Consider the following 57,671-nt stretch of genomic DNA (forward strand, 5'->3'; position numbering starts at 1 on the left):
TTCTACCAATTACATTTCATCACATTGTTGTGAACCGTCAATTGCCGACACACACCAATCGCCAAAGGGACTTTGGAGAGCGGCGGAAAGATGCTGTAGGGATATGATATGGTTCAATGAAGAGATTCTAGCTCCAAATATTAATCTCATCAAGTTCAACGCCTTTAACGCTCTCTTTTTACGCTTCAAGAATTCTACGTATCATTTGCGTATCACGTTTTGACGCATTTTAAAATGCCCCCTCGCATGCTCTTCGTCCACTTCCCTTTGAAATGCTGGATCGACCATCAGAAGCGCTTCTCTCTCATTGTCCATAAACCCATTTTCCGTTAAAATCGCTGGCATATTGGTGTACTTTAGCAAATAGAACGGTGCCTCTTTGATGCCGCGGCTCTTTTGCGGCGTACCCATAGCCATCTGTTTTAGGACATAACCGGCAAGGCAGCGTCCTTCTTTTGAACCCGGATTGATATAGATCGTATGCCCTTCGGGGTTATAACCGCTAAATTTTCCGTCATAGGCGTCATAGTGTATTGAGACATAAAGGTCTGCCTTCTTCTTGTTCGCTACCGCCGCACGCTGTTTTAACGGCGTATCCTCATCGGTAAGTGCGACGATAGAACATCAAAACCACACCTCAAAAGCGCTTTTTTAAGCAATGCAACAACAGGTGTTTTCTTTGGTACAAGCTCCTCCTAGGGCTTTTATTGTTGGTGTACGTTTCCCTAGTGTCTTTGCGCCATGGCCATCGTCAAGTGCAATTTTTCTTTTCATTCTTGATGTCTCCTTCCCTTTCATGTGAAGTTCATTTTCAAATTAAATATTAAGTTTTATTAATATGTGTAAGATTTCAGCGAGTCATTCGTTTTTATTGTGAAAGGAGGTTTAACGAGCTGCCAGATTATTTAAATTTTATTGTGTAAAATGTAAAAACTAAATAGGGAGGAATCCATTATGAAAAAGATAATTAGTTTGTTTTTAGTCCTAGCAATAAGTATGTTAACAATTCCAGTACATGCGGTAGAAAATAATACTTCAGATATGAATATTTTAGAGAGTCAAGTAAATGCTGATGGAGAAATCATAAAGGAAATATCAACGATTAATGGCGTATATTACTACTTTGAGAAAAGAATTAATGAAACCATCTCGATTGAATTGTCAGAAAAGACGGCTAAAGTGTATGTCCGTGATTTAAGTAACACTTCAGAGGTTAGTGTTGGAACAGTAGACTTAAAAGATGTTAGAACGAATCCGTTGAGAGAAATAAGAAAAGTGAGTAATGACTTAAAATATGGCAATATCGTATTGGAAGCAAAGCCCTTGATGGAGTTAGGGATTGAACAAATAGAATCTGTAAATGAGGAACATAGTGTAAAAGGGTTTAGATCTAGTGTACTGTATCGTTGATGTTCAATTAAAAATGCCGGAGAGTCTGTATCAGTGCAAGGCAAATGCGACGACAATGCGGTACATTGCCGAGAGATTTTAACGCCACAATGATGCGAAGTAGATAAACAGTTTTTTAATGACGAACGATACAGTACACTAGGAAGTTTGGTATTATCTTATTATAGGGTGAGAAACAATAATAATAGGTAAAAATGTGGATATAGGCTCCATTATGAAAGGTTTTTGTTGAAAGTATTGAGTTAAAGCAAAAAAGAAGAGCTGGATTTCGGTATGTTGTGAGCTCCGATAAACACCCAAGCTTAGAAAAGGGGGATAATTATGAAGAAACAGATACTTTTTTGCATCTTTGGGGCTTTTATTATAATTATGTCAAGCTATATTGTATATAATATTCTTTTGGATTATCAAATAAATAAAGTGGTTGACTTTAAAGACAATTTTGATGCTGTTGAAAAGATAAAAATTCATGATTATATAGCAAATGAAAATTATGAGATTTCTGATTCTAGGGAAATTGCCGAGATGTTGGGATCGTTTAAGATATCGACCACTTATCCAAATAAAATTAAAAAGAAAGTAGTCGATGAAAGCAATAGTGTTTTAAATTTTAAAGTAGAGTGCTTTAGTAGGGACAAATTACTGATTACAGCATATGTTTATAAAAGTAATCAAGCAATTTATTACAATGATAAGTTCATTAGCTATAACCATAAAGGTAAGGAATATGTACTAATTATTGAGAATCGTTTATGGGCGGGAAGGGGCTGTCGGAAAATAGATAGCCAAAAAAATAAAAAAAATTAAAAAACAAAAAGAAAATCCTCCTGCCCATTACCGTCACATCAAAAGCTGACTTAATGAGGAAAAAAGTAGTGGCACTACACGTTTCGATATTGTGTAGTGCCACTACTTTTTTTCATAAAGCACTTGCACATTGTGCTTTATTATTTGTGGAAACTGCGTAATTAGACATTGCCTCAAGTTTATGTGAACAAAAGTTCGCCGGCCTTATAAGCCACGACGGCACCGGTCTGCTCAAACATCCCCCAGGCACCAATATACGCGCAGCTGTCAATCAGTTTAGGCGCTACAAGAAGGTCTATGTCTTTCGTTATGACCTCATCGCCCCTGAACACAATCCTCGTGCCCTTTGTCTCCCCTACCCTACACCTAATCTGCTCCGCCGTGTAGTATTTAGGGGTCTTTAAAAGACCGAACCCTGTGCGCAGGTCTTCCCCTGCCTCCCATATGTTATGAGAGTTTTCCCGAATAAACCGGTCGACCTTATCAAGACTCGGGTACGTGCCGGTTTTGGATTTATACCATGAAAAAAGTGTGCCAGAATCCCCGCGACAACGGGACAGGTTGAACTGGTACCCGGTCTCTCTTTACCGCCGATTACCGGCAGTCTCGCCACCGTTTTCACTTTGCCAAACCCATATGAGCTATACCAGAGAGGTTTGTCATATTTATCAACAGCGCCGACCGCACACCACCAGTCGGTACGCGCCGCATAGCTTTCCCCTTTATCGCCATAGTTACCGGCGCTCGTCAGCATAAATACCTCGACCTGCTCACACATTGGGCCATTTCCTAGGGACTCAATAGCATAAAATAAGGACTCCACAGTATTCTCCGGATGGGTTTGTTCTCTCCATACATTTCAATTAATACAAGTTTCATTGTCTTCTCCTAAAAGTGATTAAAAGGGCCCCTTTTCCGCCTTACTTGCCGCCCTTGATTTTAGCCGCATCCACCAGCCCCTCGCCAATAATATAAGCAATAAGCGTAGAAGAGGAGGTAATAACAGCAAGCACCTGTTCACTCGTCACTTTGTCAACCTTGAAAGCAACCAGTAGCGCCATCACAGCCCCGGTTACCGCCGTCCAAAACTTGCGGCTTGTCAGTTTTTTTGACGTATTTACTGCAGATATCTCAATATTATCCGTGAAATTTCTGAGAAAGGTTGCGTTTGAACGACTCGAGAAAGATCGCATTGAGAAATTATCTTTTTTTTTAGAGGAAAAAGGAGTAACACAAAATGAATACAACCACATACTAATTGATTTTGAAAGTAAATTAAAGGCATCCAAGCCGCGTGCCATAGGTTTTCCAGTTTTTTTTGCTTTAACTTTTTCGATACTACTAGACAAGTTCTATACAAAGCTATTTGATATAATCAATCCTAATGATGTTACATCACTTTTCGATAGTACTATCGTTATAACAGTACTTCATTTTATATCGTTAGGTTTATTGAGTTTGCTCTACTTTTCAATACGTAATTTTTATGCAGAGATTAAACAGTCAGAATATAACTCTTATAAAAAAATATACGCCTTACTCAAAAAAGCTGCTCCAACTCAAAGAAAAAGAAGCATGTATTTTGAGTAATATTTAACTAAAACCATAAAAAAATCCCTCCACAGCGTTGGTGCGCTATAAAGGGACTGTCACATCAAATCAATAAATGATTCAATGCGCCTTAGATAAATCCAGTATAGCATCTTTCCATCGTTTCTTCAACTTCGTAATGAAAAGGAGAAACTATGGCCACAAAATGTATCAAAAACGGTAATCAGTATTGGCGTCAGATTGTGACCTATGGTCGCAAAGCTGACGGGAAATTGCTGAAAAAAGAGTTCCTAGGAAAAACTAAAAAAGAACTTGCATCCAAGCAAAAAAATATTTGAATCTCATCTTGACAGTGGGCTTTCTTTCGAAGAAGCATCTGCACTTTTAAAAAAGCCCTCGCCCCCCGTTTTAACACCACCTAAAACGGGAGAGGAACGCTTGCTTGGGGAAACCCTTAAGAGTTGGTTGTTTGACGTCAAACACGTTTCTGACAACGTTAAAGCATCAAGTTTTTCACGCTACGAAGGGCTGTATCGGCTTTACGTGAAAGATAGGCCTATCGCATTACTCCCCATTAAAACGATTTGCAGCGGCATTACAACTACTTATATGAAAAAGAGGGTAAAACCTACGGTGTCCTCAAAGAACTAAATAAGCTGCTCAAAGCTTTTTTCAATTATGAAATCGCACAAGAACGCCTTTACATCAACCCATGTTCAAGTAAAAAAATTGCGATTCCCGGTGCATCAACCCAAAAAAAGCGTACTGAAATCATGTCTGCTGATGAGCTCAAACAGTTTATCCAGGCCCTAGATGGTAAACGACTCGAAATGCTATTCTTATTCGGTATAGGCACTGGAATGCGCATCGGTGAACTCTTGGCTCTTAAGCTACAAAATCTCGACGTAGAAGGCAAATCAGTCGATGTCGTCGCTACACTATACGAGTGTAATGTCTTTGATGCAGATGGAAACAAGACCTTTGAAACCATGAGAAACTCGACAAAGAATCGACAGTGCCGAACAGTACCGATTCCGTCGAATCTCATTCCAAAGCTCAAATCGTACCTACTTGCCCGTAAAAAGTACAAACTAAAACTTGGTCGTGCCTTTGAGAACGCTTCTTATGTATTCCCCAATGCCGTTGGTGGCCCCCTAAGTTACAGCAACGTCCGGAAACAGTACCTTAAGATTTTTGAAGAGACGGGGTTACCGTATAGACGAATTCACAGCTTACGCCATTCTTACGCCTCCATGCTCAACGAAAATGGCGCCAGTATCGTCAACATCCAAGAGCTACTTGGCCATAGCGATACAAAAACTACCGAGATCTATATCCACACTTCCGACGCATCAAAACGCCGGGATGTCGACACCCTTTCTATCCTCTAAACGGTGTCCCCTTTCCACCAAAACTCAAAAAACGGTGGAAACAAAGTGGAAAAGTTCGACCAAACAACATTAGTGATGCCTCCGGCATCCCTAACCGCTTTTCACTGACAGCTTTCCACGTTGAATAGTCGCGGTAAGCTTTTCGGCTCAAATCTTGTTGTCAAATAAAAAACGCCAATGCTGTAAAAGCATTGACGTTACTGGTGTGTGGTGCACCCTACAGGATTCGAACCTGTAACCAACGGATTCGAAGTCCGCTACTCTATCCAATTGAGCTAAGGATGCAGAAGTGATTACCCTCATTATTTTACCATGTTCATCATGGTATGACAAGTTTTATTAAAGATAAAATTAAAGCCATATGATTCACATGTGATAATGTCTTAAGTAATCAAACGTGATTTTGTCCCAAAAGATATAATGCTATAATAATACCTCAATGAATGAAAGCATCGAGGTAAATTAAATGACAAAGGTAGAATTACGTATGAATGAAAATCTAAAATATGAAATCATTAAAAAGCTCGTCGATACGAATGGCAATAAAAAAACAGCTTCACTTAAGCTAGGCTGTAGTATTAGAACGGTTAATCGATTAATCCAGGGCTATCGGTCAGAAGGGAAAGACTTCTTTGTCCATGGAAACCGTGGAAAGAAACCCGTTCACGCCCTGTCTAGCGAAACTAAAACGTTGATTTTAGGACTTTACAGGACCAAGTATCCCGATGCGAATTTCGCTCATTTTACTGAAATCCTAGCAGAGCAAGAACACCTTTTTCTTTCTCCAACTACTGTAAAAAATATCCTTATGGAACAAGATGTTTTATCTCCCAAGGCTCACAGGTCAACAAAGAGAGCCCTTCGTAAAAAATTAGAAGCCCAAAAGAAAAAGGCTACTTCTAAAAGGGACATGGCGATTATTCAGCACAAGATCGTTGAACTCGATGAAAGCCACCCTAGAAGACCTAGATCCGCCTACTTTGGAGAAATGCTTCAGATGGACGCTTCGGTTCACATCTGGTTTGGTGGCGTCAAAACCCACTTACACGCTGCTATAGACGATGCCACAGGGCGAATCGTGGGGGCTTACTTCGACCACCAAGAAACACTTAAAGGCTATTACAATGTCTTTCATCAAATTTTAACAACCTATGGTATCCCACACATGTTTTACACAGACAGAAGGACTGTTTTTGAATACAAACAAAAAAAGGCCCCTTCACTTGAAAAGGATACCTTCACTCAGTTTTCTTACGCTTGCCATCAACTAGGGGTAGATATAAAAGTAACAAGCGTTCCACAGGCCAAAGGACGCGTAGAACGCTTATTCCAAACACTACAATCACGACTGCCGATCGACTTAAGAAACGCAGGCGTATCAAGCGTAGAGCATGCCAACGAATTTCTGAACTCCTACATAAAGAAATTCAATGACAAGTTTGCTCTGCCTTTTGATAATAACAAATCTGTGTTTGAAACGCAACCGTCTGATGAAAAAATCAATCTAACGCTTGCGGTAATTGCTGAGCGCAAAATTGATACAGGCCATTGCATTAAATTTGAAAATCAATATTTTAAACTCATGGACGACAGAGGCCTCCCTATTTATTACCACAAAGGCACTCCGGCTGTCATTATTAAGGCTTTTAACGGCTGTTTGATGGCCTCTGTAAACGAGAACGTTTATGAACTCGAACTTATCCCTTCTCATCTAAGGAAATCTAAGAACTTTGATTTTCAGGACGAGTTCGAGGCTCTGCCTAAAAAACGCAATATCCCTTCTATGATACATCCATGGCGGAAGAGCGCCATCAAGAAATTTATCAAAACACACTATGCTCAACACAATTATACTTTTGAGGACATCATTAACACTCAAGAAAACTTTTTCTCCGCTAATTAACAAAGCACCAGCTTTTTACTGGTGCTCATGTTTCATTTATTTTGGGACATTTTCAAAAGTGATTGACAGTTTTATTAAAGATAAAATTAAAGCCACCCCGATTACGCATCAAAGTGACTTCAAACTGGTGATCCATCCGCGACTCGAACGCGGGACACCCTGATTAAAAGTCAGGTGCTCTACCGACTGAGCTAATGGACCGTAATATGGCTGGGGATACAGGATTTGAACCTGTGAATGACGGAGTCAAAGTCCGTTGCCTTACCGCTTGGCGAATCCCCAACATAAAAAAAAATGGGGCGACTGATGGGATTCGAACCCACGCATACTGGAGCCACAATCCAGGGTCTTAACCGCTTGACGACAGTCGCCATATCCATATGATTAAAGTGGTGCGTCAGTAGGGACTCGAACCCCAAACCCCCGCCTTAGAAGGGCGGTGCTCTATCCAGTTGAGCTACTAACGCATAAAGTTGGTCGGGGTGGCAGGATTTGAACCCGCGACCCTCTGGTCCCAAACCAGATGCGCTACCAAACTGCGCTACACCCCGTCGCCAACTGACGAATTTTATTATACATGAACCCCCATAGCCCGTCAACTCTTTTTTTCACTTTTTCTCGCACTTTTTTTACAAACTGCTCATACTTTCTTTACAATCGGAGGTGTTCAAAACTTATAGAACCCGCTACAATAGTTATAATTCCAGCACTTTCAGTTTCCCCCAAAACGGGTTTTGACAAACTGCCGGGATTAAAAAAATGCTTATTATTTTCTTCAAAATACACCGGAATATGCGTATGACCAAAACAGACCACGTCAATTTCTTCTTCCAGAGCCGTGTAATAAAGGCGGGTTAAATTAGACTTCACACCGTACAAATGACCATGTGTTAAGAAAATTTTATAACCGCCACGCTCTAAAAGCAGCGACGCCGGCGCCGTCGCACCGGGGTCGCAGTTGCCTTTTACCGAAAAAACCGGTAAGTTGAATAAATTGGAAATCTCTTTCACATCTTTGGCGTGGTCACCGAGGTGCCAAACCTCTTGAACATCTGGGGCCAATTGCGCTTTTAACTTATAGGCCCCTCTAAAAATGGCATGTGTGTCGCTTATGACCAATATCTTCACGATCTTTCCAACAACCTTTCTTTTAATAGGTTAAGCGCCCGTGCACGATGACTCAGCGCATTTTTCTCACTTGCGGACAACTGAGCAAATGTTTTGCCCACTTCATCACAGAAGAACAGCGGGTCGTAACCAAAACCGTTCTCGCCCATTGGCTTGGTGCCGATGGTTCCCAGCACTTCGCCCCGCGTCTCTATAACATCGCCTTCTTTTGTAAGCAGTGTCAGCACCGTTACAAATCGGGCTTTACGCTCTTCCCGAGGAAGGTCTTTCAACGCACTGAGCAACTTGAGGTTGTTTCGTGCGTCGCATTTCGGTTCACCTGCATAGCGTGCAGAGTATACACCGGGTGCCCCGTTTAAGTAGTCCACCTCGAGCCCGCTATCGTCTGCCAGCACCCAAGCATCGACTTTCTCTGCTACTGCTCGCGCTTTAATCAGTGCGTTTTCCGAAAAAGTCGTTCCCGTCTCTTCAATGTCCATATCGCCTAAACCAATGTCCTTCATACTGAGCACATCGTAGCCGAGCGGCGCCAGTATCGACTTAATCTCGTCGACTTTGTGGGCGTTGTTAGACGCCAACACCACTTGTTGACGCACGGGCATCACAGCGGCTTGTGCCTCAATCAGCGACTGAACGCCCTTGCTGCCGAGCTCTAGAAGGGTCATAAGTTGCGCTTGCGTAAACGGACGTTCTTCGCCTGTCCCCTGAAGTTCAATCCACTCGCCTTCTCCGGTCATAATGACATTCATGTCCACTTGTGCGCGTGAGTCTTCTTCATAGCACAGGTCGAGCATCGGCTCGCCGTCTACGATTCCCACGCTCACAGCAGCCACCTGCGTGCGAATAGGCGATGCCTTTAACGCCCCCGTCTCAATCAGGTGGTTCACGGCGTCGTTAAGCGCCACAAAAGCACCTGTAATTGACGCTGTACGCGTCCCGCCATCTGCTTGAATCACATCGCAATCAATCCAAATAGTGCGCTCTCCAAGCGCTTCTAAGTCGACTACAGACCTTAGAGACCTGCCGATTAACCGCTGAATTTCCTGGCTCCTGCCATCGATGCCCTTAGTATTTCTAGATTTTCGCGTTCCCGTCGACCCCGGCAACATGCTGTACTCCGCAGTCACCCAACCACTGCCTTTGCCTTTTAGAAACCCGGGAACTCTTTCTTCCACACTGGCCGTACAAATCACTTTGGTATGCCCCATTTCCACGAGGACCGCACCTGCCGGATGCATAATGTAGTTGCGCGTGAACACAACCGGACGCAGCGCGTCGTTTGCTCTTTGATCTATTCTCACTCTGGACTCCTTTTTTTATACGTTTAAAGACGAGCGATTGGAACAAACTGTCCCAACCGCCCTAAAATGTCACTATTTCAGATACACATGTACCGATTCCGCCATGGCCTTCGCCAGCTTTTGCTGGTAGTTGTCGGACATGAGGTTGCTTTCCTCTGTAGCGTTCGTCATAAAGCCGAGCTCTACGAGGACGGTTGGCATGGTACTGTTTTTAATCACCACATACCTCGGTTGTGGTTTGGCGCCACGGTTGGTTGCCCCCGTTGCACCGATGAGTTTCTTCTGCATAATATCGGCCAATTTCTTGTCTTCTGAATCGCCGTAATACACTTCGATACCGTTTGCACTAGAAGACTTGAAGCCGTTGGCGTGAACGCTGACAAATACGGCGGCATTCATGCTGTTGGCAATTACCGGACGGTCGTACAAGTTGACGTACTCGTCTTTCGTACGCGTCATGTACACGCGGTAACCGAGTTTTTCAAGCTCGAGCTTCAACTTCATAGACGTTTGAAGAACGACTTCTTCCTCAGTGCCTTTAGAGCCCACAGTGCCCGGATCGTTGCCGCCGTGACCTGGGTCGATAACGATTAACGTACCGCTGTTATTGACGTTTGTCGGTTTGTTTTCAAACAGGAAGCCGACGCTGTTCTCGTAGACGATACGCTGCTTTGTAACGCCCTCGTCGAGTTTCGCCGTCACCACATAAACGTTGTTCACGAGCTCAACGCTTACCGATTTGACCAAGTTGTCGTTGATTTGCTCTGAAATCAAGTTGAGGTTGGTCGCCTCAGCCGGAATGCGCATCACGACTTTGCCTGCCGCCTCGTCGATGCTGACGCTGTTCTGGTACGAAGCGTCTTCTAAAGTGATGAGCATCTGCGAATTGTACGTATCGGTCTTCACATATTTGAACATGTTAATGGCGTCATCCGGTACGTACACGAGCACCCGCGTGGTGTCTTTAGGGTCTTGCTCAACGTAGTAGTTGTGCTCGTTTATCGGCTCCGAGAGCTTGATGGCGACGCGAACCGACTCGTAGCCGTAAGTGCTCTTCGGCAAAACCTCAGAGGTAATGCTCTTAATTTTACCACGGTTGATACCCGCGAGGTTTTCAAAAGTACTTTCCCTGTTGAGCACACTTTTTACAAGGTCCACATAGAGGGTATCCCCTTTAAAGTCGATGTTGTACGGCGCATTTTCTTCACCGGTGTCGATGACCACGGTGTTGGTTTCATAAACTTGTTGAACGTCGATTTTATCGACGGTATTAATGAGTCGAACCACCATTTCGCCGGTTTTGGCATCGTAGTAGATGTCGTGACCTTGGCGTTTGGATTTGTAAATGGTGACGCGCGTTCTCGCAGGTTCCGTTTCAGTCTGCTCCACTTCGACGCGGTTTAGGCCGAAAATGCCGTCGCCGATGTCGTAAGTCCACACGCCGTTTTTAAGTTTGCCGCCTTCCGGCATGGTAAATCGAGTATTCTGAAAGTCGATAACCGTTTGGTCGAGTCCGCCGACGTCGAGGCCTTTGGCTACAAAGGACGTGTAGTCGACTTCGCCACTGACTTTCAGTCTAATCTCCGGAAACGGTCTGCTCGTCGATGTCTTCCAAAAGAGGTCGACATTGCTGAGCACCTGTTCGGGCTTATTCACCGCTACAGTACGCGTGCTGCCAATCCAGCTCACATCCAGCCCCAACATCTCGGACACAAAACGCACCGGCACATAGGTGCGGGCATTGGAAGCCCCCTGAGTATCCTTATAGGTCATAATACGCGGCGCGACGCCATCCGGCAGCGGCACTTTTTTACCGTTTACAGTTGCGTTTGGGTTGCCGATTTGAACCACCACCGAGCGGCCCTCGGACTCAAACGCAATCTCTTTTGTCTGTTCGTACCATTTGTATTCGACGCCGACACTCTTAAAAATCGCCGCTATCGGCACGAGGACGCGTCCATCGATGGCAACGCCCGGTGTATCGGAAAAGACGTCCTTACCAAACACCGTCAAGGAGACGGGGTCGTAGGCGTCGCTCCGACCGGTTGAATGGTCGAATACCGTCACATAATCCAGTTCAGAATACTTGTTTGCAAAATCGATTCTAAGGGGCACAACAGCTGTTAAACAAAGTAAGAACGCGATTAACAAGCAACTTTTGGCTTTAAAATCTTTCATAGGGTAAGTCCTCTTTCCACCATCGTCCCTAGCCGACCACTCGATAGAGCTCGTCTGCATCGGGCATTTGAATAACTTCGACAATTTCAGTAACAGAATCCTCGCCGTAGACAATGTGCTTTTCGAGGTCTTCTGTTATCAGGCCCACTCTCGAATAGGGAATTTCAGCGCTGAGCAAAGCCTTCTCCAGAGAAGCGGCTTTGTCCGGTGCCACAGTGAAGACCATGACGCCGCTGGAAATCAACTTGAGCGGGTCGATGTGAAAGTGTTCACAGATCATTTGGGTTTCCGGTAGAATCTCAAATTTTTTATTGAAGACGCGACAGCCCTTGCCACTGGCATCACAGAGTTCGTATATAGCGCCCAGCACCCCACCCTCTGTGGCGTCGTGCATGGCGCTGACACCTATTTGTGCGCCAATTCGACCTTCGCTCAGAACACTGATGTCGTTGACGAGCGCCTTGGCACTTTCCAGTGCGCGCTTCGACAACACGCCGGTGAGTTCCGCTTCAAAATCCGTCGCTAGAATAGAAGTGCCTTCAAGTCCCGGATGCTTGGTCAAGTAAATCATGTCGCCTGTCTGAGCACCGCCGGTTTTAATCAGATGCGAATGAAAAACGCGCCCGATTGCCGTTGCAGAGGCCACGGGTTTCGTCACGGCAGAAGTGACTTCCGTGTGTCCCCCGAGAATCTCAATGCCCAGTTTGTTCGCCGCTTCGTTGGCTTCCCTGAGCACGCCCTGTATCTGCGATTCTTCCGTTTCTTCCGGAAAGAGCAGAGTCAACATAATGCCGATGGGTTCTGCACCGCTTGAAGCGATGTCGTTGACGCAGATGTGTACAGCCAATCGGCCTAGATTTGAAGTCGATCCCGTAATCGGGTCTGTCGTCAACACGCAGGCCAAATCGCCAAAGGCAACTGCCGCGCAATCTTCCCCCACACTTGGTCCAATGAGTACATCCGTTCTTACTTTTTTTATTTCTCCAAGGACGATTTCTTCTAGTACGTCGTTTTTTAATTTTCCTACTTTCATCCTACACCTCACACCTTTCGGGTCTATTATATCATACAGTCATGTGTGGACAACTGAATTTACCGCTTTGTAATGAACTCTTCAAATTCCGCTTCAGAAAGAACCGGCACGCCGAGTGCCACGGCTTTCTCAGCTTTTGAACCCGCTTTTTCCCCTGCGATAACATACGAAGTCTTTTTCGACACACTACCGGTCGCCTTTCCGCCGAGGGCCTCTATACGCGCTTTCATTTCATCGCGAGAATAGTTCTCCAAAGTTCCCGTAATGACAAATGTCAATCCTTCGAGAACAGGGACTTCTCCACTGTCCTCCGGCGCATCTTCTTCCAGACGCATCCCAAGCGCTTCAAAGTCCACGAGCATCTCTCGCGTCTGTTCCAGTTCAAAATAGTGAATAATGCTCTGCGCCATTTTCTCCCCGATTTCATCAATTGCCGTAAGGGCCTCGACATCCGCAGCTGCCAGTGCCTTCACCGAGTGAAAGTTCTGCGCCAACGTCTTGGCCGCCTTTTCACCAATAAGGGGGATTCCAAGCCCTGAAAGCAACTTGTGGATGGGGTTCGCCTTGCTTTTTTCTATGTTTTCGAGCATTTTTTCCACCGACTTTTCACCGTACCCGTCTAGCGCCATCAGCGCTTCTCTATGGGATTCGAGACGATAGAGGTCGCTAATGGTCTCGACGTAGCCGTGTTCAATTAAAGTCTCTACGACAGCTTCGCCGACGCCGTCGATGTTCATGGCACTTCTGGAAACGAAGTGGGTCAATAGGCGCTGTATCTTAGCCGGACACACATCGTTAACGCAGCGCAGTGCCGCTTCCCCTTCCTTGCGCACCGTAGGCGACTCACATACCGGACACCTTTCGGGCAGTCGATAGGGCTCAGCGTCTTCCGGTCGCTTGTCTAAAGCCACTTTAACCACTGCGGGAATCACATCCCCCGCCTTCTGGATATAGACGTAGTCGCCGATTCGAATGTCCTTTATGTCGATGTAATCCTGATTGTGGAGCGTCGCCTTACCTATGGTAGAACCCGCGAGTTTTACCGGTTCCAGTACCGCCAGCGGCGTAATGACGCCCGTTCGCCCCACTTGCGCTTTGATGTCTTCTATTTTTGTGAGCGCCAGCTGCGCCGGAAACTTATACGCAATCGCCCAACGCGGACTCTTTTGCGTCGTCCCCAGCTTTTCACGCTGGGCAAAATCGTCGACTTTGACGACGAGGCCGTCGATTTCAAAGGACAGACCGTCCCGTTCATCCACCATCTTTTCACAGTAGGTGTACACGGCTTCCATATCGTCAAAACACGCCATTGGCGCCGTCTTGAATCCCAAGGCATCGAGCTTTTCAAAGGCGGCGCTCTGCCCGTGGATGCCTAGGCCTTCTGCGCCTCTCAACACGTCGAACACAAAAATGTCTAGCGGTCTCGATGCCGCAATTTTAGAGTCCAGCTGTCTGAGAGAACCCGCCGCGGCATTTCGCGGATTGGCAAAAGGCTCTTTACCTGCGAGGGTCTGAGCTTCGTTGAGCTTGGCAAATCCCTTTTTCTGCATAAAAACTTCGCCGCGCACCAAAAAGGAGGCCTTCTCTGGAAGCCCTACCGGCAGCGTGCGTATGGTTTTTACATTTTCAGTGACGTTTTCCCCTGTGACACCATCGCCGCGAGTGGCCCCCAGCGAAAGCACACCTTCTGTGTAAGTCAAGCCGACTGTTAGGCCGTCGATTTTGTACTCCACCACATAGCGCGGCGCCTCACCAAGTTCTTTGCGCACCCGCCGGTCAAATGCCATGAGGTCTTCGGCATTGTAGGCGTTGTCAAGGCTGAGCATCTCCACTTCGTGGTCTACTTTCTCAAAGGCGCTTAAAACAGCGCCACCCACTTTATGTGTAGGTGAATTGGGATCGTCGTATGCCGGATACGCTTGTTCCAATGCCATCAACTCGCGCATCAGTGCATCGTATTCGAAGTCCTCGATTTCCGGTTGATCGAGGACGTAGTAAAGGGCGCTGTGCTTGCGAATCGTCGCCCTTAGTGCTTCTATTTTCTTTTTAATCTCTTCCATTGAATTCATCTTACCCCATCTTTTTAATCGGTGCCACTGCGGCGCTCAGTTTTTTTATACCGTGCGCATCAAAGACGATGGTCATGAGGTCGCCGTCTTCTGCCACTGCGATAACAAGCCCTGAGCCAAATACTTTGTGCATGACTTTGTCCCCCATTTGAATGCGCTCACTCGGCACCGTTTCTTTTGGTTTTTGAGGCGGCATGCGCTTCGCCGACTTCAACTGAAAGTACGACGACGTCTTCTTCTTGGCCTCTTTAAAAACCGCTTTCTCCGCTCTAGATTCTACCCCTTCTAAGACGTCTAAATCCATTTCGGCTAAAAATTGACTCGGTTGGCGTGGCTCAAACCTACCGAACGTGTTGCGGTGCTTGGCATGTGTCACATATAAAATTTGTTCCGCACGCGTAATGCCCACATAGCACAATCGGCGCTCTTCTTCCATTGCCTCGTCGTCGTCCATGGATCTGAACGATGGAAACAGTTGGTCTTCGAGACCCACGAGGAAAACCACCGGAAACTCGAGCCCCTTCGACGCGTGAAGGGTCATAAGGAGCACCCCTTCTTGTGTTTCGTCGATACCGTCCTGGTCACTTCTCAGCGATGTCTCCGCCAAAAAATCTCTCAAATTCGGAGACTCGGAGCGCTTTTCAAACTCCTCGATAACTGTTCTGAACTCGTAGATATTGTCGATGCGGGCATCGGCTTCTACACTGCGTTCCAGTTCGTATCCGGCAATAATCCCCGTCGCCGTCATGAGCTCGTCGAAAATCTGGGTGATAAAATGACTCTCCACCATTGAGGTGAGCGACGCAATCATCTTAGTAAACCCTTCGATGTTCCCTTTGGTCTTCCCGGTTATCCCGTCGATTTCTTCTACGTGGCGCACGGCGTTTAAGAGGGATAGCCCTTCGCGCCGAGCGTAATCCTGTATTTTTTGAATCGTCTTGTCGCCAATGCTACGCTTCGGCTCGTTGATTACCCTGAGAAAACTCACATCGTCAAATGGGTTGACCAGCAGTTTAAAGTACGCCATAATGTCCTTGATTTCTTTGCGGTCGTAGAACTTGGCGCCGCCGATGACTCTGTAGTGAATGCCCTGATACATCAGCGCATCCTCAAACGCTCTGGACTGGGCATTGGTTCTATAGAGAACAGCAAAGTCAGACGCCTTAAATTCGCCTTCGCGCAGGCGCTTTTGTATTTGATCCACCACGTACCGCGCCTCGTCTTTTTCATCGTAACCGCCATAATAGTGGATTTTCTCGCCTTCCTCCGCATCTGTCCACAAGTTTTTCTCGCGTCTGTTCGGATTGTTTTTAATAACGCTGTTGGCCAGCGAGAGGATGTTCTTCGACGAGCGGTAGTTCTGTTCGAGTTTGTAGATCTGCGCCCCCATGTAGTCTTTTTCAAACTCTTGGATATTGCGCACATCTGCGCCTCGCCATCTGTAGATGGACTGGTCACCGTCGCCGACGACAAAGAGGTTTTCGTGCTTTGATGAGAGCATTTTAACGAGCTCGTACTGCGCGCGGTTGGTATCTTGATACTCGTCGACGTGGATGTATTGGAACCTATTTTGATAGGTACTGAGAATCTCCGGAAACTTCTTAAACAGCTCGATGGTTTTCAGGAGCAAATCGTCGAAGTCCATTGCTTGATTGGCCAAAAGGCGCTCTTCGTAAAGCTTATACAGCTGAATGAACTCACGCTCTCTAAAATCCCCTTCGTACAGTTTTTCATACGCCTTGGCATCGACCATATCGTTTTTTGCCGCAGAAATTTTAAACTGATAGTGTTTAATCGGCGTGTGCTTTTCATCGATGTTCAGCGTCTTGTAGCAGTTTTTCAAGAGCGCCTTTTGATCGGTGGTATCGTAAATGACAAAGTCGCTGCCATAGCCGATATGTTGACCGTCGCGTCTTAAAATTCTGACGCATATGGCGTGGAAAGTGCCCACCCACATCTGACGGGTCACCGGCCCGACCAGCGACTCAATACGGCTTTTCATCTCGCTCGCCGCCTTATTGGTAAAAGTAATGGCCATGATTTTTGAAGGAAAGATATCATGCCCTTCGATAAGGTTGGCAATTCGATGTGTTAAAACACGTGTTTTTCCGGAACCCGCGCCCGCCACAACAAGTATCGGCCCTTCAATGGACTGGACCGCATCACTCTGTACTTTATTCAAACCTTTTAACAACATACTGCTGCCTCCGTTTCTATAGTCTGGTGCGCTGTACGCTTTCCATACCTAAGACAAATCATACAGCACACGAGGGCACTTCCCCGTATGATTACAACAACAAATTAACCAGTAGGCCTTTGATCTCGCCCACTTTTTTTAAGATATTGATTTCTTTGTGTTCGCGCTTTAGAATCAAGTTCGTCAACTCGACGAGTTTGGCGTCCACTTCGGACACCGTTCTGAGAACCTTGGCGCGACCGACTCTTGAAAAACCGCGTTTTTCACTGATTTCAAACCCATCGCTCACCACTTCGTCTATAAAACTCTTGATGAGTTTTTTGTACTCGTAGAGGTTTTCTACCGTTCTGTTTTCCAGCAGTTGCTGGCCTTTTACATCAATGATGTCCAGCGCCTTTTGAAGCGCCTCTTTTTGACGTTCGTGGTCTTTATGCGCCAACACCTCTGTAAACTTAATCAGCGGCACCTCTGATGTGGAGACGTTTTGAACGGGGCGTTTTCCGGAAGTTTTGGCGCTTTTAGAGGTCTTGTTGACTTTCATCTTTCCGGCTCCTTTCACCTTCCATTTGCTCCACACAAGTGGCCACTGCTCCAATTATCGCGTAGAGCTGCGCGGGAAGCGCCTCTCTCAAATCGCCTTTGAGTCCCTTGGCCACTCGGTTTTCGTCTTCTTCTATAGGCATCTTTTGAGCTTTTGCGCCCTCGATGACTTTTGCGGCGTAACTGTTAAAATCCGCCGCGTTGTCATAGCGCTCGTAAGCTGTCGAAATCGTCTTTTTCATATTTTAAAATCAAACCCTTTCTCATCGCCTTCTGTTTGACGCGGTTGCGCTTTCGTCTCTGCCTCAGGCGCAGCACCTGTGCCCTCGTAGGCGATGGTGCCCAGTGTCAGGCCGGCGGCTTCCAGAACGTCTTTAAGCGGCTCAAAATAAGGCGCAAGTGCCGCCCCCGACTTCGATGCCACTGTAATGTCACATTGACCCATAACCGTTTTGACTTTAATCCCCACCTCGCCAAAGCGCTGTGTGTTCACGCCAAAGAAAAGCGCCGTGTTCTTATAGTCCATAGTCGCGCCGTTACGCGCGCCGTTCAGGTAGATTTTCATCTCGCCGAGACTGCCGTCGGAAAGAGCCACCGGGTAGTTAAAGTAGTGCATGCCGCGCTGTCCACCGGACTCCTGCTGATTCATCGACTGCTGTCCAGAGAGATTGGTTAACTGCCCTTCTGCTTTTTCCACTTGTCTCGCATCGATTTCGCTCTTCATTAATTTTAACAGAATTTCTTTTACATTGTGATTAAAAAAATCTTGATTTTTTTGCACGCGACGACCTTCTAGAGATTCTGCCACTTCCACTTCGTGGTTCAACCCCATGAAGCGGAGGGTGTCCAGTGCGTCCTTGGCCTGTCTCACGCCGTTTTCTCCCTGAAGCACTTGAAGTTGTCTGGCGATGAGCTGTTCCGCTCTAGGCCCGCCGTTTTTCGACTTAAAAGCCGCTTCGAGCATTTCACCTTTTTGAAACGCGAAAGCCTGAACCCGCTTGACACTCGGTTCAAATGTCATTTTGCCCACGGTCTTTTGCACTTTTTCCACAAGTGTACGTGCCGACGCCACATCGCCCTTTTGGATGAAAGTACGCGCTTTGTCCAGTTCAGCAGAAGCCGCAAGTAAGTCGCGCTCCATTTTCATATCGGTAAACAAGGTTACATTGGTCTTTAAAATCACTTTATCCAGCGCTTCAATCGTCGTCTGAATGTTTTCTGCGAGTTTTTGCGGTGGTACCGACGGTTCCAGCAACGGGGCAACTTGCTCTTGAAAAGCTTTAAAATCAGTTTTTGCCTGTATCGTCTTTTCCGTCGTCACTTCTACCAAAAAGAACTTGTGGTCAAATGTATCTTCTAAGAGCGCCCCCATGTGTTCAAGTCGCGTCAACACTTCGTCCAGTGCCGTCGCCACTATAGACGCCGTCTGTTGATCCGAGCTTTCAAAAGCCGCCTCTAAAGGGGCTTTATCTTCACCTTCATTTGTTGCCGTCGGGTTCACCACCCGACCGCCGGCGGCGCTTTCATTTGTAGGCACCGAGGGTTGAGGGTTCACTTCCACAGGCGCTTCCACAGGCACCGTGTTCGGCACTTCCGGTGCCGATGCTGTCGCCGACGTTTCTACCCCCAGAGCTTCAAATGCCGCTTTAACCGCTTTTTGAAGTTCTGAAACAGGCATATTCTGAATCATGTTTTTAAGGGTCTGCACCAACTCGCCAAGTGTCATCGACTCGGCTTTTGCGCCGTCGACGCCCAAGAATTTTGCAAAGTGCTTCAACGTGCTCGACAGCACTTCCCTCAACGGAATGCCCTTCCCCAGTTGCTCTAAGAGCAAGTCTTTAACCGCCTCGGGAAGTTTTAGCGCCACAACCCATGTCTCGGCATCGCTTTCGGCAACAGCCGTTTCAGCCGGTTCTTCTAAGAGCACGGTAAAATCCGTCGCCCCTTCTTTCAGGGCGGCGTGTACGTCGTTGAGCTCAGACGCTTTCACATCAAGGCCCTTTTCAAGCGTCGTTTCCAGCGTCTTAAGCTTGTCGGTCTCTGTACCCTCAGCTCTATCGAAGAAGGTCTCTACTTCTTTTATTTTAGCGTTGTCCAGCGGCACTTTGTGCTTCTCAAAAAGGCGTTCGATTTTGTCCATCGGCAAATGACTGCGCGATGCCGTCGCCTTTTTTTCCGCCGCAGTTTCAGCTTGTCTGTCTTTCTTTGTAACCGGACTGCTCACCAGCCCCTTCATAAGTCCTGTAATTTTCATATCATCACCTCTTTAAAGGTATCGGCAAAACGCCACTTTCGCCTTAACGCCTATGTTTCGGCTTCGACACCCTTTTCGCGAACTCCGGTCACCGTCAGCGAGAGTATAATCAAAATCCCGCCCATAGTTTGTGTCAACGAAATCGTCTGTCCAAGATACACATAACCAAACGCCAATGTGACAATTGGCAAAAAGTTAATGTAGAGCGACGCTTCAGTGACCCCCAACAAATCCATCGCCTTGGCGTAAAAGTAAAAACCCAGTACCGAGGCAAAGACGCTGAGAAAGACGAGGTGGATGATATCCGATCCCACAAGGTGTTGCCAACGGTTGCTTTCAAAGGGGACGACGACGACAAAAAAGGGCAGTGCGTATAAAAACTGATTGTAGATAATCGTCAAATAAGAATACTTCTTAAACAGCGGTCTCGATGCCAGTGAGTAGATGACCCAAGAGAAGACCGCGCCGATCATCGCCGCGTAACCAAACCATGCCCCACCCTGCTTGAGATCCGACAGCCGAATATCCATAACGCACACGACGCCCACAATGGAGATGACAATGGCCAAAATATCGACTTTGTCAATAGCGCGCTTAAAGACAATGGCTTCAAAAATCAAGGTAAACATGGGAATTGCTGCGATAATAAGTGCGGACGGTGCCGCAGACAGATACAGGATTCCCGTGTTTTCAAAGTAAAAGTACAGACCGATACCGACGCCGCCGGCGAGCCAAAACAGCTTGCGATCCCCTTTTTCTATGGCCATGGGCTGTTTAAAATAGCGCATCATCGCGTAGAGCATCGCCGTGGCAATGACAAATCGTACGGCGCCAATGGTCATAGGCCCCATTTTGTCGAGAAGAACCTCTGTACTGACAAAAGAAATCCCCCATACGACAACAGGGACCATAACGCTGATTAAGCCTTTCATTTTCTGAGACATGTTAGTCGGCCTCCCTTTCCATAATTTTGGCGCCAATTGCCTGCGCCGTGGCATGCGCCGAGGCAAAAGCCCACTGGAGGTTGTAGCCCCCAGTCTCGCCATCTACATCGAGCACTTCACCGATAAAATAAAGCCCCGGCTGAAACGTGGACTCAAACGTTTTGCCATCCACTTCTTTCGTAGAGACGCCACCTGCTGTCACCATAGCCTGTTTAAGCCCCGACAGCCGTTCAATAGACACCGGATAGGCAGCGAGCGCTTTGACAAGTGCTTTTCTGTGCTGTTTTGAAATCGCCGCGAGCTTATCATCACCATTTAATCCTGAAAATTTGAGCGCCAGTTGTTTGATGCCGTCGGGCACTGCGAGACCGTTGAGAAAATAAGCGACGGGGTGATGGCCTCTAGCTTCAGCACATGTTATAAAAGTCGACTCAAGTGTTTCAAACGCATCCCCGACGAAGCGAATGGTCAATTTATCACCAGGTGCAAACGAAGCCGAGTGGTTGATGACCACCGGACCGCTTATGCCGAAGTGGGTAAAGAGCAAGGTGCCTTCATAGGTGTGCCCACGCCTCTCGTGCGTTAAAGCCACCTCGACGACAAGCCCTTGAAGGGCTTTTAAAAGCGCATCTTCTGTGTACACTGCCGCAAGCGCCGGGCGCGGCGGCACCACCGAATGCCCAAAGGCCTTTGCAATGTCATATCCGACGCCTGTGGCACCGAGTTGCGGGTACGTGACCCCACCTGATGCCACGACGACCCTTTTGGTCAAATAAGTGGTTTTATCTGTTTTTACTGCATAACAGTCGCCTCTGGGGGTACAAGATAAGACAGACTCACCTGTAACTGTTATCGCCTGTACGCGGCTTACCAAAGCATCGACGACGTCTGACGCCGAGAGCGATTTGGGAAACACTTTGCCGTCCGTTCGCGTCAACAGCGGAACGCCTGCGGCTTCGAAAAATGCCATTACCGCTTGGTTGTCGTGAGCTTTCAGCGCTTTTTTTACATATTTTTTCTGATTGCCGTAGTGCGCACTTAGCGCATAGCCTTTTCCCGCGTGGGTGAGATTGCACTGGCCGCCGCCAGATACAAGCACTTTGGCGCCAAAGCGCTGATTCTTTTCGACAATGAGGCATTTGCATGGCGGCAGATGTGCTGCAAAGTAAAGTCCCGACGCGCCTGCGCCGATAACGATTACGTCGTAAAGCATAAGGTCTCCTTATTAACAAAAGTTAATTTAATTGAGTTGAACTTTCAAAAAAAAAAGATATAATGACAATAGATGTCCAAAATTTTCGGAGGTGAGGACCACTGAAACTGTCTGCAAAAGAGGCCCAAAATTTAATCAATGCCCTGAGAAACGGGACGACGCCTCTCCATTATACAGAATCTGTGTTAAGCGGTCGTCAAAAGGAGATTAAAGAATTTTTGCGCGGGCTCGAACTCGCTAAAAACAACACCGGTCAAGTCAAAGTCATCCTCGGCGACTACGGCGTGGGCAAGACGTTTCTGCTCAGAACCTTTAAGACGCTCGCCGCGAAACACGACTTTATCATCTCGTCGTTTACCCTTAGCGACAGCTTGCGCATCAATAAGACGGAAGACTTTTACTACGCTTTGATGCACAACCTGAGCATCGACAACCGGCGCACGTCTTTTGAACATCTTTTCAATATATGGATAGACAATTTGAGGCACAGCCCCGTTCCAAGTCAAGCGCGTTACGAAATCAGCACCGTATGCGATGCACTGGCCGCCTACAACCAAAACTACGCCAGAGCCTTTACCAATTTTATAAAGGCGCGCGTTCACAACAACGGCAAAATGGCGCAGGTAACTTCTTCTTGGCTCAGCGGCGAACCGGGTATCCCCCACGCGTTAAAAGAGAAATACCAACTCGTCGGCTACGTGGGCAAATCCGAAGCGCTCGACAACCTCAAAGCGTTTATCAAGCTCATTACTCTGCTCGACTTTAAAGGGCTCGTCGTCTTTATCGACGAACTCGACTGGATTCTCAGCATGCGTAGCGATATTCGCAGCGCGGCTTATCACAATATCAAACAGCTCGTCGACCTCACCACTTCAGGTGAAATCGGCCATCTGTTTATTGTCTTCAGCGGTACGACGGCACTCCTACATAACGATGAAAGAGGACTTCTGAGCAGCCATGCATTAGCCCAGCGCCTCGGCATAAGAAGCACCGCACTTGAGGACGACGGGTTCAACCGCTTCTTGAGACCCGTGTATCAAGTTAAACCGCTTGAAAACCACGCGCTCAACGAACTGACCCACAAGACATTGCGGCTCTATAAATCCGCATACACTGTCCCACCCGCGGTGACTGCAGACGGCATCTATGAAGAAACCCTCTTAAAGTTATCGAATCAATCATTTGTCACACGCGAGTTTGTCTCAGAATTAATTGCACGACTCGACGAAGCTTGTCACGATTGTTCATCGTAAAGATCAGCTACTATTTTATCATATTTGCCGGTCGATACGATACACCATTGCCAAATAAATTTACACTATAGAGAGGTCACTTATGAAAGGAACTGTTGTTAACATTTGGTTGAACACCCTTGAAAAACTCTACGGGGAGTCCACCAAGACAAAGATTATGTCTGACGAGGGGTGGGACCCTCATAAAATCATCACCCCCCTCGAGGAAATCGAAGACGAGCGCATCAAGCGTTTGATCGCCGCCTTTGCCAAAGAACGCGGCGTTTCTACTGAAGAACTTTGGAAGGTTCTCGGTCAGAACAACATTCAATCGTTTTACGATTGGTTCCCGTCTTATTTCGACACGCAAACGGCCATGGGCTTTCTCATGTTAATGGACAAAGTCCACGCACAACTGACCAAGATGATTCCAGGGGCCAAACCACCTCGGTTGATTCCGGAGCCGATTGACGAAAAGAATTTCTACATGACTTATAAGTCCAAACGCGGTCTTCAAAACTACTTAATGGGCCTCATCGAAGGGGTCGGCGCTCACTTTAAGGAAAAAATCGACGCCAAAATCGTCGAAGAATCCAAAGAGGCCGATGGCACCACTGTGGTCAAAATCCACCTCGCTTTCGAAAAGACGCCTAAATCCATTGTAAAATTCGGCCCGTCCAAATGGCTCGGCCTCGGTTTTATTAAAAACCTCAACATCAAAACAGCGCTGTTGCCGGCGCTTTTAACGCTCGGGTTCGTCTTTGCATTTTCAGGGACGTCTAACTTGCCGCTTCTCATCGGCACGCCGATACTGACCTTTGCATCGGTGGCTGCGGTCGGGTACACGCTGTCCAAGCCCCTCGCCCATATGGAAGAAGAGCTGAAGACACTTCAAGCGATGAATTTCTCACAAGAAGTGCGCATTGCCACCGGCGACAAGTTTGAAACGGTTTACGATGAAATCGCCAATACCAAAGGCAAAATGCGCGAGGAGTTCACTTACTTTAGAGGCGGTCTCGACGATTTGTATTCTTTCGCGGGAAAATTCTCGAAAGTGGCCAAGAATATGGGCAATGTGTCCGACCTTATTTCCCGCTCCGTTCAGGAAGTGGCAGACGGCGCCGGACATCAAGCGCTTGAAACGGAAAACTCCGTCAGCATTTTGTCCGACAACATTCAAATTTTAAACACCATCAGCCAGCGGGAACTCGAAGGCAAAGAAAACCTCGAATCCGCTGTGTCACAGATTGAGGTATCCTTCAAAGACCTTCTGGAAGTATCAGGCGCCCTCAATGTGGTCAAAGACAGATTTTCTGAGGTCAACAAACAAGGTCAGACGCTGGGCAACAAAGTCAAAGACATTATTTCCATCGTGAGCACTGTTGAAAGCATCGCAGAACAGACCAACCTCCTCGCCCTCAACGCTTCTATTGAAGCCGCAAGAGCAGGCGAGATGGGCCGTGGCTTTAGCGTCGTAGCAGAAGAAATTCGCAAACTTGCCGAAGACTCAAAAGAAGCAGTCAACACCATCAACCTCAGCTTGAACGAGTTTATCGACGGCGTCAACCACATGGTCGGCCAAGTCAATGATCAGTTTGCCGAACTGGAAAACGGTACCAACACCATGGTTTCTGTTACCAACGAGAGCAAGAAGGCCGCCGATCAAATCAACACCGTTACCCACGCTATTGCCGACATTTCAACTCAGCTTTCTTCTGAGACTGAAAAAATCAACAGCGTCTTTGAAAACATGCACACCTTGGCGGCGATTGCACAGGAGAACTCGGCGACGTCTCAAGAAATGAGCGCCAATGTCACCAGCTTCTCCAATGAAATCCTCTCCCTTACTGAAAACATCGAAGAGCTCGAAAAAGTCGTTCTCTTCCTTAGAAACGAACTCAAGCGCTACAAACTTTAACGCGAAAAAGCGGCCACCTTTTGGGGTGAGCCGCTCTTTTTATGCCATCCAGACACAGATGCCCTCGACGCGTCATTAGACGATTTTCGCGTTATGGTAGATGTCAATCCCTTTGTAAAACGCCGTGTTGAGCACCAGTCGCACACACATGTCCAGCGCAATGGCGAGAAATACGACATTGAGCGACCAGTTCATCGCATACGCCGCCATATAGGCAATGGGAATGCGAACGAGGTAAAGGCCAATTCCCGCCGATACCATCGGCACTTTGGTGTACCCCGCCCCTCTCAAGGAACCGCCGAGAACCCCGGCGATGTTCTGAGGCACTTGCGCCAGTCCGCAATAAATCAGGTAAACGCGCGCGGTGTCAATCAAATGCCCCTTATCCGTCATCACGCCTAAAACCTGTTCCGGCAACAAGACGAGAACTCCGCCTCCAATAACAGAGGCGCCGAAAGCCCAAAGCAACACTTCTTTGAAATACGCCCGCGCTACATCCGGTTTACCGGCGCTCAAATACTTGCCGATATACGCCGTCGCCGCCACTTGAAAACCCGCCGCCGGCATATACGCGAGGCTCTCCGCCTGAAGGCCCAGCTGATACGCTGCCAAAGCGTCGTCGCCATATGTCAATATCGCGCGAATCAGAAGAATTGAACTCACTTGCCAAAAGAGCGATTCCAACACGCTGGGCAACCCCGTCTTATAGACGGACACCATTTCTGAACGCGTAAAGCGCACGAGGTGCTTTGGCGAAGCCCCACCTAAAACGCCTTTCTTAGACAGCAGTAGCCCCAGTCCAACCAATGCCGCTACCACCTGTGCCAACGTCATCGCCAGTCCAGCACCCATAAGTCCCATCTCCGGAAAACCGAAGAGGCCTTTCACCAAAACAAATCCCAACACCACGTTTAGAACGTTCATCAGTCCAGTGATAAACAGCGGCGTCTTGGCGTCGCCCTTTCCCTGTAGGGCCCCTGAGAGCACAATGACAACGCCCAAGAATGGGAAACCGATGCCCACGACTTTCAGCAGCGCTTTGCTCGTATCAAAGAGCGCCCCTTCTGCACCGAATATCCCGAGCCAAGGGTCGGGAGACAGCCACATACTGCCGACAATGACTAAGGAGAGCAGCACAATTGACCCCACCGTCTGCAACATGGCTTTCTTAACCCGTTCATCGTTTTCAACCCCCACAGCCTGAGCCACGACGACCTGCACGCCTATGGCAATCCCTTTGTAAAGCGCCCATACGAGCCCCCGCACTCGCAGACAGAGCCCCATGGCGCCAATGGCGATGCCGCCGATGTGCCCAATGAGTCCCATTGAGATAATCCCCACGAGCATCTCCAGTATATTGGCCATTAGTATCGGCGTAATCATCTTAAAAATATCTTGTCTTACCGTCATTTTCGAGACCATTTCTCACCTCGATACCTTATTATTTCGTAACCCTTAATAGTTTATCAAATGTTTAACGAAAGGGGAATCTTTTTTTTTAAAAAAAGGGGACGGTTCTTTTGTGCCGTTTTGGCGCGACACATGCACCTAACCTCAGTAAAGGAGCGGCTTTCACCAATTTGAGCCCCGCGCCCTTTCTGCTCCTACACCGACGGCATCGATGAACACCTCTCCGGAGACAACCCCCTATCGCCGAGCACCTGAAACACCAAAAAGGGGCGCGTTTACAACCGTTTAACTGCCGCCCCTCGCATCTCAATATGTAAAATTTTAGTGGATTCTGGCACAAAAGAACCGTCCCCAAAAGCATGTTAAAAAACGCCAGTCGACATCCCATCGACTGGCGTTACCTTTAAAAACACTTGTATTACTTCTGCAAAATCGGCGATATGCGCTTGTAGAGCAACAGCGTTATGCCCGCCGTCGCCACCGCCTTGAGCAAGTTAAACGGCACCACGCCGTAGAGAATCAAACTTTTAATACTCACAATGTTAGGGTTGACAACTGTCCCCGCTTTAATAATCACATCGATCGGCATCACATTGGAGTAAAACGGAATAATGATAAAATAGTTGGTCAACGCCCCGACAATCGGCATTGCCACAACACCGGCAATCAGTCCCAAAATTGCCGATTTTCTCGACTTGTCTCTACGATAAATCAAAGTGGCGGGAATAATCAAAGCACTCGCCACCAAAAAGTTGGAGAGCTCGCCGACACCAGCCGTGTCCGTTTGAAGCAAGTGGAGCAAGTTTTTCACCGCCGTGACGAGGACACCGGCTAAAGGCCCCATGGCAAAACCACCGATAAGCGCCGGCATATCGCTGACGTCAAACTTTAAAAAGCTCGGAAAAATCGGAATGGGAAAGTGAACAAACATCAAGCCGTAAGCCAAAACACTCAGCATGGCAATTTTGGTCATTTGACCGACACTCAATACGCGTTTTTCATGTGCAATCATCTCTAAAACCTCCTAATTATTTAAACATTAAAGATGGCTTTAGGCTTCTTCACAGGGGGCGAACCCCGACAAAAAACCCCTAAAGCATGCACTTCAGGGGCTGATAATCATCAAAAAACATAAATCGCTTCTCTCATCCAGACTATAACTGTCGGCTCCGGAATCTAACCGGATCAACCTTTCGGTTCGCGGGCTCTACCGCCGGTGGGGACTTACACCCCGCCCTGAAGACTCATTTATACTCTTATATTAGCACATTTTTTTCGTTTGTCAATAGTCTTACGACCGCGCCACCACAACCTTCTTCGGTTTGATGACCTTCGTCTGCCAACGCCCCGTCATATAGATGCCCAGGCCGATTAAACAGATAATTAAATTGCTGAAAATCATGGCGTACCAAATGCTAGACGGCCCAAAACTCGCTTGGCGACTGAAAAACATCACCATTGGAATCCGAAGGCCCCAAAGTCTCCCCATCATAATCAGCATTGCCGAAAACGTGTGTCCGGAACCTTGGAAAACGCCGATTAAAATCTGAAAATAGCCCATCAGCGGCACCGTCAAAAACAAAATCTTCAAATATTCTGTGCCACTGGCGATAATCTCTGGGTTTTTAGAGAACCCCTTCACAATCGTATCGGTAAACGGGTACAGCACCAGCCCGCCGATGAGCAACATCACCGTCGACAGCAACACACTTTCGCGCACAGCCTTCTTTGCCCGAGGCACATTCTCAGCGCCGAGATTTTGACCGACCACCGTGGCCAGTGCACTGCCGATACCCATAGCAGGCATCATAATCAGAGAACTGATGCGGTTACCGATAGCAAAAGCCGTCAGCGTCACCTTGCCCAAATCCACCAAGAACACATTGAGCACCGTAAAGCCGAAAGCCGTCGTCGCCTGCCCTGCAGAAGACGGCAGACCAATCCTGACAATCTCCCCCATAACGGGCCAATTGGGTTTCAAATCTTTAAATTCCAGCATCAAACTCTGCTTCTCATCAAAAGATTTTAAAATGCCGTAGAGGGCAAAAACGCCGGTAGACAGAATCGTCGCCATGGCCGCCCCTTCAATACCGAGGTCGAGGACAAAGATAAAAATCGGATCGAGGACCATGTTTACCGCTACGGAGGCACCGCCAATTTTAAGTGGCGACACCGTATCCCCTTGCCCTTGTTTAATCGCATTAAACGCGTTCATCAAAAACGTCGCCGGCAAGCCCAGAAACATAATTTTGAGATACGCGACGCCGCTGTCGAGAAGCGTACCTGTCGCCCCCATTAAGCGCACGACATGCGGCGCCGAAAAAAAGCCAATGACGCCAAAAACGCCGGCAATGAGCATCAACAACGTAATCACCTGTCCCGCCGTCTTCTTCGCCTTGTCGTGTCGATGGGCCCCGATGTACTGAGCAATCAGCGCCGAGCTCGCCACGCTCATGCCGATGCCGAAAGCCATGGTCAAAAAAATCAGCGGCCAGACGAACTGCACCCCCGCTACGGCGTCATCGCCTATCTTGCTGACAAAGTAAGTATCCGTGATGTTGTATATGGTGTGAATAAAGTTGTTTAACATAATCGGCAGCGACAGGGTGAAAATCACTTTTCGCATATCGCCCTTTAAAATCAGCTCTCTCTTCTGTGTGTAATCCATGCGCCACTCCCCAAAAACTAAAAATTCAATAATTTTAACAATACATAATGAATTATACCACAATTTATTTCGAAGCACAAACGTTTCGTGCCTCTAATTAATATTTTTTTAAATCTTTTTAACTGCCTTTGCAATTGAAATACAATCCAGTATAATGAACTTAACACGACCTAAGGAGGTTCGCCATGATCGTTTCAAACATGAAAGACACCAAAAAAATAATTGTGGACAATCCACAAGTCAAAAACGCCGCCATGCAAGTGCTGGTCTCCCCTCAAGAGGGTTGGGACGGGTACGTCATGCGCGCTATGGAACTCACAAAAGACGGCTACACGCCTAAACATCAGCACGATTGGCCGCATATCAACTACGTCATTGAAGGCGAGGGATCCGTCTTAATAGACGACACCGTTCACCCACTCACTGCCGGCAGCTACGCCTATGTGCCTTCAAACGCTCTGCACCAATACAGAAATACCGGCGATGCGACGTTTAAATTCCTCTGCATCGTACCGGAAGAAGGACACAAATAAGCACTGTCATCACAGAATTAAGGGAGGCTGTTACATGAGTACAATCAAACACATCTTGCAAGAGATGTCAAACGAAAACATCGACGCATATATCATCCCGTCCAGCGATCCACACGCCAGCGAATACCTGCCGGCGCACTACAAGACCAGACAGTGGGCATCCGGCTTTACAGGCTCTGCCGGCACACTGGTAGTCACCAAAGACAAGCAAGGCCTTTGGACAGATGGCCGCTACTATATACAAGCTGCACAAGAACTCAGCGGCACGGGCATCGACCTCTTTAAAGCGGCGGAGCCCGATGTGCCAAGCTACAAAGAGTGGCTCGCACAGACATTGCCCGCAGGCGCCACAATCGGCTTCAACGGCTTTCAAATGATGACTCAGGAAGTGCTCGGCATGCTGGAATGCTTTAAAGCCAAAGACGTCACACTGAACTACACCGCCAACATCATTGACAAACTCTGGCTAGACCGCCCGTACATCCCATGCGAAAAAGTCTACCTGCACGACGTCGCCTACGCCGGTGAAGACACCGCTTCTAAAATCGGCCGCGTGCGCGAGGCCATGAAAAGCGCCGGCGCCACTTGCCATTTGATTTCAAAACTCGACGACATCGCGTGGCTGTTGAACCTGCGCGGCAGCGACATTGAAAACAACCCGTACTTCTTATCGTACCTATTGGTATTAGAAGAAGAGACACTGTTGTATGTCGATCCGCTGAAACTCAACGAAGACATCGTCGATTACTTACACGCCAACGGCGTCAAAGTGAAACTGTACGAAGACATCGTGGAAGACCTGCCGACTATGTCCTGTGCCGCCGGCATGCTCCTCGATTTCGCCTCAACGCCTTACCATTTGTACACCTTGATGAAAGACCGTTTCAAACTCATTCACCAAGACAACCCGAGCACGGGCTTCAAAGCGATTAAAAACGCAACGGAAATCGAACAGCTCAAAGCCTGCTACCGTCAAGACGGCATCGCTATGGTGAACTTCCTCTGTTGGCTCGACGAGGCCATCGGTTCGGAAACGCTGACAGAATCTTCTGTTGCCGAAAAACTCAAGGGCTTTAGAATGGAAAACCCGCTGATGCGCGGCACCAGCTTCGACACCATCGCCGGTTACAAAGACCACGGCGCCATTATGCACTACCGCGCCGAGCCCGGCAAAGACTACACACTGGAGCCCAAGGGACTTCTCCTCGTAGACTCCGGCGGCCAGTACCTCAACGGCACCACTGACATTACGCGTACGGTGGCACTTGGCCCACTCACAGACGAAGAAAAGCGCGACTACACGCTAAACCTCAAGTGCACCATGGCGCTCTCCAACGCCGTGTTCTTAGAAGGCGCTACCGGAACACATCTCGACACCATCGCGCGCATGCAAATGTGGGCACATGGCATGGACTACAAGTCCGGTACTGGACACGGTGTCGGCTTCCACCTCGGCGTCCACGAAGGGCCGCATCGCATTTCGATGAACCTGTCACCAGTGCGCATGGTACCGGGCATGGTGGTCACCAACGAGCCCGGCGTCTACAGAGCAGGCAAACACGGCGTTCGTCTCGAAGACACCCTCGTCGTCGTCCCACATGTGGAAAACGCGTTCGGTCGTTTCTTCAAATTCGACAACTTCACCAAAGTCCCTATGGACAGACGCGCCATTGACGTCAGTATGCTCAGCGCTTCTGAAATCGAGGCACTCAACGCGTACCATGCCGATATCTATGCGACGCTGGAAAGTGGCCTCGGTGAAAAACAGCGTCAGTGGCTCAAAGAAATGACAAGACCACTCTAACAGGGACGGTTCTTTTGTGCCGGATTCAACTAGATATTACCATTTCCACATGGTGAACCCTTTGAAACCGGCCATTTGTGACTTTGGTTCTCCGCAGGCGCCCCACTGACTGCGCAAAAGCCAGTGTACAACGCACCGGGACTTCCAAAGTCACCGACGCACAACTTCTAAGCAATTAAAAAAGCAGGTGCAGCAACGTATTCAGCGTTATTCCGCGAATGTGTGCACCTGCTTTTGTTTTGTATGAAATGGTAAATTTTAGTGTTTTGTGGCACAAAAGAACCGTCCCTTAAAGTGCAATGTCGCTCCGGTTGTACTTGCCCTCGAACTGAATCTTCTCAGCGGCCTCGTACGCCTTTGCCCGCGCCATTTCAAGGGTAGGCGCCTGTGCCGTTACACCGAGGACGCGACCGCCATTTGTCACCACGGCATCGCCGTTAAGCACCGTACCGCAGTGGAACACCGTGGCATCTGATACTGCGTCTAGCCCCTTGATGACAAAGCCCTTTTCGTAGTGCTCGGGATAGCCGCCGGAAGCGAGAATGACGCAAACCGTCGATTGTGCGTCCCACTGGAGGGTCACCTCGTGGAGTCGACCGTCTATAGTGGCTTCAAACACGTCGATTAAATCGTTCTTTAAACGCGGCAGCACCACTTCAGTTTCGGGGTCGCCAAACCGGACGTTGTACTCGAGCACGCGAATGTCTGAATCGATCATAAGCCCTACGAACAACACGCCTTTAAACGCCATGCCGTCGGCTTTAATCCCCGTGACAAACGGGTCGAGAATTTCACGCTGAATGCGCGCCATCATAGCGTCGTCGATGATGCGGCTCGGACAGTAAGTCCCCATACCGCCTGTGTTGAGGCCGGCATCGCCGTCTTGCGCCTTCTTGTAATCTTGTGCCGGCACCATTGGGACAATGGTCTCGCCGTCGCAAAAACAGAGCACAGACGCCTCAGTTCCCGTTAAAAAGCGCTCCAGTACCACCGTCGTTCCCGCAGCGCCGAAAGCACGACCGCGCATCATCGTCTCGAGGGCTTCCACCGCCTCCCGTTCGTCGGCGGCAATCACCACGCCTTTACCTGCGGCGAGGCCGTCAGCCTTAACCACTACCGGGTACCCAAATTGACCGACCTCGGCCAGTGCCGACGTCACATCGGTGTATGTTTTGTAGTCCGCTGTCGGAATGCCGTGTCGTAGTAAAAATGCCTTTGTAAAGTCCTTGCTGCCTTCAAAGCGCGCCGCCTCTCCATTGGGGCCGAAGACGCGAAGACCTGCCGCTTCAAAAGCGTCTACCAGCCCGTCGACGAGCGGTTGCTCCGGACCGACCACTGTCAAATCGATGTTCTCTTCCAACGCAAAGGCCTTTAGGCCTTCGATGTCTGTTGCCGCAAGGGGCACGCACTGTGCAATTGAAGCGATACCCGCGTTGCCGGGCGCCGCAAAGAGTTCGGGTTTCTTTGGACTTTGAGCCAGTTTCCACGCAATGGCGTGTTCTCTGCCGCCGCCACCTACAACCAAAATCTTCATCGTCTGCTCCCTTCTAGTGTTTGAAATGTCGCATGCCGGTAAATACCATCGCCATACCGTGGCGATTGACCGCCTCGATGACTTCTTCATCACGCACAGAACCGCCAGGCTGAATAATAGCCGTTACCCCCGCCTTAGCTGCCGCCGCAATGTTGTCGGCAAATGGGATAAAGGCGTCCGACGCCAAAATAGCCCCTTTCACCGGGTAATTGGAGTGACCGATGGCGTTTTCTGTGGCCCAGACGCGGCTCACTTGCCCTTGTCCAAGGCCTAAGGTCATGCCGTCTTTCGTGAGCACAATGCCGTTGGATTTTACGTGTTTGCACACTTTCCAAGCAAACAGCATCTCTTCGAGTTCCTTTTTCGTCGGGATGCGCTCCGATACGGTTTCGAGGTCGCCTTCTAAAAGGTTTTGATCCAGTTCTTGAACCAAAAGACCCCCTGCGACCTTCTTAATGTCCACTCGTGCGGCACTTGTGCCTTCTGCCATAGAGGCCAGTTCCAACAAGCGGATGTTTTTCTTCGCGGTCAAAATCGCCAGCGCTTCTTCTTCAAAATGCGGTGCAATGACAACTTCTAAGAAAATAGATTGCATTTTCTCCGCTGTTTTGCCGTCTAGCGGTCGATTCACCGCTACAATGCCGCCGAAAATCGACTGCGGGTCGCAGTTGTACGCTTTTGTATACGCCTCAAAGAGGTCGATACCGGTGCCGACGCCACAAGGCGACGCGTGTTTAACCGCCACACAAGTCGGTTTTTCAAACTCTTTAACCAGGGCAAGTGCCGCTTGACAATCGTTGATGTTGTTAAACGAAAGCGCTTTGCCGTGCAGTTGTTTCGCATCGGCTAGGGTGCCCTCTGTTTGGAAAGTCTCTTTGTAAAACGCCGCTTTTTGATGCGGGTTTTCGCCGTATCTCAAGTCTTGTACCTTGTCGTAAGTCACTGTAAACGCGTCGGTAATCGGCGACTTGTCGCCTGTTTTTCTCAAGTATTCGGCGATGAGCGCATCGTATTTTGCGGTGTGTTCAAATACTTTGAGCGCCAAGTCGAATTTCAGCGCACCGTCGATGGAATCGGCCTCCAGTGCTTCTATCACCCTGCTGTAGTCGCTTGGGTCTACGACCACCACCACGTCTTTGTGGTTTTTGGCTGCGGAGCGGAGCATGGTCGGGCCGCCGATGTCGATGTTTTCGATGGCGTCTTCAAAGGTCACGTCGGGTTTGGTGACGGTTTCTTTGAACGGGTAGAGGTTGATGACGACGAAGTCGATGGTGTCGATTTCGAGTATTTCCAGTTGTTGCATATGGTCGGCGTTGTCCCGCATGGCGAGGATGCCGCCGTGTACTTTCGGATGGAGTGTTTTGACGCGACCGTCTAAGCATTCTGGAAAACCGGTGACGTCGCTGATGTTGAGTACGGGGATGCCCGCGTCTTTGATGCGCTGTTCGGTGCCCCCGGTGGAGATCAATTCGACGCCGTTGCGATGTAGCGCCTCTGCTAATTTTACGATGCCTGTTTTATCTGAAACACTCAGCAGTGCTCTTTTTTTCATTTTTATGCCCCCTCGCCAATTTTTATTCGCCCTTCTGCGATACCCGCTATGACGGTTACCAGCAGTTGGTGTTCTACTTTAAGAACTCTCTCTTTTAAGGTGTCGACGGTGTCTTCCTCAAATACGGAGACCTCCATTTGCGCGATGATGCGACCGGTATCTACGCCGTCGTCGACAAAGTGGACGGTCGCCCCCGAATGGCTGTCCCCGGCGGCAAGCACGGCTTTATGAACGCGCTCACCGTGAAAATGCATGCCGCAGTATTTGGGAATCAACGACGGATGGATGTTGATAACGCGGTCTTTAAATGCCGATACAAAGCCTTCGGATAAGATGCTGAGGTACCCCGCCAGTACGACGAGCGCTACCCCGCGAGACGTCAAGAGTTCGATCATTTGATGCCCCATAACGGTGGTGTCCGCGCAGTTCCCCTTGCCGACGTAAAAGGTCTCAATACCCGCTGCTTCAGCACGCTGTCTCGCGTAAGCCGCTTTTCGGTCGACAATGACGCAGGCGATTTCTACATCGAGAAAACCGCCCTGAGTTGCGTCGATGATGGCTTGCAGGTTTGAACCGCCCCCTGAAGCCAGTACCGCTATTTTGAGTTTTGACATAACAGAACCTCTCTGTTCCCCGCAACCGCTTTGCCGATAATCACCGGCGATTCGCCGTAGCCTTCAAGTGTCCCCAGCGTGGTTTCGAGGTCCTCCGGTGCCACGACGACAATAAAGCCGATGCCCATGTTGAAGGTGCCGAACATTTCTTCTTCGTCGATTTGACCTTCTTGCATCATATAGTTGAATATCGGAAGCGGTTTCCAAGCGTCTTTTTCAATCGCCGCTGAGATGCCTTCCGGTAGAACTCTCGGAATGTTTTCAAAGAAACCGCCACCGGTCATGTGAACGGCCCCCTTAACGGTCACTTCATTTAAAAGGCCCAGAATCGGTTTGACGTAAATGCGCGTCGGTTCAATAAGCGCTTGTCCAAGGGACATACCCAGTGCGTCGACGTGGTCGTCTACGCCGAGGCCGAGTTTTTCAAAACACAGTTTGCGCACCAGTGAAAAGCCGTTGGAATGTACGCCGCTTGAAGCGAGGCCCACGAAGACGTCGCCTTCTTTAATGTCTGCACCGGAGATGATTTTGCTCTCTTCGACGACGCCTACGGCAAATCCCGCCATATCGTATTCACCATCTTGGTAAAAACCCGGCATTTCCGCTGTCTCACCGCCGAGAAGAGGCATTTGAGAGAGCTTACAGCCATCGGTGATGCCTCTGACGAGGTCCGCTGCTTTTTCCGCTTCCAGTCTGCCTGTCGCCAAGTAGTCGAGGAAAAAAAGCGGCATGGCGCCTTGGCATAAAATGTCGTTGACGCACATGGCCACAAGGTCTTGGCCGACGGTGTCGTGTTTGTCCATCATAAAGGCAATTTTGAGCTTTGTGCCCACGCCGTCTGTACCCGCTACAAGTACGGGTTTTTCATAGGCGCCGCTCAGTCTCAACAGGCCGCCGAAACTGCCGAGATCGCCGATAACGTCGTCGTTAAACGTCTCTTTTACGTGTTTTTTCATGAGTTCAACCGCTCTTGCACCTTCTTTTACATCGACGCCTGCCGATGCGTACGTCAGTTTTTCGTTCATGTCCTCTCTCCGTTTCTATCTATTCAAACATAAATTTGTCTACTTCAATGGGTACCGGCATCGGGTAGTTGCCGTTAAAACACGCGGTGCACAGGGCATCGCCTTCAAGTGCAATGGACTTCGTGAGCCCCTCGACACTTAAAAAGCCCAGTGAATCGGCACCGATCATCTCGCACATGGCGTCGATGCCGTGTGTCGCCGCCACGAGGTGTTGGCGATTTGGCGTGTCGATGCCGAAATAGCACGAATGCGTTACCGGCGGCGAACTCACGCGGATGTGCACCTCTTTTGCGCCGGCTTCTCTCAGCATGTTGACGATACGTCTGCTGGTGGTGCCTCTGACGATGGAGTCGTCGATGAGTATGAGGCGCTTGCCTTTTACGTTGTCCGTCATGACATTGAGTTTCAAGCGCACAGCCAGTTCTCTCGATTTTTGATCCGGCTGAATAAACGTTCTGCCGAGGTATTTGTTCTTAATCATGCCGATGTCGTAGGGAATGCCCGAGGCCTCAGCGTAGCCAATGGCCGCCGCCACCCCTGAATCCGGCACGGCGATGACCATGTCCGCATCTACCGGATGCTCTGCCGCGAGGATGCGCCCCGCTTCTTTTCTGGAGACGAACACGTTGGTGCCGTCGATGACACTGTCCGGTCTTGCGAAGTAAACGTATTCAAAAGAACACACCGCCTTGCGCTTCTCCGAATCGTAGCACACGGATTCGACACCTTCGTCGTCGATAATGACGATTTCACCCGGCTTGATGTCGCGGATAAAGCGGGCGCCGATGACGTCGTGGGCACAGGTTTCAGAAGCCAACGCGTAGCCACCGTCGAGTTTGGCAAGTGCCAACGGTCTGAGACCGTGCGGGTCTCTGACGCCGATGAGCTTGCCGTCGATGACGATGACGAGGGCAAAGGAGCCCTTAATGGTTCGAACCGCTTCGACAACGGCTTCTTTTATCCCTAAATGATAATTTTTAGCAATGAGGTTGGCAATGACTTCTGTGTCGATTGACGTCTGGAAAATCGAGCCCTCGTCTTCAAGTGTGGATCGGATTTCCTTAGCGTTGACGAGGTTCCCGTTGTGCGCCAGCGAAATGCTGCCGCCCTTGTAGCGCACTACCAGCGGCTGTGCGTTGGAAACATAGCTTTCGCCGGTCGTCGAGTAACGCACGTGGCCGATGCCGATGTCGCCTTCGAGCCTGTCGAGGATGTCGTTTGTAAAGACTTCCTGTACGAGACCCATTTCTTTGTAGTATTGCGTCTTGCCGTTTTTAGAGACAGCGATGCCTGCACTCTCTTGCCCCCTGTGCTGAAGGGCGATTAAGCCGAATCCGAGCATATTGGAAATGCCCGTTTGCCCCGGTGCGTAAATGCCGATGACACCACATTCTTCACTGAGTTTGTCAAGTTTCAAAAATTCGTCCACCAGAAGCCTCCATTATTTTTCTAATCGATTTAATACTTCTTGATAAACCGCTTCCACATCGCCTAAATCGCGTCTAAAGCGGTCTTTGTCCATTTTTCTATCGGTTTCAGCGTCCCAAAGTCTGCACGTATCCGGCGAAATTTCATCTGCGAGGATTACGGCGCCTTTGTGCGTACCGAACTCTATTTTAAAGTCGATGAGTTTTAAACCGCGCTCGAGGAAAAAAGTTTTCAGCACGTCGTTGATTTTTAGCGCGTACGTCTTTATCTGTTCCAGTTGCTCAGCATCGGCAAAGCCCATGGCGAGAATATGGCTGTCGTTGATCATCGGATCGCCGAGGTCGTCGTTTTTGTAACAGAATTCGAGGACGGTAGACGCCATCGGCGTGCCTTCCTCGAGACCGAGGCGTTTGGCCAATGAGCCCGCGGCCACGTTTCGAACGATGACTTCCAGCGGCAATATCTCCACCGCCTTTACCAGTTGTTCTCTGTCGTTAATCAATTCGACAAAGTGTGTCGGAATCCCTGCCTCTTCGAGCATTTTAAAGAGAAGTGCACTCATTTTGTTGTTGACGACGCCTTTGTCTTCAATCGTGCCCTTCTTCTCACCATTAAAAGCCGTCGCATCGTCTTTGTACTCAATCCAAAACACTTGTGAATCCTCAGTTTTGTAAACGCGTTTTGCCTTGCCTTCATAGAGCATTGCTAACTTTTCCATAGTCACAGCCTCCTCAATCGTCCCCTTCGATAAACCGAATGATTTAGTTTATTTTAGTCGTTTTATTCGTCTGTGTATAGGATACAAAAAAAAGCCGAGAGCGTCAAGGAAAAGGCGAATGTTATTCTGTAAAATATAATTAATATTCATTTGTTGTTCAATTCTAACTTTTTGACTCGACACGCTAAGGTTGAATGATTTTTACAAGATATTTTTCTTATTTGAAATATTTTACCCCTTAAAAATCTTGTTTTCACCCTTACACATCATTAAACTTGTTTAGATTTAACAAACCCCATGTAGTTCTTTAAAAATAGCCTTATTTTTCACAGCCTAAAGAATCATTCGACATTTGTGCTGTTTTTTCACAACAAAAACTGCGCTTTTTACATGTAAATGTCGAAGGCGGCTGTACGCTGTGCTAAAATGTAATCATTCCAACTCCACTCAACTAAAGGAGCCTATTATGAGCGCATACCATCTCTTTGAAACGCCACTCTACACTTTGAACCTCTCGCCGACCCTGACGGAAAAACGTATTTTGGACGTAGGTGGCGGCGGCGAAGGCGTTATCGGCAGACTGTACCAAGAACGGGTCACCGCCATCGACAGGCTCAAAGACACGCTTCTGGAAACGCGCAACCGCGCCGTTAAATGTGTGGCCGACGCACAGAATATGCCTTTTTTAAAAGAGACTTTTGACGCCGTCACTTCTTTTTATACCATGATGTACATGGACAAAACAGAGCGCTTCAAATCGCTGAAGGAAATCCATCGGGTGCTCGTCAAAGGCGGTAGGTTCTACATCTGGGATATAGAGATGCCTCCGGCGGAATCGCTTTCCAAAACGGTGTTCGTCGCCAACATCGAACTCAACTTTACCCATGAAAACACCTCAGTTAAAACCGGGTACGGTGTGGCCATGTCGCCGTCGGGCCTTTCCTATGAAAGTCTGTTAGAAGCCTGCGCCCACTTTAAGTTCACCTGCATCGAGCAACGCCTCGACGGCACACACTACCACTTGGTATTTGAAAAAGCCTAGTGTACTGGCTCGTTGAGATTTAATTAAAAATGCACCTCTACGCCACCTCATTGAGGCACTTTGCGCCGTATACCCAGGCGCTTTTTTGACGTGAGGCCACTCCATTGAAAAGCCTTCTTTTGTCGGCTGAGGTATCGGGAAAACTGTCAAGTGCTCTCCCAGTTTCAAAAGAGCCACTGTCACACATAAATGCCTTACATTGACAGTTTGTGTTAACTACGGTACACTACAGACGTCACCCTGCGCCTTGCCTGTGGTCTAAAGCAAGAAAAGCGCTTTACACAAACTGATTGAACTTATGCGAAAAGGAGGTTCACCCCTATGGCAGTTACCGGCACCCCACCCAGTTCCTATCCTTTATTTGCAGAACTCTATCCGACTCTCGCCCTCTTGATTTGGCTCGTCGTCATCATAGGAGGGATTCTTTTGGGCTTAAAGCTGTATAAAATGCTCCGAAAGCTGGATCGCAATGTCAGTGCACTTATGACGCATCTACAGCTTCCTGAAGAAGAGTGATCAATGTGCAATCAAAATTCCGCCACTATATGTAGAGACGCTTTGCTTTAATACAAGTGGTCATAAAGACACAAGCTACACAAAGTAACACAATCTTTCAGATTTATGATAAATCAGAGCATTCACTACAATAAAGAACGCCAAACAGCCTTGCATTTAAAACGGGGAACACCTCATGGTGCCCCAACCATGCCCTGATGCTTGGGCGAACAATAGCCGAAGGTTATGACCAGCCTAAACATAAAACTTTCCTTGTTAAGTGACACGTTTTTTATGGATAAGTCTTCTTAAAGCAGGATTCAGGAGGAACGCACAACGACCTCTCTGACAATGAGAGTATCGTACGGTGTTTAGAAAAATCGTGGTTAAGTGTCTGTGAGTCGTTGAACTATAGTTTCAAAATTATCAAAGAACATTCGGGGATGGTTTTTAACCTTCCCCTATATTTAGCTTATAAGGTGGCGAAAAGATATGAAAAAGATACATACTAAGAAGGTTGCTATAATAAGTCTTTCAACATTTGTATTATTAGCCGGTATCGTGTTTATTCGAATGAGACTCTCCGCTCAAGATAAAAAGCACTTTGATCTAAAAGACCATATTGCCTATACGTGGGAAGATGCGTCGGGAACGATCGTTTTGAATACAAGCGACGCCTTTGAAACTTATCATTTTGCTTATACGTTACAAAATGAATCGCTCAGTTCAATGACGACTGTTTATGTAGATAGAGAAATCAGGTTAACGTTTGATCGCAACAGTGTTATTTATTATGATGTAATGGATGGTTATGAAATGTCATTAGACCGTGGTGAAATTCATATGGAAAAAGCGTTGCAAGATGCCATTGATATAACGGGTTATTTTTTTACGACACCTGAAACGTATAAATTACAGTCAGAAGTAGCGTTTAAAAGTACGCCAAATGATTTGATAGCAAAAGGGGAGACGGCAGAAAGTTTAATAGATTATGCAACGCTTATCCTTTATAAAGAGGGTGTGGTTATAGAGCGTCAAAAGTTGGAAAAAATGCCCTTTGAAAGGTATTATCTAACGTTAAATATTGAAAAGATCGCCGATCAATCACTTGCAGACTTTAATGAAACACCTATTCTGCGTGAAGAAGTATAGAAAATGCTTAACTTCTTGAAATATCAACACTTACGTAAACCTATCTTTTTCACTCATTGGTGAAAGAAAAAACTATTGAATTTGCTGTTTTTTGTGCCTTATTTAGGGTGAATGTATAATGTAAACTTAACTCTAAAGGGGGGGATTCATGATAAGCAAAATTGATTTCAGCGAAAAGAATCTTACCTCAAATTCTGGAACTTTAATGTTATACAATCACACTGATGCTGAAGGTATCTTTGAGATGATTGATGAGGAAGTCAAATTTCATAATCGTCTTGTTTAAGATTTTAATTTGCTCAAGATGTGTTTTTTAGTAAGCAATTTTATGGTATAACAAAATGGAAAATAATACTATTTTTACATAAATAGATTTTTTGATGTAAGCGTAACCATATACGCAGAATTCTGGTGTAAATATGATATGAAAGGGGGAATGAACTTTATGTCAAAACCTAGTGCTCCATATTATCACAAAGAAACTGGGAGTGATACGTACCGCTAGGGAAAAATGTAACAATAACCATTACAATTAAGAGAATGGTTAGAAAACATCAAAAGATGTTCCTACTGCTAGGGAGCAATGCAATCAATGTAAAACAAAATAAAATGGTAGAATGAAAGGAATATGAAATGAAAAAGTTAATTACTCTATTACTTGCAACACTGATGGTAATGCCACTTATGACATCTGCATTTGCAGACAACAACCAGCAATATGTAATCAAACATTTTGAAGATGGAACATCATACATCCTCAATACTGATAATGGCGAGAAAATGACAGGTGGTATGAGGCCAAATGAAAGCGGTGAACTAGAATCAATTCCTCTTGAGGAACTAGTTAACCAATTAAACAGTTCAAGATCAATAGATACTACACAAAATCAACAAGTGAATGATGAGAATGCCTCAAACATACAGTTATGCTTTGAAAAATGCTAGGATGACAAATGCATCAGATGCAAGAGGTGTCAAAGTAACTCCTGATGTCCATGGTGGTACTGAAGGATCTACAATCACACATGGAGTATCAGAAACAATATCTGAATCATTTTCAGCATCTGTTGGCTTAACAGGAACTATTAAAACTGCAATCGAAGCAGGTGCGAGCTTTTCTTGGACAGATTCAGCCTCTACAGAAAGAACGTTCAGTGCTTCTCATCAAGTGCCAGCTGGTGAAATTGGTTATGTAAGATTCCATGCATACTATGATGTTGTTAATGGAACTTTATACAAGTATACTTACAGCTATGGTGGTAGTATCATTGGTACTGACAACCTTGGTTCAGCTAGTGGTTTCTCACCAAAGAAAGTTGGCTCTTTCGCAGATGGTATTTACTTACTTATTTTAAGATAGGAGTAGAAAGTTGAAGAGACTTATTGTTGTGATAGTTTTAGTTGTAGTGGCTGTATTATATGGATATTTTGGTGTAACATCCACTTATGACGTAGATCAGTTATTAGTTGAGGAATATATACTAACCGATACTTACATCGAAGTTTCTTCACCTGCTCCACTGAGTGATGTGAATAATCGTATTACTAGGGTTTTTGAAATCTATGCTGATGGGACATGGAGTACTATTGACTTAGTTGAGTATCAGACTACCGTTAATGAATTTAGTGTGGATGAAAATCAACTTGGACACCTTACCTTGGGGAGCAGTATAGCACTGACAGGTACTTCAAAAGTATCAAGCAAAGATACAACCATTGGTCAGTTCAAATATCCGATTCAATTAAGCTCGAGATTTGAAACAAGTAAGGACCTTAACAACATTGAGTTGTCATTATTTGATTATCGAAAATTCGAACAGTTTAATAAAGTTATAGACTTACAAAGTGATATTACCTTTACTGCTGATAGAGAAAAGACAATCAAGTTTTTCTTTAAACCATATGTGATATTCGAAAACGTAAACAGTGAAGTATTATTTACTTCACCGGCATATACCAAGTTGAATGTGATTGGCTATATTGAAGTCAGGAGTAACTAACAAATAAAACACAAAACCAAAAGATCAGTTCCAAAAAAGGGCCTGTTGCATAACAGGTAATAAATAACAAAATAAAAAGGACATCTTCCATAAAAGAAGGTGTCCTTTCTCTATACCTAGCCCAGTGGAACCGTTCATTACTATAAGTTCACTGATAGGAAGCTCACTATCAATATATTTTTTCCACCTTTTTGAATTAAAGCTATCTCGATTTAATTTCGGGAACGTGCCATAGACTTATTCCTATAAAGCTAAATATAAGCCATATAGAAAGAATATTGAAAGGCACAATGCTTTTTATTGGGTTGTAGAAGAAAAGGCAAATATAGAACAAAATAAGAGCAATATCGCCCGATACAATCAATTTGAGCAATCTATCAATATAAGCCTTGTTAATGTCTTGAACAAACTTCTTAATCGTTTTGATTAACTTTTTAACGATAAAGAATAAACCTACTGCTATTCCAATAAATATCAGTGTTACAATGACGTAATTCCATATAGCTTTTAATTCAAATTTACCTTGAATGAATTGAATAGCTGCCATGTATCTCATGGCAATCCATGAAAGGAATGATTTGAAATTGTTAAACCTAAGTGGAAACCATCCTAACATCTCCAAGAGGACTTCACTTTTGCTAAATACCACGAAAAAAGCTAAAACTAGAGTAAATATGCTGTTGCCTATAAAAAGGCTCTTATAGGTCGATTTTGAGTGAAATGTACACTGTTCATCTTGAAATCGGCGAACGAAGTGGGAGAACACATACTTTTTCTGTAAAGCCAGTAGAAGAAGGAATGTTTGCTTGTGAGATTAACTGGGTAAAAAGCGAGTAGGTACTGTTGAGGGCATTTTGTTCAAACACAGAATTAATCGGGCTTTCCTTTCAACCAAGCATAATAAAAAGGAACATTGTATTGAAGCTATATGCTTGAAGTTTATAACACTGCTTCAGATGAGTCACCATTCATTAGTAGGCTCAAAAAGTACCCTTATGAACACGCCACTAAGCCGCGGCGTCTTTTACATTTTTTGAAACGAAGATGCCTATAAAAACGGGGCCCTATATATAAGAAGAAAACTGTTTACAGCATCCTCAAAACACTTTTCCGCACACCCACTTTGACACGTCTAGAACGTTTCAAAATTGTTCACACTTTCTTAATGGATTTTTGCGCCACACATGGTATCATACAACTAGAACAACTTAGCACTCGTTAATGTAGAGTGCTGATAAAAGGAGTGTGATACGATGTTAGATCAAAATAAAATGACTCAGGAAACCCTAAAGACACTGAATCGCGCACAGCTCATCGCAGACGACTACCAGAACCCCAGCATCGAGCCGGCGCATTTGTTCTCTGCGCTTGTGGACAACACAGAGGCGTTTGTCCCACGCATTTTAAAATCGCTGGACATTGACATCGACCGGTTAAAAGACGCGCTGTCGAGAACCATTGGTGAAAAACAAAAAGTCACCGGCAATGTCAACCTCTACCTTTCAAACGACGCACAGCGGGTTTTAATGAAGGCAGAAGACACCGCCGATAAAATGAAGGACCACTACGTCAGCACAGAGCACTTGCTTTTGGGCTTGTTCAGTGCAAAAGGCAGCGACATTCAAAAACTCATTCGCGATTTTGGCCTTGAAAAAGAAGCGGTTCTCACGGCGATTCAAGCCATCCGCGGCGACAAAACCATCCAAAACGACAACCCCGAGGGCACATTTGACGCCCTCTCCAAATACGGCGCAGACTTGGTGGCGCTGGCAAAGGCCAACAAACTCGACCCGGTTATTGGACGCGATGAGGAAATCAGACGCGCCATCCGGATTCTATCGCGCAAAAACAAGAACAACCCCGTGCTCATCGGCGAGGCCGGCGTCGGTAAAACCGCCATTGTGGAAGGGATTGCCCACCGCATCGTCAGAGGCGACGTCCCCGTCAGTCTAAAAGACAAGCGCATTTTCTCGTTGGACATGGGTGCATTGATTGCAGGGGCCAAGTTCCGAGGCGAATTTGAAGAGCGTCTGAAAGCGGTACTCGACGAGGTGAAGGACAGCGACGGTCAAATCATCCTGTTTATCGACGAACTGCACACCATCGTCGGGGCAGGCAAAGCCGACGGCGCCATGGACGCGGGCAATATGCTGAAACCACTTCTCGCCAGAGGCGAACTCAACTGTATCGGCGCCACCACGCTCAACGAGTACAAGCGCTATATCGAAAAGGACAACGCCCTCGAAAGGCGCTTCCAGCCCGTTCTCGTAGTGGAACCTTCTGTGGAAAGTACCATCACCATTCTCCGCGGGTTAAAAGAGCGCTACGAGCTCTACCACAAAGTCACCATCCACGACAAAGCGCTGATTCAAGCGGCAGTGCTCTCCGACCGCTACATTCAAGACCGTTTCCTACCGGACAAGGCCATCGACCTCGTCGATGAAGCCTGCTCACTGGTCAAGACGGAAATGGAGTCCATGCCGACGGAACTCGACGACATCTCCAGAAAGATTATCACCTTGGAAATCGAAGAGGCAGCTCTCAAAGATGAAAAAGACCGCCACGGCAAGGAACGCCTCACCCACGTACGCAAAGAACTCTCCGATCTCAAAGAGCAGTTCAACAGCAAAAAAGCGCTCTGGCAGATGGAAAAAGACAAAATCGAGCGCTTAAACGCGCTGAAGTCAGAACTGGATCAAGTGCAAAACGACATCTTAGTGGCACAGCGCGCCTACGACCTCGAAAAGGCCGCCAAACTCCAGTACGGTCGATTGCCTGAACTGGAAAAGGAAATTGAAGCACTGAAAGTGGCCATTCAAGCTGAGGAAAAGACAGAGTCTCTCATCCGAGAAGAAGTCACCGCCGAAGAAATCGGCGCTATTGTCTCCAAATGGACGGGCATCCCACTTGAAAAGCTCATTGAAACCGAACGGGAAAAACTCTTGCAACTGGAAGCGACACTGGCCCAACGCGTCAAGGGTCAAGACGAAGCGGTGCGAAAAGTCACCGAAGCCATTCTCCGTTCGAGAGCAGGTGTCAAAGATGCAGGCAAACCCATCGGCTCCTTTGTCTTCCTCGGGCCAACAGGTGTCGGCAAAACCGAACTCGCCAAAACGCTCTCAAAAGCCCTATTTGACAGCGAAGACGCCATGATCCGAATCGACATGAGCGAGTACATGGAAAAACACGCCGTGGCCCGCATGATCGGTGCCCCTCCGGGATACGTCGGCTATGAAGAAGGCGGTCAGCTCACTGAAGCCGTGCGCCGCAAGCCGTACAGCGTCATCTTATTCGACGAAATCGAAAAGGCCCACCACGACGTGTTCAACGTCCTGTTGCAAGTTCTCGACGACGGCCGCATCACAGATTCCAAAGGTCGAACCGTCGACTTCAAAAACACCATTATCATTATGACGTCCAACATCGGCTCAGACATCCTCCTAAACGCACTTAACGAAAATCAGCCGATAGACACCGGCGTCGAAGAACAACTCCGCGCCTTGATGCGCGCCACATTCAGACCCGAATTTCTCAACCGTCTCGACGACACCATCGTCTTCAAACCACTCGACAAACACGTCATCCGAGACATCGTCGCGTTGATGATTAAGGACCTCGAGACGCGACTCAAGGACCGCTTCGATGGTGTGGTCATCAGCGATGCCGCCATCGACTTTATCATAGAAAGCGCCTACGACGTCCACTACGGTGCGCGTCCGCTCAAACGTTATATCCAAAATACCGTTGAAACGATTCTAGCCAAAGCCATTATCAAAGGCACACTAATCGAAGGTCAAACCATTCACATAGATGTCTCTGAAAATGCGCTCACCGTACACGCGTAGGCCCCTAACACAGCAAAAGAAGCCACTTGATGGCTTCTTTTTTGTCCTTTAAAACAGATGCGTTTGGGTGCCGAGAGATAGGGCTTTGTCTCAGTGGACACTGCTAGTGTCCTGTAGCGTTCACAATAAAAAAACTGCTCATCTACTCTGTATCATTGTAGCGTTAAAATCTCTCGACAATGTCCCGCATTGTCGTCGATAGTTTGTCTTGCACGGATACAGCCTATCTGGCATTTTTAATTCACTCTCAACGAGACCGTATACTAGTCTTTAAAAAAAGAAACCACTTTGCGCCGAACAAACTCAACCAAATCAAACCACAATTTGAATAGATACGTCACCAAAAATAGTAAAAATAGAAACGCGACAGCTTGTTGTAACATAAGCCTTCTAAACCTCCTTTAAAGCACCGTAATGTATAAGGGGCCTTGTGCGTGTAACGTTTTGAAAATAAATACGAGTCACCCACTACCCCAACGCCGTCAACAAAATAAACGTATATACAGCTACACAGCTGTTGATAATTTCAAAAAACAGGAGACTTTTCGACATCGGCGTCGGCGATTTGGGGAAAATACCGGCCAGGTCGATTAGATAGACCCCTGCAAAGAGTACCGACAGCACTTGACCGAGCAAGACCGCCCACTGGGCACCTACCAAGAGCGCGTAACTGCCCACAAAGGCACCGAGGCCAATCGCGATTAAAAAGACGTTAAAGCCCCAAAATGCCGCGCCCTTCATTGCCGAAAAGTCGCGGTTTTCTATTGGCCCACCTGGTACGAGTACCGTCAACAACAATACGTTTAAAAACAACCAAAAACTCATCCACAGCGTCATACCCATTGCACACCTCCACATTCAATCGACTTGTTCTATTTATGCCCGCAAGTCTCCCTCTGAAACGACAACATTCGTGATACCTTCGGCATCACGAACCGCTTTTCGCTGACGGCTTTCCGCGTTGAACAGTCGCGGTAAGCCTTTTGGCTCAAATCTTGTTGTCAAACAACATTGTGATACCTTCGGCATCACGAACCGCTTTTCGCTAACGGCTTTCCGCGTTGAACAGTCGCGGTAAGCTTTTTGGCTCAAATCTTGTTGTCAAACAACATTGTGATACCTTCGGCATCACGAACCGCTTTTCGCTAACGGCTTTCCGCGTTGAACAGTCGCGGTAAGCTTTTTGGCTCAAATCTTGTTGTCAAACAACATTGTGATACCTTCGGCATCACGAACCGCTTTTCGCTAATGGCTTTCCGCGTTGAACAGTCGCGGTAAGCCTTTTGGCTCAAATCTTGTTGCTAAAATAAAAAGCGCTCTAGAGCGAGCGCTTTACAAGTACAGTTCTATAGACAAAGACCGCCTACAACGGCCGCTTTACGACAGTTCCGAAAAAATCTCGTGTACGTTGCCGTCGGGATCTTTAAACAGCGCCGTCCGCTGTCCCCACGGCATATCTGCCGGTGGGTGTACCCCTTGAGCGCCTTTTTCAATGAGACGGTTGTAGCTTTCGTCCACCGCCTGTGGCGACGCACATGGAAAAGCGAGTTCAAAGGCTTGACCGGTTTTCGAGGACTTAAACGCATCGGAAAACCCGTGCATCACCTGCCGTTCACAAATGGCAAAACGCACCCCTTCGTTCTGAAACTCGACATAACTGTCCAGCGACAACTTCACTTCAAACCCCAAGACGTCTTTATAAAACGCCTTCATCGGCGCCAATGCTTCTGTCCAAATCGTAATCAAATCAATACGTGCTTTCATAGGTGTACCCCTTTCTTTCGATGCGCCTCCCCCGGCTTTTCAACGAGAAATTTCCAATATTTCTTCGGCATAAAGTTGCGCTGACATTTGGGATTGAGCCGCTCTTTAATGGCAATATGTTTAAAATACCCCTGCCACAACTCTTGAAACATCGCTTCTTGTTTTGAAAACGCCACATCGTCCATGGGTTCTAGGGCGTTGAGAAAGCTGTGCGTCCCGTCGTAAAACGCCGCCTGTCCTCTAAGGCCATCGTGAATCACCCACGTCTGATCGCCAAGGCGCTGTTCAAAATGCGGCATCAAGAGCGGCAGCAAATTGTAAGGCGGTTCAAAATACGCGTAAAAGGTGCCGTTTTCAAGTTCTTTAAATCGCAACAGACCCACCATCAGATGCTCTGCGCGCACCACTTTGCGGTACAGGTCGTAGAGCGCCATAACCGCAGGGTCCGCCAGATTCATCAAAGCGTCTTTGCGCTTCATTTTATGGCCTGCCTTTAACGCGCGAAACAGCCGAGTACCGTAATCGGGGGCATCGGAAAGGTACGCCGTGGCCACCCGCCGAATCCCCTCGGCTTCAAACGTTTCCCCCATCCACTTCGTCACCCGTTCGGCCCTCTCAAAATCGGTTGTCACAACTTCAAAGGTATCGAACAACGCCATCTGCTCGGCAGCCTCCGTTTGAAGTGTTGCACTGTCTTCGTCCACGCGGTCGTGGAACATTTTGTACACCCCGGTCATCGCCCCTTCAAAGGAGCCGTCGTATAGATAATGACGCATGTTGCCTCCTCTCTGCAATGCCGTTAGCTGAACAGCGTCGGGTACTTTTCAAACATGGACAGTTGCGGCTTGACGCCGTCTGTCAAAAGGGGCTTCAGTGTAAACGGGTTCATGTCCAGCGTATTGACTGAGCACCCGCCAATGGTAATAAAGTATTGAGCCCGCTTCATTACCACACCGAGTTTTTTCAGGGCTTCTTCCGAGAGCCTGCCGAATTTTCGGGCGCCGATAATGCGTCTTGCGCTGATATTCCCGATGCCCGGCACCCTTAACAGCACATGCAACGGAGCGCGCATAACTTCTATCGGGAAATACTGCATGTTGGCTAGGGCCCATTGACATTTGGGGTCGATTTCCATGTCGAGGTTCGGCCGCTGCGCATTTAAAATCTCATCGGCTTTAAAGCCGTAAAACCGCATCAGCCAATCCGCTTGGTAGATGCGGTGTTCCCGTCTAAGGGACAGCGCGGTGTCTTCGACAACAGCCGGTAAATTGCCCACGGGCATGTACGCCGAGTAATAAACGCGCTTTAGATCGACCCGCTGGTAAAAGGCCTCGGCGATTTTTATGATGTGGTAGTCGGCCTCCCTGCTAGCGCCCACAATCAGCTGAGTCGTCTGTCCCGCCGGTACGAACATAGGTGCATTTTTATAGCGCTTTCGTTCCAGAGCCGCCAGTTGGCTCTTTTCTTTTATAAACTGCATCGGCGCCACCATATCTTGGCGCTTTTTCTCCGGTGCGAGCAATCGGATGCTTTTGCTGGTGGGCAATTCGATGTTGATGCTCAGTCTGTCCACATATCGCCCCGCTTGTTCAATGAGTCCTCGATCGGCGCCCGGAATGCCTTTCAGGTGTATGTAGCCGTTGAAATTTTCTCGCTCTCTAAGGCGCTTCACCACTTGAAGCAGCAACGACATGGTGTGATTGGCGTCTTTGATGATGCCAGAACTAAGAAACAGGCCCTCTATATAGTTGCGCCTGTAAAACTGTATGGTCAAGGCGACAATTTCGTCCACTGTAAAGGCGGCGCGCTGGATATCGTTGTTACTGGCGCGGTTTTGACAATAGGCACAGTCGTAAATACATTGATTTGTCATCAGTATTTTAAACAGCGACACACACCTGCCGTCATCTGCCCAACTGTGACAAATACCGGGCAAGGCGGTGTTGCCGAGGGCGCCTTTTTTCGCCATGCGGCTGCTGCCGCTGGACGAACACGACACATCGTATTTCGCCGCATCTGCCAATATCTTCAGTTTGTCTAATGTCTCCACAACAGTCGCCTCCTTTACAGAACGTATGTTCTGTTTTTATTTTACACGACCTGTGTGAAACTGTCAAGGGGGGACGGTTCTTTTGTGCTCGAATCCTATATATTTTACCATATTTTCCACCCGCAATTTGAGATGCGTTTGCTTCCTGCCATTGATTTTTCAACACTTCTAAAGATACGTAGGACAACATTTAATACGCTTCCGGCACACCACACCGAGTGTGAGCAAACGCTTTTCACCATGTGAAACTGCCGCAGATACACTGTGGCAATTAGCAAAGACATTTGCTCTCACGTCAGTATCTGCGGCAGTTTGCCGTTCCTCGAATTGTCAATTTTTAGTGTTTTGCTGCACAAAAGAACCGTCCCCCAAGAATTTAACCAGGCTGTCGATGAGCTCGTCGACATTTAAGTCTCCGCGACGGGCGATCATGTCCAGCGTCGCTATGGACGACATGGTCTTGAACAACAGCGGGTTGTTTAATTTCTCGAACTTCGGCGACTGGCTAAGCAAGAACGCTTTCACCTGAGGATGTGCTTTGACGAGATCGCCAATGACAGTGTCTCTAGTAATCCCCAGTGCGTTCGCCGGCGGTTCTGTCGCCCCACCTGCTTCTGATTGATCCTCTGAATCGGCCCAAGAGAGCAGGCGGCGGCTGCCTTCGAGAGACCGGATGTGCGTGGCGTCCTGCATCATTTCCAACACGCCGCGGAAGGTGCCTTGGTCATCGCGGACGGCGGTGTAGACGATGTAGACAAAGCGACCGCCGATTTCAAGCCAAAACTCAGCTTCGTCTTGAGTGCCCGCTTTAAAGGCCTCTATAATGGCTTTGACGGTGTCAACGCTTTCGCTCGGGTGGCAATTTTTCACGTCGCGGCCGATGACGCCGGGGCTCCTTGGGAAGACGCGGTGCTTGGTGTCGCTGTAAAACTGGACGATTTCGTTTTCGTCGACATACGACAGGTCGACTTTGAGGTGGCGGTAGATGAGGTTGATTTGCTCGAGGGTGAGTGCCCCTTGGCGGACGTTCAGCTTGCCGCCGGATTCATGCGATGTCGGGATGCCGCTGCCGCTGTTCGCCGGAGCCGCTTTCGCATAGGCCGGCGGGTCAATGAGACAAAATCCGATTTCTGCGTCGCCTGCTTTCATCTGTTCAAAAGCCGCTTCCGATACCAACGACAACGCCGTGGGGTAGAGAATTTCCTCTTCCTTGACCATCATGTCTTCTACGAGGGCGATGAGGGTCTGCTGATGCCGCATGAAGGCCTCTTCCGATTGGGATTCCAGCAGCGCTCTGCCCTGTCTGATGCTGTCTCTAATGTCATTTTCAAGCGACCACATGACTTTGGACGGTTTGTCGAAGCCCGCTTTTTCAAGTTCGGGATACAGTTGATTTTGTTTCCGTGCAAAGTGGACTTTGATTGCTTCCAATTTATCGTAGAGTTCGAGCCACGGGTTGTGAATGTATTTTTGCAGCGCCTGTTTGCGCATGGCGGCGAGCAGTTCGCGAATGGCGGCGACTTCTTTGAGGTAGGTGTCGACGGGGTGTCCCTCTTCGACGACCTGTTTGTCGGCGACACGAATGGTGTCGAACAACGCAAAGAGGTCGTCCACACGGGCTTTGAGGGTTTCGTCGGTGACGCCGTGTTGCTGAAGGGCTTGCTCGACGAGGGCAAACTCTTGCGGCGTGATGTAGTCTAGGGTCTGTTTGATGCGTTGTTGCGCCTGTTCACGGCTCAGTTTGCCGTCGAGGTAAGCGACTTTGATGTCGATAAGGGTGTCTATTTTTTGCGCGTCCAGTTGAAGACGGGCGTTCATTTTTTCGTAGGACATGGGGCCTCCTTTTTAAATGGCACTGCTGTGCGATGGGGGTGTGTGGTTTGTAAGTATATGATACCAATTATCGTTCTCGCAGTATGTAATGTATGTTACCAAGGGGGACGGTTCTTTTGTGCTCGATTTCTATAAATTTTACCATTTATTCCATAGTGGTGTTTGCGACTTTACAAGGCGCCAAGGCCTGCAAACACCTTATTTAACGCGATTGATGGCCCTATGGGTAAAGGGTAAGATTGTCGCCTCTCGGCCACCTTGGCGCCATCCACAGGACAAACAACAGCCGCACGGCTTCCGCGGGACAGTTCACATCGCGAGTCTTGTACTCGAGATGTTGTCACCACTTGGTCGTGCGGCTGTTTTCTCGCCTAGCTTTTTATCCAGTTTTTAGTGGATTCGAGCACAAAAGAACCGTCCCCCAAAGCTCTTTTACACGCGCCTCAATCGCCTCTAAATCCTCCGTACTCGGCGCACCGCAAAACTCCACGCTCGGCAAAAATGTCCAGTTCATCGCGTGACGTTCCATAATAGCGGCCAGTTCCTTTTCTGCTCCGCCGCTCCACCCAAACGAACCGATGCGAAAGGCTTGCCGGTTTTGAACCCGTTTCTTCCCGAGTTCGTCGAGCACCGCCGCCATCGTTGGAAACATTTTGTTCTCATATGTCGGCATCGCAAGCACAATCCCGCTGGCATCCCAGACTGACGCCAAAATTGATCCCAATGAAGCTTCAGCGACATTCAGCACTTCGTATTCAGCACCGGCTTCATCGAGACCTTTTAAAACCGCTTTAAGCCCTCTTTCAGTCATGCCGTACATAGATCCCCAAAGCACCGCCACCTTGGGCTTAGCCTCCCCTGAACTGTATCCGGCAATGCGGCGGTACATGTCGACGACAGTTTCAGGGGACTGGCGCCAGACGATGCCGTGTCCAGGGGCCACAGCGCGTATCTCTAGGCTTTTAAGCTTGTCGAGCGCCTTTAAGACAAAGTTTGAGAACGTTGCAATGATGTTGGCGTAATAGCGCATGGTTTCCTTTTCAAGCACTGGGTAATCCTGCGCCGCCAGTTGATCATCGTAATCCTTTCCGTCAAACGTTCCAAACGACCCGAAGGCATCGCAAGAAAACAGCGTTCCCGACAGCTTGTCCAGCGTCACAATGGCATCGGGCCAATGGACATTGGGAATGCTGTAAAACTCAAGACAGCGCCCACCGCCTAAGTCAAGTGTGTCCCCGTCTCTCACGACGCGAATGGGGCCTTCGTAATTGTAAAAGGCTTTGAGTAGTCTTTCAGAAGCCTTAGAGCACACCACGACCACATCGTCTTTAAGTGCCCTAATCTCCTCAATCCACCCCGAATGGTCGGGCTCCATATGATTGATGATGATGTAGTCGATAGACTCGAGAGGCACCTGCATCTCATCAAGCATGGTAAAAAACGTCTCAGGTACCCCCTCCCAACCGCAGAAACCGTCGACAATTGCCGTTCGCTCGCCTTTTACAACATAAGAGTTTAAAGTGACACCATTGGGGATTTCCCAAAGCCCTTCAAATAAAATATCCCGTATCGAGGTAGAGAGCTTGTAGATGCCTTCAACTGTTTGTGTTATCGCCATTGATAACCTCCTTTAATTTAATGAGAATCATTATCGATTGTATCGTATACTGAATTTTATAGCGTGTCAAGGGGGACGGTTCTTTTGTGCCACAAAACCATATATTTTTCCATAATTGTCAAACGCTATTTCAAGAATTGCAGTGGTTCCACTTCCGTCGCACACAAGAGGCGGGGTTTACATCACTTGCCAAATCCTCTAGCTCAAAATGAAGCATCTCTCACCGACGCCCGTCACCACAAATCGCTGAAAACCAGTCAAAGCGCCATTTTAATATGGAACAAATGGTAAATTTTATAGAATTTCGGCACAAAAGAACCGTCCCCCTTAAGAAAATTGTAAGAAACATGGCTATTTTGTTGTAAGATACTAATAGTACACTATAGATATGCATTTGGGAGGGATTACATGAACAACTCGAAAATATTGGTCGTGGACGACGATATCGCCATCGCCAACGCCATAAAAAGGCTCCTTCAAAAAGAGGGACACGTCGTCTTTACCGCGCACAACGGCCTCGATGCACTGAAGATCGTTGAAAGCCGTCACATGCACTTGATGATTCTCGACATTATGATGCCGACGCTGGACGGCCTGTCGACGCTGATGAAACTCAGGGAAAAGCAAAACATCCCCGTCATCCTGCTGTCGGCAAAGTCCGAAGAGAGCGACAAAGTACTCGGCCTGTCCATCGGTGCAGACGACTACGTCACAAAGCCGTACAACCCGCAAGAGCTCGCAGCGCGCGTCAAAAGTCATCTGAGGCGCTACACCGACCTCGGCGATGTCACGAAGACCGCACGGCAAGACGCCCTCACTGTTGGGGGCCTGTCGCTGAACACAGGGGAAAAGCAACTCTATGTCGATGGCGACGCCGTGCACTTGACACAGACGGAGTACAACATCATGCACCTGTTGATGTCGCATCCGAACATCGTCTTCTCAGCAGAGCGCATCTACGACAGCGTGTGGGGCATGGCGGCTCACGGCGTCGAAAACACCGTAATGGTACACATTAGGCGGATTCGAGAAAAAATCGAAATCAATCCCAAAGAGCCAAAATACTTAAAGGTGGTGTGGGGCATTGGATACAAAATTGAAAAACTCTAACAAAAAAACGGGGATAAACGCGCTCTTGTTTGTCCTCGTCGTCGCTCTGGTAGTGGGTGTGGCGCACACCGGGGTCAAACTCCTCGAAGTGTCTAAAACCGGAAACTATTTAGACGAAAGCAACTATTACGACACATGGGCTTACTATGTGGATACCGCCAATTACATTTACAAAGCGTTGGGCGAAAGCGACGGCAACAGCGAAGTCGTCGATCTCTTTGGCCTCAATCGGAAGGAAGGGGTCCGAGTCACCTATCGCAACGGCGTCTTAAAAACGACCCCCTATACGCCAAAGTTGGAGCACTTTTTCGATGTGCCCAGCGAACCGTCACAGGAATTTGACCTCTTTATTCCGAAGAGCGCCTTCAATCGGGAAGCCACTGTGTGGGAGAAGAACCGAACGGCGTTTAACGTAAACATCTATTGCTTAATTGGGCTCGCGGTGGCCATCTTTGCGCTCGTGGCCGTGCTGTTTTACAGAACCCCTGCGCGGCAGCTCACCTTGGACCGGGCGTATACAGAGCTGTTGTTGCTCGCCGGCGGCGGTGCGATTTGCTTATGGGGTGTCTATGCCAACAGCTTTATACCGCGCTATGGCGCCGATACTACGACGGTTGTCAACGTCCTGTTCTACGCGTTTACCGCTGCTGTTGCAACCGTTGTGGGAACTTGTCTCCTGGCTCTCGTGCGCAAAATAAAATGCCGAACGTTTTTTAAAGGCACCTTGTTGTTCACACTTCTCGCAGGCATCGCCTACGTGCTCAACGCCATTGTCAAAGCGGGTATGGGCAGCAGCAAAACCCTGACGGAAAACATTCTCTGGCGCGCCATCGTCTTTATCGTCGGCAGCTTTTTATGCGTCCTCGCCTTTTTTCTATTGCTGGTCAACTACAGCAGCGTACTCTTTCTGTCGTTGCCGCTCCTCGCCGAAAGCGTCCTCATTTACTTCTTAATCCGGGGGAACTACCGGGTGCTGTCCGGTGCAGACGAGGCACTAGAAGCCGCTGTAGAAGAACGCCTCAAAAGCGAGCGCATGAAAATCGACCTCGTCACCAACATGTCACACGACCTCAAGACACCGCTGACGAGCATCATCTCCTATGTGGATCTGCTCAAAAAAGAACCACTTGAAAGCACTGCGGCAGAATACGTCGACGTCCTCGAAGGCAAATCGGCACAGCTTAAAAGCATCGTCTCCGACCTCTTCGACCTGTCCAAAAGCACCAGCGGCAACCTGGACATTCAGCGAACCCCCATCGACCTCAACAAATTGCTGAGACAGTCTTTGGGCAACATGCAAGAAGAAATCGAACGCTCAGAACTCAAAATCATCACCAGCGACAACGACGCCCCCGTGTGGGTCTACAGCGACGGCGCCAAACTCCACAGAGTCTTCCAAAACCTGCTGGAAAACATCCTCAAATACACCCTGCGCGGCACCCGCGTCTTCATCACCCTCGAAACCGTCGACACAAGCGCCCGCATTCAGTTTAAAAACATCTCAGAAGCCCCGATAACCGTCACCCCGGAAGCCATCCTCAGACGCTTTGCCAGAGGGGACACCTCACGCGGCTCCGAAGGCTCCGGCCTAGGCCTTTCCATCGCTGAAAGCTTCACTCGGGCGTGCGGCGGCGACTTCCAGCTCGACATCGACGGCGACCTCTTTAAGGTCACCTTGACGTTTGAAGTCATCGAACACGTGGCTGAGGCCACTTCGGAGGGGCTACAGCGTTTAGATGCTCCGTTTGAGTCCCAAGACCGCACCATTGCGTCAACAGGGGATACAGACGCAAATGAAACGATATAAGCACTTTGTGCACTATTTCATGAAAAAGTAAGCTTTTATAAGCTTTAAAAATGGAAAAACCAAGGGTTTTCCGGCACAAAAGAACCGTCCCCCTTGGAACGCAAAAATCACGCGCCGTTTGGCGCGTGATTTTTTGATTAGCTTTCTGATTAGCTTTCAATTTTCAATTGTTAAACATCAAAAGGCAAAAGACCTTATCTTATCTGTAGAAGTAATCGCCTTCAATGACTTTGTAAAACTTGCTGGAATCGATCCACGTATGAGGTCTGTAATTAAAATAAAGACAGTCCTTCGCTACTTCCACGCCCATGAGTGCGCGTTCAGCCGCAACAAAACTCGACGCCTTCGGTACGCGTGTCGTAAAGCCTGCGCGATGCGCCGGCGGGAATTGTCCACTCTCAAAGATAACGCCGTAAATACTGTTGGCGAACTTTGGAGACTTCACGCGGTTGAGCACCACATTGGCCACAGCCGTCTTCTTGTTTACAGAGGCGCCGTTGGCTTCGACATCGACAATGCGCGCCAGCCACAAGAGGTCTTTTTCCGTATACGAAACAGCTTGAATGACTTCGTCCGGTTCAACAACCGGTACAGGTGTTG

50 protein-coding genes, 6 tRNA genes, 1 pseudogene and 1 riboswitch (1 of these 58 cut by a window edge) are annotated in these 57,671 nt (G+C 48.0%); of the genes and pseudogenes, 20 read left to right on the top strand and 37 right to left on the bottom strand.

Translation table 11 applies throughout. The features are described 5' to 3' along the window. Positions 1–201 precede the first annotated feature (201 nt). Positions 202–618, bottom strand: a complete 417-nt coding sequence (locus ACR6HW_RS08325) for an N-acetylmuramoyl-L-alanine amidase (protein ID WP_455730872.1) — start codon at positions 616–618, stop codon at positions 202–204. A 33-nt stretch (positions 619–651) separates the two neighbouring features. Beyond that, positions 652–774 (bottom strand): hypothetical protein, encoded by a 123-nt coding sequence (locus tag ACR6HW_RS08330; protein ID WP_455730680.1) that lies wholly within the window; start codon positions 772–774, stop codon positions 652–654. 180 nt (positions 775–954) lie between these two features. On the opposite strand from ACR6HW_RS08330, the gene ACR6HW_RS08335 reads away from it, so the two are divergent. Both ACR6HW_RS08335 and ACR6HW_RS08340 read left to right on the top strand, forming a co-directional pair. Beyond that, positions 955–1,410, top strand: coding sequence for a hypothetical protein (locus ACR6HW_RS08335; protein WP_455730681.1), 456 nt, complete (start codon positions 955–957; stop codon positions 1,408–1,410). Positions 1,411–1,731: 321 nt separating this feature from the next. Further along, complete coding sequence (locus tag ACR6HW_RS08340) at positions 1,732–2,217, top strand: hypothetical protein (RefSeq protein WP_455730682.1); 486 nt, start codon at positions 1,732–1,734, stop codon at positions 2,215–2,217. A 920-nt stretch (positions 2,218–3,137) separates the two neighbouring features. Here the strand turns inward: ACR6HW_RS08340 and ACR6HW_RS08345 are convergent. Beyond that, on the bottom strand, positions 3,138–3,566 hold the full coding sequence (locus ACR6HW_RS08345; protein ID WP_455730683.1) for a hypothetical protein: 429 nt from the start codon (positions 3,564–3,566) through the stop codon (positions 3,138–3,140). Between the two features lie 396 nt (positions 3,567–3,962). On the opposite strand from ACR6HW_RS08345, the gene ACR6HW_RS08350 reads away from it, so the two are divergent. The 3 genes from ACR6HW_RS08350 to ACR6HW_RS08360 are packed head-to-tail and all read left to right on the top strand — an operon-like array spanning position 3,963 to position 5,159. After that, the gene (locus ACR6HW_RS08350; protein ID WP_455730684.1) at positions 3,963–4,106 is read left to right on the top strand and encodes a hypothetical protein; all 144 of its coding nucleotides are present in this window, start codon (positions 3,963–3,965) and stop codon (positions 4,104–4,106) included. Beyond that, entirely contained in the window at positions 4,081–4,419 is a 339-nt protein-coding gene (locus tag ACR6HW_RS08355) for a hypothetical protein (RefSeq protein WP_455730685.1), read from the top strand. Before ACR6HW_RS08350 ends, ACR6HW_RS08355 begins: the two co-directional genes overlap by 26 nt. After that, positions 4,353–5,159 carry a tyrosine-type recombinase/integrase gene (locus tag ACR6HW_RS08360; protein WP_455730686.1) on the top strand — a complete coding sequence of 269 codons (807 nt, stop codon included), beginning with the start codon at positions 4,353–4,355 and terminating at the stop codon, positions 5,157–5,159. Before ACR6HW_RS08355 ends, ACR6HW_RS08360 begins: the two co-directional genes overlap by 67 nt. Positions 5,160–5,367: 208 nt before the next feature. Here ACR6HW_RS08360 and ACR6HW_RS08365 read toward each other — a convergent pair. Beyond that, positions 5,368–5,444: transfer RNA gene (locus tag ACR6HW_RS08365), tRNA-Arg, on the bottom strand. Positions 5,445–5,646: 202 nt separating this feature from the next. Here ACR6HW_RS08365 and ACR6HW_RS08370 point away from each other — a divergent pair. Beyond that, positions 5,647–7,062, top strand: coding sequence for an ISNCY family transposase (locus tag ACR6HW_RS08370; protein ID WP_455730852.1), 1,416 nt, complete (start codon positions 5,647–5,649; stop codon positions 7,060–7,062). A 125-nt stretch (positions 7,063–7,187) separates the two neighbouring features. Here the strand turns inward: ACR6HW_RS08370 and ACR6HW_RS08375 are convergent. The 17 genes and pseudogenes from ACR6HW_RS08375 to ACR6HW_RS08455 all read right to left on the bottom strand — a co-directional run bounded on the left by ACR6HW_RS08375 (position 7,188) and on the right by ACR6HW_RS08455 (position 21,919). Then, a tRNA-Lys gene (locus ACR6HW_RS08375) sits at positions 7,188–7,263 on the bottom strand. 6 nt (positions 7,264–7,269) lie between these two features. Then, positions 7,270–7,344: transfer RNA gene (locus ACR6HW_RS08380), tRNA-Gln, on the bottom strand. A 13-nt stretch (positions 7,345–7,357) separates the two neighbouring features. Beyond that, positions 7,358–7,433, bottom strand: a tRNA-His gene (locus tag ACR6HW_RS08385). 19 nt (positions 7,434–7,452) lie between these two features. After that, a tRNA-Arg gene (locus ACR6HW_RS08390) sits at positions 7,453–7,529 on the bottom strand. A gap of 7 nt (positions 7,530–7,536) precedes the next feature. Then, positions 7,537–7,613, bottom strand: a tRNA-Pro gene (locus ACR6HW_RS08395). 100 nt (positions 7,614–7,713) lie between these two features. Continuing rightward, a complete protein-coding gene (locus tag ACR6HW_RS08400) occupies positions 7,714–8,190 on the bottom strand; it encodes a metallophosphoesterase family protein (protein WP_455730687.1) in 477 nt (158 codons plus the stop codon). Beyond that, entirely contained in the window at positions 8,187–8,792 is a 606-nt protein-coding gene (locus tag ACR6HW_RS08405) for an XTP/dITP diphosphatase (protein WP_455730873.1), read from the bottom strand. Before ACR6HW_RS08405 ends, ACR6HW_RS08400 begins: the two co-directional genes overlap by 4 nt. A gap of 9 nt (positions 8,793–8,801) precedes the next feature. Further along, positions 8,802–9,491: pseudogene (rph, locus tag ACR6HW_RS08410) on the bottom strand (ribonuclease PH); the annotation flags it as partial. A 72-nt stretch (positions 9,492–9,563) separates the two neighbouring features. Next, positions 9,564–11,669, bottom strand: a complete 2,106-nt coding sequence (locus ACR6HW_RS08415) for an N-acetylmuramoyl-L-alanine amidase (RefSeq protein WP_455730688.1) — start codon at positions 11,667–11,669, stop codon at positions 9,564–9,566. A 28-nt stretch (positions 11,670–11,697) separates the two neighbouring features. Then, entirely contained in the window at positions 11,698–12,702 is a 1,005-nt protein-coding gene (locus tag ACR6HW_RS08420) for an AIR synthase family protein (RefSeq protein ID WP_455730689.1), read from the bottom strand. Between the two features lie 59 nt (positions 12,703–12,761). Beyond that, on the bottom strand, positions 12,762–14,762 hold the full coding sequence (gene ligA, locus ACR6HW_RS08425; RefSeq protein ID WP_455730874.1) for an NAD-dependent DNA ligase LigA: 2,001 nt from the start codon (positions 14,760–14,762) through the stop codon (positions 12,762–12,764). A 10-nt stretch (positions 14,763–14,772) separates the two neighbouring features. Next, positions 14,773–16,968 (bottom strand): DNA helicase PcrA, encoded by a 2,196-nt coding sequence (gene pcrA / locus ACR6HW_RS08430; protein ID WP_455730690.1) that lies wholly within the window; start codon positions 16,966–16,968, stop codon positions 14,773–14,775. 91 nt (positions 16,969–17,059) lie between these two features. Then, on the bottom strand, positions 17,060–17,509 hold the full coding sequence (locus ACR6HW_RS08435; protein ID WP_455730691.1) for a YaaR family protein: 450 nt from the start codon (positions 17,507–17,509) through the stop codon (positions 17,060–17,062). Further along, positions 17,487–17,750: a hypothetical protein gene (locus tag ACR6HW_RS08440; protein ID WP_455730692.1), complete on the bottom strand. Its 264-nt coding sequence runs from the start codon at positions 17,748–17,750 to the stop codon at positions 17,487–17,489. Before ACR6HW_RS08440 ends, ACR6HW_RS08435 begins: the two co-directional genes overlap by 23 nt. Then, on the bottom strand, positions 17,747–19,762 hold the full coding sequence (locus tag ACR6HW_RS08445) for a hypothetical protein (RefSeq protein WP_455730693.1): 2,016 nt from the start codon (positions 19,760–19,762) through the stop codon (positions 17,747–17,749). Before ACR6HW_RS08445 ends, ACR6HW_RS08440 begins: the two co-directional genes overlap by 4 nt. Positions 19,763–19,812: 50 nt before the next feature. Beyond that, positions 19,813–20,706: a DMT family transporter gene (locus ACR6HW_RS08450; RefSeq protein WP_455730694.1), complete on the bottom strand. Its 894-nt coding sequence runs from the start codon at positions 20,704–20,706 to the stop codon at positions 19,813–19,815. 1 nt (position 20,707) lies between these two features. Continuing rightward, positions 20,708–21,919 (bottom strand): aminoacetone oxidase family FAD-binding enzyme, encoded by a 1,212-nt coding sequence (locus ACR6HW_RS08455; protein ID WP_455730695.1) that lies wholly within the window; start codon positions 21,917–21,919, stop codon positions 20,708–20,710. Positions 21,920–22,026: 107 nt separating this feature from the next. Between ACR6HW_RS08455 and ACR6HW_RS08460 the strand changes: the two genes are divergently transcribed. Both ACR6HW_RS08460 and ACR6HW_RS08465 read left to right on the top strand, forming a co-directional pair. Continuing rightward, positions 22,027–23,172, top strand: a complete 1,146-nt coding sequence (locus ACR6HW_RS08460) for a BREX system ATP-binding domain-containing protein (RefSeq protein ID WP_455730875.1) — start codon at positions 22,027–22,029, stop codon at positions 23,170–23,172. A gap of 82 nt (positions 23,173–23,254) precedes the next feature. Then, the gene (locus tag ACR6HW_RS08465) at positions 23,255–25,069 is read left to right on the top strand and encodes a heme NO-binding domain-containing protein (protein WP_455730696.1); all 1,815 of its coding nucleotides are present in this window, start codon (positions 23,255–23,257) and stop codon (positions 25,067–25,069) included. A 75-nt stretch (positions 25,070–25,144) separates the two neighbouring features. Here the strand turns inward: ACR6HW_RS08465 and ACR6HW_RS08470 are convergent, their stop codons facing one another. From ACR6HW_RS08470 to ACR6HW_RS08480, 3 genes are all read right to left on the bottom strand, one after another. Beyond that, on the bottom strand, positions 25,145–26,479 hold the full coding sequence (locus tag ACR6HW_RS08470; protein WP_455730697.1) for an MATE family efflux transporter: 1,335 nt from the start codon (positions 26,477–26,479) through the stop codon (positions 25,145–25,147). A gap of 418 nt (positions 26,480–26,897) precedes the next feature. Continuing rightward, entirely contained in the window at positions 26,898–27,491 is a 594-nt protein-coding gene (locus ACR6HW_RS08475; RefSeq protein WP_455730698.1) for an ECF transporter S component, read from the bottom strand. Positions 27,492–27,610: 119 nt separating this feature from the next. Further along, a riboswitch (FMN riboswitch) is annotated at positions 27,611–27,727 on the bottom strand. Between the two features lie 43 nt (positions 27,728–27,770). Then, on the bottom strand, positions 27,771–29,147 hold the full coding sequence (locus tag ACR6HW_RS08480) for an MATE family efflux transporter (RefSeq protein WP_455730699.1): 1,377 nt from the start codon (positions 29,145–29,147) through the stop codon (positions 27,771–27,773). A 185-nt stretch (positions 29,148–29,332) separates the two neighbouring features. On the opposite strand from ACR6HW_RS08480, the gene ACR6HW_RS08485 reads away from it, so the two are divergent. Both ACR6HW_RS08485 and ACR6HW_RS08490 read left to right on the top strand, forming a co-directional pair. Next, positions 29,333–29,680 carry a cupin domain-containing protein gene (locus ACR6HW_RS08485; protein WP_455730700.1) on the top strand — a complete coding sequence of 116 codons (348 nt, stop codon included), beginning with the start codon at positions 29,333–29,335 and terminating at the stop codon, positions 29,678–29,680. A 34-nt stretch (positions 29,681–29,714) separates the two neighbouring features. Continuing rightward, positions 29,715–31,484 (top strand): aminopeptidase P family protein, encoded by a 1,770-nt coding sequence (locus ACR6HW_RS08490; protein WP_455730701.1) that lies wholly within the window; start codon positions 29,715–29,717, stop codon positions 31,482–31,484. 289 nt (positions 31,485–31,773) lie between these two features. Here the strand turns inward: ACR6HW_RS08490 and purD are convergent, their stop codons facing one another. From purD to purC, 6 genes are read right to left on the bottom strand one after another with little or no spacing between them, the layout of a single operon-like run. After that, a complete protein-coding gene (purD, locus tag ACR6HW_RS08495; protein WP_455730702.1) occupies positions 31,774–33,018 on the bottom strand; it encodes a phosphoribosylamine--glycine ligase in 1,245 nt (414 codons plus the stop codon). Between the two features lie 13 nt (positions 33,019–33,031). Continuing rightward, on the bottom strand, positions 33,032–34,570 hold the full coding sequence (gene purH, locus ACR6HW_RS08500) for a bifunctional phosphoribosylaminoimidazolecarboxamide formyltransferase/IMP cyclohydrolase (protein ID WP_455730703.1): 1,539 nt from the start codon (positions 34,568–34,570) through the stop codon (positions 33,032–33,034). 2 nt (positions 34,571–34,572) lie between these two features. Then, a complete protein-coding gene (gene purN, locus ACR6HW_RS08505; protein ID WP_455730704.1) occupies positions 34,573–35,184 on the bottom strand; it encodes a phosphoribosylglycinamide formyltransferase in 612 nt (203 codons plus the stop codon). Further along, positions 35,166–36,209, bottom strand: coding sequence for a phosphoribosylformylglycinamidine cyclo-ligase (purM, locus tag ACR6HW_RS08510; RefSeq protein ID WP_455730705.1), 1,044 nt, complete (start codon positions 36,207–36,209; stop codon positions 35,166–35,168). The genes purN and purM overlap by 19 nt, the downstream gene beginning before the upstream one ends. A 19-nt stretch (positions 36,210–36,228) precedes the next feature. Then, complete coding sequence (gene purF, locus ACR6HW_RS08515) at positions 36,229–37,638, bottom strand: amidophosphoribosyltransferase (RefSeq protein ID WP_455730706.1); 1,410 nt, start codon at positions 37,636–37,638, stop codon at positions 36,229–36,231. Positions 37,639–37,650: 12 nt separating this feature from the next. Further along, positions 37,651–38,355, bottom strand: coding sequence for a phosphoribosylaminoimidazolesuccinocarboxamide synthase (gene purC, locus ACR6HW_RS08520; protein ID WP_455730707.1), 705 nt, complete (start codon positions 38,353–38,355; stop codon positions 37,651–37,653). Positions 38,356–38,821: 466 nt separating this feature from the next. Here purC and ACR6HW_RS08525 point away from each other — a divergent pair, with 466 nt between their 5' ends. From ACR6HW_RS08525 to clpB, 8 genes are all read left to right on the top strand, one after another. Beyond that, positions 38,822–39,397: a class I SAM-dependent methyltransferase gene (locus ACR6HW_RS08525; protein ID WP_455730708.1), complete on the top strand. Its 576-nt coding sequence runs from the start codon at positions 38,822–38,824 to the stop codon at positions 39,395–39,397. Between the two features lie 321 nt (positions 39,398–39,718). Then, positions 39,719–39,913: a hypothetical protein gene (locus tag ACR6HW_RS08530; RefSeq protein WP_455730709.1), complete on the top strand. Its 195-nt coding sequence runs from the start codon at positions 39,719–39,721 to the stop codon at positions 39,911–39,913. A 471-nt stretch (positions 39,914–40,384) separates the two neighbouring features. After that, positions 40,385–41,044: a hypothetical protein gene (locus ACR6HW_RS08535; RefSeq protein WP_455730710.1), complete on the top strand. Its 660-nt coding sequence runs from the start codon at positions 40,385–40,387 to the stop codon at positions 41,042–41,044. A 148-nt stretch (positions 41,045–41,192) separates the two neighbouring features. Next, positions 41,193–41,330 carry a hypothetical protein gene (locus tag ACR6HW_RS08540; RefSeq protein WP_455730711.1) on the top strand — a complete coding sequence of 46 codons (138 nt, stop codon included), beginning with the start codon at positions 41,193–41,195 and terminating at the stop codon, positions 41,328–41,330. Positions 41,331–41,677: 347 nt separating this feature from the next. After that, positions 41,678–41,989, top strand: coding sequence for a hypothetical protein (locus tag ACR6HW_RS08545; protein WP_455730712.1), 312 nt, complete (start codon positions 41,678–41,680; stop codon positions 41,987–41,989). A 1-nt stretch (position 41,990) separates the two neighbouring features. After that, the gene (locus ACR6HW_RS08550; RefSeq protein WP_455730713.1) at positions 41,991–42,404 is read left to right on the top strand and encodes a hypothetical protein; all 414 of its coding nucleotides are present in this window, start codon (positions 41,991–41,993) and stop codon (positions 42,402–42,404) included. Positions 42,405–42,414: 10 nt separating this feature from the next. Further along, the gene (locus tag ACR6HW_RS08555; RefSeq protein WP_455730714.1) at positions 42,415–43,044 is read left to right on the top strand and encodes a hypothetical protein; all 630 of its coding nucleotides are present in this window, start codon (positions 42,415–42,417) and stop codon (positions 43,042–43,044) included. A 1,253-nt stretch (positions 43,045–44,297) separates the two neighbouring features. Further along, the gene (clpB, locus tag ACR6HW_RS08560; RefSeq protein ID WP_455730715.1) at positions 44,298–46,889 is read left to right on the top strand and encodes an ATP-dependent chaperone ClpB; all 2,592 of its coding nucleotides are present in this window, start codon (positions 44,298–44,300) and stop codon (positions 46,887–46,889) included. A gap of 468 nt (positions 46,890–47,357) precedes the next feature. On the opposite strand, the gene ACR6HW_RS08565 is transcribed toward clpB, so the two are convergent. The 6 genes from ACR6HW_RS08565 to ACR6HW_RS08590 all read right to left on the bottom strand — a co-directional run bounded on the left by ACR6HW_RS08565 (position 47,358) and on the right by ACR6HW_RS08590 (position 54,154). Beyond that, positions 47,358–47,732: a hypothetical protein gene (locus ACR6HW_RS08565; protein ID WP_455730716.1), complete on the bottom strand. Its 375-nt coding sequence runs from the start codon at positions 47,730–47,732 to the stop codon at positions 47,358–47,360. A gap of 534 nt (positions 47,733–48,266) precedes the next feature. Continuing rightward, positions 48,267–48,653, bottom strand: coding sequence for a VOC family protein (locus ACR6HW_RS08570; RefSeq protein ID WP_455730717.1), 387 nt, complete (start codon positions 48,651–48,653; stop codon positions 48,267–48,269). After that, positions 48,650–49,429, bottom strand: a complete 780-nt coding sequence (locus tag ACR6HW_RS08575) for a TIGR03915 family putative DNA repair protein (RefSeq protein WP_455730718.1) — start codon at positions 49,427–49,429, stop codon at positions 48,650–48,652. Before ACR6HW_RS08575 ends, ACR6HW_RS08570 begins: the two co-directional genes overlap by 4 nt. 23 nt (positions 49,430–49,452) lie before the next feature. Further along, positions 49,453–50,703, bottom strand: a complete 1,251-nt coding sequence (locus ACR6HW_RS08580; protein WP_455730719.1) for a putative DNA modification/repair radical SAM protein — start codon at positions 50,701–50,703, stop codon at positions 49,453–49,455. 330 nt (positions 50,704–51,033) lie between these two features. Beyond that, complete coding sequence (locus tag ACR6HW_RS08585) at positions 51,034–52,536, bottom strand: PAS domain-containing protein (protein WP_455730720.1); 1,503 nt, start codon at positions 52,534–52,536, stop codon at positions 51,034–51,036. A 379-nt stretch (positions 52,537–52,915) separates the two neighbouring features. Next, positions 52,916–54,154: an FprA family A-type flavoprotein gene (locus ACR6HW_RS08590; RefSeq protein ID WP_455730721.1), complete on the bottom strand. Its 1,239-nt coding sequence runs from the start codon at positions 54,152–54,154 to the stop codon at positions 52,916–52,918. Positions 54,155–54,562: 408 nt separating this feature from the next. On the opposite strand from ACR6HW_RS08590, the gene ACR6HW_RS08595 reads away from it, so the two are divergent. Continuing rightward, complete coding sequence (locus tag ACR6HW_RS08595) at positions 54,563–55,264, top strand: response regulator transcription factor (RefSeq protein WP_455730722.1); 702 nt, start codon at positions 54,563–54,565, stop codon at positions 55,262–55,264. After that, a complete protein-coding gene (locus ACR6HW_RS08600) occupies positions 55,239–57,071 on the top strand; it encodes a sensor histidine kinase (RefSeq protein ID WP_455730723.1) in 1,833 nt (610 codons plus the stop codon). Before ACR6HW_RS08595 ends, ACR6HW_RS08600 begins: the two co-directional genes overlap by 26 nt. A 199-nt stretch (positions 57,072–57,270) precedes the next feature. Here ACR6HW_RS08600 and ACR6HW_RS08605 read toward each other — a convergent pair whose 3' ends face one another. Next, positions 57,271–57,671 carry the final stretch of a cell wall hydrolase gene (locus ACR6HW_RS08605; protein ID WP_455730724.1) on the bottom strand. It continues 412 nt past the right edge of the window, so the window shows 401 of its 813 coding nt (coding positions 413–813); the start codon falls outside the window, past its right edge; its stop codon occupies positions 57,271–57,273.

The organism is Fusibacter sp. JL298sf-3 (genome assembly GCF_053842995.1).

Excerpts from the sequence above, each read along its gene's own strand:
- ACR6HW_RS08330 (WP_455730680.1), bottom strand. The coding sequence starts at position 774 with ATGAAAAGAAAAATTGCACTTGACGATGGCCATGGCGCAAAGACACTA.
- ACR6HW_RS08335 (WP_455730681.1), top strand. The coding sequence starts at position 955 with ATGAAAAAGATAATTAGTTTGTTTTTAGTCCTAGCAATAAGTATGTTA.
- ACR6HW_RS08340 (WP_455730682.1), top strand. The coding sequence starts at position 1,732 with ATGAAGAAACAGATACTTTTTTGCATCTTTGGGGCTTTTATTATAATT.
- ACR6HW_RS08350 (WP_455730684.1), top strand. The coding sequence starts at position 3,963 with ATGGCCACAAAATGTATCAAAAACGGTAATCAGTATTGGCGTCAGATT.
- ACR6HW_RS08370 (WP_455730852.1), top strand. The coding sequence starts at position 5,647 with ATGAATGAAAATCTAAAATATGAAATCATTAAAAAGCTCGTCGATACG.
- ACR6HW_RS08405 (WP_455730873.1), bottom strand. The coding sequence starts at position 8,792 with ATGCCCGTGCGTCAACAAGTGGTGTTGGCGTCTAACAACGCCCACAAA.
- ACR6HW_RS08415 (WP_455730688.1), bottom strand. The coding sequence starts at position 11,669 with ATGAAAGATTTTAAAGCCAAAAGTTGCTTGTTAATCGCGTTCTTACTT.
- ACR6HW_RS08420 (WP_455730689.1), bottom strand. The coding sequence starts at position 12,702 with ATGAAAGTAGGAAAATTAAAAAACGACGTACTAGAAGAAATCGTCCTT.
- ligA (WP_455730874.1), bottom strand. The coding sequence starts at position 14,762 with ATGGAAGAGATTAAAAAGAAAATAGAAGCACTAAGGGCGACGATTCGC.
- pcrA (WP_455730690.1), bottom strand. The coding sequence starts at position 16,968 with ATGTTGTTAAAAGGTTTGAATAAAGTACAGAGTGATGCGGTCCAGTCC.
- ACR6HW_RS08435 (WP_455730691.1), bottom strand. The coding sequence starts at position 17,509 with ATGAAAGTCAACAAGACCTCTAAAAGCGCCAAAACTTCCGGAAAACGC.
- ACR6HW_RS08440 (WP_455730692.1), bottom strand. The coding sequence starts at position 17,750 with ATGAAAAAGACGATTTCGACAGCTTACGAGCGCTATGACAACGCGGCG.
- ACR6HW_RS08445 (WP_455730693.1), bottom strand. The coding sequence starts at position 19,762 with ATGAAAATTACAGGACTTATGAAGGGGCTGGTGAGCAGTCCGGTTACA.
- ACR6HW_RS08450 (WP_455730694.1), bottom strand. The coding sequence starts at position 20,706 with ATGTCTCAGAAAATGAAAGGCTTAATCAGCGTTATGGTCCCTGTTGTC.
- ACR6HW_RS08455 (WP_455730695.1), bottom strand. The coding sequence starts at position 21,919 with ATGCTTTACGACGTAATCGTTATCGGCGCAGGCGCGTCGGGACTTTAC.
- ACR6HW_RS08465 (WP_455730696.1), top strand. The coding sequence starts at position 23,255 with ATGAAAGGAACTGTTGTTAACATTTGGTTGAACACCCTTGAAAAACTC.
- ACR6HW_RS08470 (WP_455730697.1), bottom strand. The coding sequence starts at position 26,479 with ATGACGGTAAGACAAGATATTTTTAAGATGATTACGCCGATACTAATG.
- ACR6HW_RS08475 (WP_455730698.1), bottom strand. The coding sequence starts at position 27,491 with ATGATTGCACATGAAAAACGCGTATTGAGTGTCGGTCAAATGACCAAA.
- ACR6HW_RS08480 (WP_455730699.1), bottom strand. The coding sequence starts at position 29,147 with ATGGATTACACACAGAAGAGAGAGCTGATTTTAAAGGGCGATATGCGA.
- ACR6HW_RS08485 (WP_455730700.1), top strand. The coding sequence starts at position 29,333 with ATGATCGTTTCAAACATGAAAGACACCAAAAAAATAATTGTGGACAAT.
- ACR6HW_RS08490 (WP_455730701.1), top strand. The coding sequence starts at position 29,715 with ATGAGTACAATCAAACACATCTTGCAAGAGATGTCAAACGAAAACATC.
- purD (WP_455730702.1), bottom strand. The coding sequence starts at position 33,018 with ATGAAGATTTTGGTTGTAGGTGGCGGCGGCAGAGAACACGCCATTGCG.
- purH (WP_455730703.1), bottom strand. The coding sequence starts at position 34,570 with ATGAAAAAAAGAGCACTGCTGAGTGTTTCAGATAAAACAGGCATCGTA.
- purN (WP_455730704.1), bottom strand. The coding sequence starts at position 35,184 with ATGTCAAAACTCAAAATAGCGGTACTGGCTTCAGGGGGCGGTTCAAAC.
- purM (WP_455730705.1), bottom strand. The coding sequence starts at position 36,209 with ATGAACGAAAAACTGACGTACGCATCGGCAGGCGTCGATGTAAAAGAA.
- purC (WP_455730707.1), bottom strand. The coding sequence starts at position 38,355 with ATGGAAAAGTTAGCAATGCTCTATGAAGGCAAGGCAAAACGCGTTTAC.
- ACR6HW_RS08525 (WP_455730708.1), top strand. The coding sequence starts at position 38,822 with ATGAGCGCATACCATCTCTTTGAAACGCCACTCTACACTTTGAACCTC.
- ACR6HW_RS08530 (WP_455730709.1), top strand. The coding sequence starts at position 39,719 with ATGGCAGTTACCGGCACCCCACCCAGTTCCTATCCTTTATTTGCAGAA.
- ACR6HW_RS08535 (WP_455730710.1), top strand. The coding sequence starts at position 40,385 with ATGAAAAAGATACATACTAAGAAGGTTGCTATAATAAGTCTTTCAACA.
- ACR6HW_RS08540 (WP_455730711.1), top strand. The coding sequence starts at position 41,193 with ATGATAAGCAAAATTGATTTCAGCGAAAAGAATCTTACCTCAAATTCT.
- ACR6HW_RS08545 (WP_455730712.1), top strand. The coding sequence starts at position 41,678 with ATGAAAAAGTTAATTACTCTATTACTTGCAACACTGATGGTAATGCCA.
- ACR6HW_RS08550 (WP_455730713.1), top strand. The coding sequence starts at position 41,991 with ATGACAAATGCATCAGATGCAAGAGGTGTCAAAGTAACTCCTGATGTC.
- clpB (WP_455730715.1), top strand. The coding sequence starts at position 44,298 with ATGTTAGATCAAAATAAAATGACTCAGGAAACCCTAAAGACACTGAAT.
- ACR6HW_RS08565 (WP_455730716.1), bottom strand. The coding sequence starts at position 47,732 with ATGGGTATGACGCTGTGGATGAGTTTTTGGTTGTTTTTAAACGTATTG.
- ACR6HW_RS08570 (WP_455730717.1), bottom strand. The coding sequence starts at position 48,653 with ATGAAAGCACGTATTGATTTGATTACGATTTGGACAGAAGCATTGGCG.
- ACR6HW_RS08575 (WP_455730718.1), bottom strand. The coding sequence starts at position 49,429 with ATGCGTCATTATCTATACGACGGCTCCTTTGAAGGGGCGATGACCGGG.
- ACR6HW_RS08585 (WP_455730720.1), bottom strand. The coding sequence starts at position 52,536 with ATGTCCTACGAAAAAATGAACGCCCGTCTTCAACTGGACGCGCAAAAA.
- ACR6HW_RS08590 (WP_455730721.1), bottom strand. The coding sequence starts at position 54,154 with ATGGCGATAACACAAACAGTTGAAGGCATCTACAAGCTCTCTACCTCG.
- ACR6HW_RS08595 (WP_455730722.1), top strand. The coding sequence starts at position 54,563 with ATGAACAACTCGAAAATATTGGTCGTGGACGACGATATCGCCATCGCC.